Origin of the sequence: Kitasatospora sp. NPDC048286 (genome assembly GCF_043201735.1) — a bacterium.
In the GTDB taxonomy this organism is placed as follows: Bacteria; Actinomycetota; Actinomycetes; order Streptomycetales; family Streptomycetaceae; genus Kitasatospora.
Map to the genome: position 1 here is coordinate 710793 of NZ_JBICZE010000002.1, position 57339 is coordinate 768131.

Consider the following 57339-nt stretch of genomic DNA (forward strand, 5'->3'; position numbering starts at 1 on the left):
CTGGGGGGGGGCGGCGCCGCGCCCCCCCGCCCGGCGCGGGCGACCTTGGTTGGGGGCGGGGGCGGGGGGGGGCGGCCCCCCCCCCCCCCCCCGCCGCAACCGCTTCGCGCGTGGCTTCGCGCGGTCCCGCGGCACCCGGTTTCGGGTTGCGGGCTGCCCTTCACCTGGGGCTTGTGGCTTTTCTCTGGCGCGCTCCGGGCCTGCCCGGAGCGCGCCAGAACGTTTCTGCTGGCCCCGCTCCCGCTCCTCTCCACTCCTCCCACAACCCCTACCCCATTCCCTGCCCCACGTCGTTGGTGGGAGGAGGAGAGCGCGGGGTCACTGGGGCGGGGCTCGGGAGCTGGCAGGGGTCTGCCCAGGGTGGGCGTGGGCGAGCGCTTGGGCTTCGCAGGCGGTAGCAATGCATATCCCGCGAAGGAACGTTGGACCGAGGGGCAGATAGTGCCGAACTTTACTTTGGCACCTCTCGGTCGAAATCCACAAAACGGGCTGCCGCTTGCCTATCGAACCGGATCCAGGGTCGTCGATGAGCGGACAAAAATCTCGGAAATGCTGCAGGAAAATGCCGGAACATGTTATTGGCTGGCCTGTGCCAGCGTTAGGGAGTAGCGAATGCCGGAGCTAGCGGATCTGTCGGAGTACACGTATCGTCGGCATCCGGTTCCCATGTTGTGCGTCGGATGGCTCGGCGCCGAGATGGGGGTGCAGGGTGGCGTCGGCGTCGTTGATCGATCGTCGCTGGTACTGCTCAAGTCTCAGGCGAAGTTGTCGCGCAGCCAGACCATGGGAGTCCATATCTGTGAGCTGTGCCCTCCGGGCGAGGATGTGAGCGGTGACGGGGAAATCCACCTCTACGGAGACAGTGGACTCAGCTACGCCGCGCCCACGATGATCACGCACTACGTTGAGGCGCACGGATACGTGCCCCCGGCTGGATTTCTCGATGCGCTCCACCGCGTGAAGCCGTTGAGTGAGGACGGCCGCATGTTGGCGATGATCGGCGAGATCTCTGACAATCAAGCCCACATCACCTCGCGGTCAAACGCAGCGACCGACATACCAGAATGGGGTGACGATCCGCGGATTGTTGCCGCATTGGTGGCAGCTGATGCCGACCACGAATTCTCGGAAATCGTCGGTCGGCGCATCGGGGAGAGCCTCGCCAGGATCATGCTGATGAGGGGCGAGGTTGACGGCGCCGTCTTCGAACAGTTGACACCTCACACCCGATGGGGACTCATCGGCAAGCTGCGCGCCGAGGGGTCGCCGCTGGGCGACGGGCTCGCAGAACCTCCCGCCCAGTTCAACTACTACCTATAACAGCCAGCACAAACCGGTGGGCCGTGACTTCGGTGGCGGCCCACCGGCATAGGTCTTCACAGGCCGGGGGGACTGACGCCTGGGACGGGGGATGGCAGCCCTAGGTGTTCTGACCACGGAAGTTGGTGGGAGGAGGAGAGCGCGGGGGTCACTGGGGCGGGGCTCGGGGGGGCGGCAAGGGTCTGCCCAGGGTGGGCATGGGCTTCGGGGGTGTGGGCTTCACGGGCGCGCCCGCCGTTCCCGCCGGGCCCGCCGTGGTGGCGCGGGTGGCGGGCCGCGTGGGTGGGCTGGGGGTGGACGGCGGCGCCGAGGGTGGCCGGGGAGTCGCCCGTCACCGCGATGTCCCCCTCCCGGTCGGTCCGCAGCACGGTGGCGCCGAGTGCGCGCAGGTGGTCGACCGTCCTCGGGGACGGGTGGCCGTACGGGTTGCCCTCGCCGCAGGAGACCAGGGCCAGCCGGGGCCGCAGGGCACCCGCCAAGTCCCAGTCCTGGTGGGCCGATCCGTGATGCGCCACCTTCATGACGTCCACCCTCCCCACCCGGCCCAACAGCGCCGACTGGGCCTGCGGTTCGAGATCTCCGAGCAGTGCCATCCGTAGTCCTCCTGTCAGTGACACCATCAATGCGACGCTTGCGTTGTTCGGGCCCGGCGCTTCGACAGCCGCGTCGGGGACGGGCCACACCACCTCCCAGGCCAACTCGCGGCCGGCCGAGCGTCGTTCACCCCGACTGGCTCTGAGCAATCGGAGACCGGCACCTGCGACCCAACCCGCCACCCGGGCCGCCTCGCCCGGTGGGTCGTCCAGCGTGGTGCCCTCGACCGCGCCGACCCTGCGGCCCCGCAACACCCCCGGCACGCCCTCGACGTGGTCGGCATGGAAGTGCGTCAGCAGCAGTAAGGGCACCGTCGTGATGCCGAGGTCGCGCAGGCACCTGTCCGCGGCGTTCGGATCCGGCCCGGCGTCGATCACCACCGCGCTGTCCGGCACCCCGGTCGACAGGGCCAACATGTCCCCCTGCCCGACGTCGCACACCACCAGTCGCCACCCCGGCGGCGGCCAGCCGGTGGCAATCCGGGAGAGTTGTGGCGGGCGCAGCAGCACGGCCAGCAGGACCGCCGTCAGTGCCCCTGTCACCAGGGCCCGCGCCCAGCGCCGCCGCTTGGACGCGGGGCTTCCCGGCTCCGACCGCCGGGGCAGCAGGAGCGGCGCCGCCCAGCAGACCGCCAGGACGGCCAGCGCGACCGTCACTGTTCCGAACCACCCTCCCGGCCAGGCCAGTTGGCCGCCCGGCACCTCGGCGCCGCGGCGCGCCACCAGGGCGAGCCAGCCAGCCGGCACCCCGGCCGGTTCCGCGAGCAGACGGGCCAGGGCCGGAAAGAGCGGTTGCAGGGCGAGCACCCCGAAGCCGAGCAGTGTCGCCGGGGCCACCGCCAACTCGGCCAGCAGGTTGCAGGGGATGCCGACCAGGCTGATGTGCCCGGACAGCACCACCGTCACCGGAGCGCACAGCGCCTGGGCGGCCGCCGCTGCCGCGAGCGCGCCCGCCAGGTGGTGCGGCCAGCGCCGGGCCCGCAGGGCCTCGGCCCAGTGCGGTCCGAGGACGAGCAGCCCGGCGGTGGCGAGCACCGAGAGCAGGAAGCCGAACGAGCGTGCCAGGAACGGGTCCAGCAGGACCAGCACCAGGACCGCTCCGGCGAGCGCGGGCACCGCCTTGCGAGGACGGCCGGTGGCCAGGGCCAGCATGCCGATCAGCCCCGTCCCGGCTGCCCGCAGCACGCTGGGCTCAGGACGGCAGACGGTGACGAAGGCCAGCGTCAGCGCGGTGCCCAGCAGCGCACCGGTGCGAAGCGACAGCCCCAGCACCGCGGCCAGCCCGCGCCGCTCCGGGGTTCCGGCCCGCCCGGGCGCGCCCAGCAGCGCACCCAGGACGATCGCCAGGTTGGCCCCGCTGACCGCGACCAGGTGGACCAGGTCGGTGGCCCGGAAGGCATCGTCGAGGTCGTCGGGCAGCCGAGAGGTGTCCCCGACGACCAGCCCCGGGAGGAGTCCGCGCGCGTCCGCGGGAAGCCCGTCGGTGGCCACGCGCAGGCCTTCGCGCAGTCGGCCGGCGATCCGCTGCGGCAGGCTCGGCGGGGCCAGCTGCCGGGGCGGACCGTGGACGACCAGCAGTGCGGCGGACTCGCTGTCATGGCCCTCCCCCGCCGGCCGTACCTCGGCCTCCGTGGCCAGCCGCTGGGACGGGAGCAGTCGCTGCCAGGGCTCGCTCTCCGCCCCTCGGACCATGACGGTCACCGGTGTACGCGTGCGGGTGCTCCGCCCGTCCGGGAGGAGGGTGACGCGGTCGGCCACCGCGTCCACGGTGAGGAGCCTCTGCCCCCCGACGGTGCCGCCCCGGGAGGTGTGGATCTTCGGATCCCCGGCGACGGTCAGCTCCACGTCCACCACCGGGGCGGACGCGCCCGGTGCTCGTGGTCCGGCGGCCGTGGACGCGCGGGCGAGCGCCGGTAGTGGCCCCCGGTGAAGGTCGGCGGTGTACAGCGGGGTGGCGATCGCGGCCGCCGCGCCCGTGAGCAGGACGGCGGCCAGCGTCGCCGCGGCCCTGCGCCGGCGCAGGGCCCCCGGCCGGGTAAGCAGCAGGACGGCCGCGAGCGCGGCAGCTCCGGCCGCGGTGAGGACGAGGGACTCGTACCCCGGTTCCAGCCGTAGGAGCGCCGCCGTGACCGCCCAGGCCGAGACGGCGGGCAGCAGCAGCCGGAAGTCGGCTCCCGGAGAGCGGGGCGCGGCGGCCGGACCGACCGGCATGGTGGCGACGGACACGGCGGTACCTCCCTTCGATGGCTGGGGGAACGGGCTGGGGAAGCGTGTGGGGGGCGACAGCAGTGGAAGCGTCAGAGGGTCAGCAGCGGGCGGAGTTCCGCGTACGTGCGGGCGCCGATGCCGCTGACCTGCCGGAGTTGGTCGAGGGAGCGGAAGGAACCGTGCGAGGTGCGGTAGGCGAGGATGCGCTGGGCGAGAGTGGGGCCGACGCCGGGCAGGGAGTCGAGCTGTTCGAGCGTGGCGCGGTTGAGGCTGACGGATGGTCGGGGCGCGGCGGGCCCAGGAGGTCCGCTGCCGCTCACGGCGGCCGGGGCGGGAGCGGGCTGCTGTTCTCCGACCAGGATCTGCTCGCCGTCCGTCAGGACACGGGCCAGGTTGAGGCTTCGGGTGTCCGTGTCCGGCAGTGGACCGCCTGCCGCCCGCAGCGCGTCGGCCACCCGGGAGCCGCCGGGCAGGGTGTGGAGGCCGGGGAGGTGGACCCGCCCGCCGACGTCCACGACGACGGCCGCCGCCCCGGCACCGGGGACGGCCGAGGCTCCGGGCGCGGGCCCGGCCCTGGAATCGGCGGCGGAGGCGTCGGCGGGGATTGACGAATCGGACCCCGCCGGTGCCGCGACCGCCGCCAGCGCGGGCACCGCAATCGCCTGCGGGCGGGCCAGCCAGAAGTGCTGCACGGCGTAGCCGACCGCGAACAGCAGCAGGATGGCCAGCCCGGCCACCGCACGCCGGTCGAGCGCCAGCGCGGAGGTGAACGAGGGGAACGAACGGGACCGCGGATGTACCCCGGCCTCCGCTGGCTGCACGGCTTCGCCCGGGTCCGGCAGGCCGCCCCCATCCGACGAAACCGTCATTCCGGCCGGTACCGCTGACGCCAACGGCACCGCCGATGGCGACATCGACGGTGACATCGACGGCGGCGGCCCGGTGGCGGCCGCCGCCCGTGCCCCCGTCGGCGGCGAGGCCGCCCCGGGCGAACCGCCGGCCGAGTTGCCCTCCGGTTCGTCCTCCACCGGCAGCAGCGCGGCCATCCGCAGCCGCACCGTCTCGTTGATCGCGTGGCGCTTCGCCGCGCCCGGGCTCATGGTCGTCATGCCGAGGACGGTAGGAGTCCTCGGGCGAGCGCGCGGAAATTGACGAAACCCTGTGGATAACCCGGGGGTTGTGGACAAAAAGCGTCACTCACAAGAGTGGACAAGACCGTTCGAAGTTGACTGAGCGGCCAACGGGCCTCACCGACACGCCCCCACCACCACCAGCACCGCCCGCCTCAGCGCGGCGCGACCACCACCGCCAGCAGCCCCGGCCCGACGTGCGCGCCGATCACCGCCCCCACCTCGCCCACGTACAGCTCCCGCAGCCCCGGCACCCGGGCCCGCAGCCGTTCCGCGAGCGGTTCGGCCCGGTCCTCCGCCGCCAGGTGGTGCACGGTGATGTCGACCTCCCGCTCCCCCGACCGCTCGACCGCGATCTCCTCCAGCCGCGCGATCGCCCGCGACGCCGTCCGCACCTTCTCCAGCGGTTCGATCCGCCCGCCGTCCAGATGCAGCAGCGGCTTGACCGCCAGGGCCGAGCCGAGCAGCGCCCGCGCCGCCCCGATCCGACCGCCCCGGCGCAGGTGTTCCAGGGTGTCGACGTAGAAGAACCCGCCGGTCCCGGCCGCCCTCCGTACGGCCGCCTCGGCCACCTCCGCCAGGCCTTGTCCGGCCGCGATGGCCTCGGCCGCCGACAGCACCCCGTACCCGAGCGCCATCCCGACCAGTCGGCTGTCCACCACCCGCACCGGTACGGGCGCCTCGGCGGCGGCCAGCCGGGCGGCCTCGACGGTGCCGGACAGTTCGCCGGAGATGTGCACCGAGACGATCCCCTTCGCCCCGGCCTCGGCGGCGGCCCGGTAGGTGGCGGCGAAGGTCTCCGGGTTCGGCCGGGAGGTGGTCACCCGCTGCTTGCCGCGCAGCGCCTCGGCGACGTCCTTCGGGGAGATCTCGACGCCCTCGCTCAGGACGGAGTCACCGACAGCGACGCTCAGCGGGACCACCGTGATCCCGTGCCGGTCGAGGGCCTCCTGCGGCAGATAGGCCGTGGAATCGGTGACAAGCGCGAGGTCGGAGGGCATGAGCCGGAGGTTACTCCCCGCCGGTCCGGGAGGACAGCGCCTGGTCCGGGACGGCGGTGCCGGGCCCGGGCACCGGTCGAAAGTCGAAAGCCTCGGTCGAACGTCGGTCGAAGGCCTCGCGGCGCGCCGCCGGCTCAGCCCGCCGAGGGCCCCGTCGAAGGCCCGGCCGAGGGCTTGCGCAGCCGCTGCGCCAGCTTGGCCAGCGGATCGGCGAGCCCGAGCAGCTCCTCCGCGCTCGGACGCCCCTTCCCGTCGGTCAGACCGGCCCGAGCCGCACCCCCCGCGGACCCTGCCGTGCCCGCCGCACCCGCGGCCCCCGAAGAGCGCGCAGCCCCCGAAGTACGCCCAGCACCCGAGCCACCCGAAGCGCCCCCGGAGGAACCGCCCCCCGCGACCCAGTGCCGCAGCGCCCCCGCCTCGCTCTCGCACTCCTGGCTCAGCCGGCGCAGCTCGTCCTCCGCGAACCGGTGCATCCGGTCCTGCGCCGCCCAGCGCATGGTCTCCGCCGAGTGCGTGATCCGCTCGGCCCGCTCGCGCAGTTGGGGCAGCTTGACGGCGATCCGCGCGGTGTCGGGCTCGCGCTCCAGCATCCGCAGCTCGCCGTCGAGCTCGTCGGCGTGCTCGTCGAGCCGCTTCAGCAGGGCCAGCGACTCGCCGAGCTGGCCGTCCTGTGCGAGGCCGCTCTCCAGCACCTGCCGGGTGCCGTCGAGCGAGGTCCGCAGGCCGAGCCGGACGGAGGCGATCTGCGCGGCCGGGCCGACCGTGGTGTACTTCTTCGCCTTGAGGGTGGCGGTCTGCACGGCCCGACGGGCGTTGGCCTCGTGCTTCTCGATCTTCGCGCCGACGGCCTTGGCGGCCTTGACGGTGCCGACCACGGCCAGCGCCATCACCGCGACCCCGATGAGCAGGACCAGGCCGATCATCACGCCGAACACGTCCATCGCGCGCCACCTTCCGCCGTCGTTCCGGCCCCCACCGGGCCCAACGCGGGCCGCATCGCCGAGGGTTCCACGGTAGCCTCCGGAAGCCGCCCGAGGGCAGCCCGAGCGGCCCCCGCGGACGGAGATCAGGGTCAGATCCGGGATCTCCCCGAGGGCCCCGACCACGGCGAACGCCCCCGCGAGCACCCCTCGCGCCCCCGTGAAACACCCCCGTGAAACGCCGGACGGGCGGGCGCCCCGAAGGACACCCGCCCGATCAAGCCCGGCGAGAACTCCGCAGGACTCCCGCAAGAGCCTCCCTCAGGAGCCCCTGCGGCAGCCCCCGCACGACCCCTGCGGGGAGTTCCCACGGGAACCCCCGCGAGAGCCCCGCGGCAACGACCGCACTCAGCCGGTGACGATGTTCACCAGCTTCGGCGCCCGCGCGATCACCTTCCGCACCTCGGCCCCGCCGATCGCCGCGACGACCACCGGCTCCGCCAGCGCCAGCGCCTCCAGCTCGGCGTCCGAGATGCCCGGCGAGACCTCCAGCCGCGCCTTGACCTTGCCCTTGATCTGGACCACGCAGGTCACCGTCTCGTCGACCACGTACGCCGGGTCGGCGACCGGGTAGTCGGTGTGCGCCAGCGAGTCGCCGTGGCCCAGGCGGCGCCACAGCTCCTCCGCGATGTGCGGGGCCAGCGGCGCGACCATCAGCACCAGCTGCTCGGCCACCGTCCGCGGCGTGGAACCGCGCTTGACCAGGTAGTTGTTCAGCTCGATGGCCTTGGCGACGGCCGTGTTGAAGCGCAGTCCGGACATGTCGCCGCGGATGCCGTCGATCGCCTTGTGCAGGGCGCGCAGCGTCGCCTCGTCCGCCTCCTCCTCGGTGACGACCAGCTCGCCGGTGGTCTCCGAGACGACGTTGCGCCACAGGCGCTGCAGGAAGCGGTACGAGCCGACGACGGCGCGGGTGTCCCAGGGGCGGGAGACGTCCAGCGGTCCCATCGACATCTCGTACAGGCGCAGGGTGTCGGCGCCGTACTCGTCGGCGATGTCGTCCGGCGCGACGGCGTTCTTCAGGGACTTGCCCATCTTCCCGGCCTCGCGCTTGACCGGCTCGCCCTGCCAGAAGTACTGGCCGTCGCGCTCCTCGACCTCGGCGGCGGGCACCGGGAAGCCGCGCTCGTCGCGGTAGACGTCGGCGGTGATCATGCCCTGGTTGAACAGCTTGTGGAACGGCTCGACGGACGAGACGTGGCCCAGGTCGTGCAGCACCTTGTGCCAGAAGCGCGCGTACAGCAGGTGCAGCACGGCGTGCTCGGCGCCGCCGACGTACAGGTCGGCGCCACCGGCCGGCTTGGTCTCCGTCGGGCCCAGCCAGTACCGCTCGTTGGCCGGGTCGACGACCGCCGCGGAGTTCGACGGGTCGACGTAGCGCAGCTCGTACCAGCAGGAACCGGCCCAGTTGGGCATGGTGTTGGTCTCGCGGCGGTACTTCCTGACGCCGTCGCCCAGGTCCAGTTCGACGTTGACCCAGGCCTCGTTGCGCGACAGCGGGGTCTCCGGCGAGGAGGAGGCGTCGTACGCGTCGTAGGTGCGCGGCGAGTAGTCGTCGACCTCGGGGACCTCGACCGGCAGCATCGACTCGGGCAGCGCGTGCATGACGCCGTCCTCGTCGTAGACGATCGGGAAGGGCTCGCCCCAGTACCGCTGGCGGCTGAACAGCCAGTCGCGCAGGCGGTAGTTGACGGTGCCCTCGCCGATGCCGCGCTCGGCCAGCCAGGCGGTGACGTGGGCCTTGGCCTCGACGACGCTCAGCCCGTCCAGGGACAGCGACAGATCGCCTTCGGAGCGGGCCGAGTTGACGATGACGGAGTCGTAGGTGTCGAACGCGTCGTCCCACTCGGCCGGGTCGGAGCCGCGCCCGTCCGTCGGCTCGACGACGCAGCGCATCGGCAGCGCGAAGGCGCGGGCGAACGCGAAGTCGCGGTGGTCGTGGGCGGGGACGGCCATGATGGCGCCGGTGCCGTAGCCCATCAGCACGTAGTCGGCGATGAAGACCGGCACGGACTTGCCGCTGACCGGGTTGACGGCGTAGGCGCCGGTGAAGACACCGGTCTTGACCTTGGCCTCGACCTGTCGCTCGACGTCCGACTTGGCGGCGGCCGTGGCACGGTAGGCGGCGACGGCCTCGGCGGGGGTCGCGGCGCCGCCGGTCCACTCGGCGGGCACGCCCTCGGGCCAGGCGGCGGGGACGACGGAGTCGACCAGGTCGTGCTCGGGGGCCAGCACCATGTAGGTGGCGCCGAACAGGGTGTCGGGCCGGGTGGTGAAGACGGTGATCTTCCCGCCGTCGACGGAGAAGTCGACCCGGGCGCCCTCGGAGCGCCCGATCCAGTTGCGCTGCTGCAGCTTGATGGCCTCGGGCCAGTCCAGCAGGTCCAGGTCCTCGATCAGCCGGTCCGAGTACGCGGTGATGCGCATCATCCACTGGCGCAGGTTGGACTTGAACACCGGGAAGTTGCCGCGCTCGGAGCGGCCGTCCGCGGTGACCTCCTCGTTGGCCAGCACGGTGCCCAGGCCGGGGCACCAGTTGACCGGCACCTCCTTGGCGTAGGCCAGCCGGTACTCGCCCAGCACCTCGTCGCGCTCGGCGCCGGACAGCTCGGCCCAGGCGCGGCCGCCCGGGACCTCACGCGCGCCGGACTCGAAGTCGGCGACCAGCTCGGTGATCGGGCGGGCCTTGCGGGCGTCCTCGTCGTACCAGGAGTTGAAGATCTGCAGGAAGATCCACTGGGTCCAGCGGTAGTACTCCGGGTCGATCGTGGAGATCGAGCGGCGCGGGTCGTGGCCCAGGCCCAGCCGGCGCAGCTGCCGGCGCATGTTCGCGATGTTGGCCTCGGTGGAGACCCGCGGGTGGGTGCCGGTCTGCACCGCGTACTGCTCGGCGGGCAGGCCGAAGGCGTCGTAGCCCAGCGTGTGCAGCACGTTGTGGCCGGTCATCCGCTGGTAGCGGGCGAAGACGTCGGTGGCGATGTAGCCCAGCGGGTGGCCGACGTGCAGGCCCGCGCCCGAGGGGTACGGGAACATGTCCATGATGAAGCTGTGCGGCTTCGCGGCGACGTCGCCGGCCGCCGGGTCGGCCAGCGCACCGGTGGGGTTGGGGGCGTGGAACGTGCCCTCCTTCTCCCAGATGTCCTGCCAGCGGGACTCGATCTCCGCCGCCAGCGCGGCGCTGTACCGGAACGGCTCGGTCGCGGTCTCGGCCGCGCCGGACGCAGGGGTCGTCTCGCTCATGGTCCTTCAAGCTCCATCGATGTCAGTTGGCGAACCGCACAGGCGGCCGGCCCGAAACCCGGCCCGGGACGGGGTCGGGGGCGGAAAACAAAAAATCCCCTCGCAGGAGGGGACGCCACGCCGACTCCGGCACCGCCCGAGGGCGCAGCCGGTCCTGGTCAGCGCGGCCGGCTAAGGAGCAGGCGCACGGTTCGCATGGGCTCAGGGTACCGCAAGCCGCTCGACGGGCTGCGGGGTACACCGCCGGGGTGGCCGCACGCAGGCCCACGGGCCCGTACCGACGCCTGCAAGGGCCCGTACGGACGCCTGCAAGGGCCGGTACGGAGGCCCGCAGGGGCCCCCACGGAGGGCGCGCGGGGCCGTGGGCCCCGGCAGCACGGCCCCGCCCTACCGCGCCACCGCCCGCCCCGCCGCGTCGAAGTCCCGCAGCGCCTTCGCCAGCCGCTCGGACTGCATCCCCGCCGCGGCCGAGCGCGCCAGCGAAGCCGTGCGGGCCGCCTCCCGCTGGTCGCCGAGCCTGCGGTGGGCCTCGGCGAGGCTCACCATCAGCAGCGCCTTGGAGCGGGCCCGCCCCGGCCCGAGCCCGGCCACGGCCTCGGCGAGCAGCACCTTGGCCAGCCGGTGCTGGCCGAGCGCCAGCCGCCCCTCCCCCACCATCCCGGCGAGGGCGGCCCGGGCCTCCTCGGCGCCGGGCAGGCCGTCCAGTTCGGCGAAGGCCCGGGCGGCGGCGGCCTCGGCCTGCTCGGCCTCGCCCCGGCGGCCGTACGCGCGGGCGAGCCGGCCGTACTGGCGGGCCCGGGCGGTGGGGCCGAGCGCGGCGCCGTGGGTGTCCAGGGCGGTCGCGAGCGCGGAGACGGCGTCCAGCCCGCGCCCGCCGGTGCCCTGGGTGGCGAGCACGACCAACGCGCCGAGCACCGGGACCCCGAGCCGGGGGTCGCCGCTGACGTGGGCGGCGCGCAGCGCGGCGACGAAGGCGCGCTGGGCGGCCGCGTCGTGGCCGAGGTCGTACGCGGCCCAGCCGGCCAGCCGGGCGAGTCTGCTGGCCGTGCCGTAGAGCTCGCGGCCGAGCCGTTCGTCGTACGCGCCGAGTTCCAACAGCTTGGCCAGCATGGCGAGTTCGGCGCGGACGGGGCCGAGGACGAGGCCGCCGCCGCAGGCCCGTTCGAGCTTCTGCTTGCTGCGGTACGACAGTCCGAGCTCGCCGGCCAGCCCGGGTTCGACGCGCAGTGCGCCCTCCCCGCCGCCGACGGGTGGTGGCGGGGAGTCGAGGCGGGCGGCGGCCTGGTCGAGGTCGGCGCTGCGGAACAGGTCGGTGAGGCGGACCGGTCCGGCGTCGGTGGCGGCCTCGCGCAGCGCGGTCTGGGCGGTGTCGGCGGTCCACGGGTCGGTGAGCAGCCGGGGCGAGAGGATCTTGGCGCCGCGGTGGCCGCCCATCCGTCCCCAGAGCTGCTCGTAGGTGACGGCGATGCCGAGGGTGCGGCTGAGTACCTCACAGACCGCCTGGTCGTGCGGGCTGCGCGGCACCATGCCGCGGTCGCGCCACTTGTACGGGGCGGTGGAGCTGATGGCGAGGCCCGGCGGCAGGGCGAGGCTCACCTCACGGGCGAGCCGTTCCGGACTCCAGCCGAGCTGGTGGAGTATCCGGGCCAGTTCCTCGTTCCGCCTTCGCTCCAGATCGGCCATGGCACGACGGTAGCGGGATTCGGGGCTCTGCGACCGGTGGCGGGGGCAGAACGGCGAAGAGCCGCCTCCCGATTCCGGGAGGCGGCTCTCGACTGCTGTGGAGCTATGGGGAATTGAACCCCAGACCTCTTGCATGCCATGCAAGCGCTCTACCAACTGAGCTATAGCCCCTTGACCTGCGATGTCACCGTGGTTCCCGGTTGTTTCCGGCCGTTTCCCTCGGCGACATCGACTACTTTACACGGTCCGGGGCGTGCTCCTGAAATCCGTTCCCCGAGGCCCGCACCACGCGCCCCGGGCGCCCCACCTCCCGCGCCCCGATGCCCTGCCCCCGCGCCCCGGGCGCACGCCTCCCGCCCCGGGCGCGCGGCAACCAGTGCACGCCCCGCCACCGTCACCGCCCCCAGGGATCGACAGCCGCCAGCGGAAGGCCGGACCGCCGAGGCCGGAACACCGAGCGCCCGAAACGCCGGAAGGCCGCCACCCCTTGGGTGACGGCCTTCCGAACTCCTGTGGAGCTATGGGGAATTGAACCCCAGACCTCTTGCATGCCATGCAAGCGCTCTACCAACTGAGCTATAGCCCCGCGACACGGGCGACCCTGGCTGACCACGACCGCCGATGCGGAGTGGAGCTATGGGGAATTGAACCCCAGACCTCTTGCATGCCATGCAAGCGCTCTACCAACTGAGCTATAGCCCCGCACTCACCGGATCTCCCGCTTCCCTTCCGGGCCGCGTTCCTTCCCTGCGAACGAGGAAGACTCTAGCTGGTCAGGGCCGGAACTGCGAAATCCGCCCTTCCGGACCCCCGCCGAGCACCCCTCCGGACCCCCGCCGAGCCTGCCCTCCGCGCCCTCGCCGCACCCCGGCCGAGGGCCCCTGAGGGCCCCCGGCACCCGCTGCCGCCCGAGCCGGTACGGCAACGGTCAGGTGTCGTCGCCGATCACCGGCTGCGGGAGCGTGCCCGCGTTGTGCTCCAGCAGGCGCCAGCCGCGCGCCCCGTGGCCGAGCACCGACCAGCAGCAGTTGGACAGCCCGCCGAACCGCTCCCACTGGGCCGACTCCAGGTCGAGCAGCCGCCCGAGCATGGTGCGGATCGTCCCGCCGTGGCTGACCACCACCAGCGTGCCGTTCTCCGGGAGCTTGCCGACGGCCTCCAGGACCACCGGCACCGAGCGGTCGGCGACCTCGGTGGCCAGCTCGCCGTCACCGCCGCGCCGCACCGGCTCGCCGGCCGCCCAGGCCTCGTACTCCTCCGGGTAGCGCTCACGGATCTCGGCGTTGGTCAGGCCCTGCCACGAGCCCGCGAACGTCTCCCGCAGGCCCTCGTGGTGCTGCACGTCGAGCCCGGTGACCTCGGCCAGCTCCGCGGCGGTGCGCCGGGCCCGCTGGAGGTCCGAGGAGATCAGCAGGTCGGGACGGAGCCCGGAGAGCAGCCGGGCCGCCCGCTGGGCCTGGAGGACGCCCTGGCCGGTCAGCTCGATGTCCGTGGTGCCCTGGAATCGCGATTCGAGGTTCCAGGAGGTCTGGCCGTGCCGCCAGAAGACGATGCGCGGGCCCCGCGTGCCCCGGCTCAGTGCAGATCCTCGGGCTTGCCGAAGTCGTCGGCGGGGGCGACGGCGTTGCCGGCCTCGTCGGTGTACGCGTCCGGGCGGTTGCGGGAGGCCAGGGCGTCCTCGGGAAGCGGCAGCTCGGGGCAGTCCTTCCAGAGGCGGTCCAGCGAGTAGAAGGAGCGCTCCTCGGAGTGCTGGACGTGCACGACGATGTCCAGGTAGTCGAGCAGGATCCAGCGGCCCTCGCGCTCGCCCTCGCGGCGCACCGGCTTGATGTCCAGCTGCTCGCGCAGCTGGTCCTCGATCTCCTCGGCGATCGAGCGGACCTGGCGGTCGTTGTTCGCGGAGGCGATCAGGAAGGCGTCGGTGATCGACAGCACCTCGCTGACGTCGAAGGCGATGATGTTGTGCGCAAGCTTGTCGGCCGCCGCCTGCGCGGCGACGGTGATGAGCTGCTGGCTGTGGTCGGTGACGGTCACGGTGTTCTTCCGGCTCGGCGGCTTGGGGCGCCCCGGCGCACGGCCGGGGTCGCCTTCCAGGATCTCACGCCGCCCGGGCGGGCCCGGAACCGATTTACGCGCCCCGGGCCCCGACCGTCACCGGGCCGGGGCCGGTGACGGTCAGGGCCGGTCGGGGACGGTCGGAGCCTCAGCCGGACCCGGATCGGAGCCGGGCCACCGCCCTACTGGTTCTTCGGCGGCTGGTAGTCCTTGCCGAGCACGACCAGCAGGTCCGCGTTCTGGGTGTCGCCGGTCACCTTCTTCACCGCCGTGTCCGGCAGCCCGAGGCTGGTCGCCAGCGACTTCGCCGCGCCCTGCCGGGTGTCGTCGGTGTAGCGGATCTCACTGGCGGCCTGCGGGGCGGCCTTGGCGCCGCCCGGGATGAAGGTCAGGCCGGAGTTGACGATCTGGACCTGCGCGGCGGCCGCCGCGGCGTCGTTGCCGCTGCCGTCCTGGAGCGCGACCCGGGCCGGGGCGTCGCCGACGGCCGCGGACTTCACGGTGCCGCCCAGCACGTCCTTGACCTGCTTGCCCGCCGTCGCCTCGTCCAGGCTGCCGTCCGGCTTGACGGTCAGCGCGGTGGTCCCGAAGTGGCCGTCCTTCGCCTGCTGGGCGAGCTGGACGAGCACCCCGGCGAGGGCGTCCTCGGGCAGCGAGGGGTCGAGCACCGCGTTCATCCGGTGCACGTCGTCCTTGGCGTCCTTGAACTCGGTCGGCATGGTGCGCACCACGGCGTCCATGACCTGCCCGAACCTGGCCAGCTGGGCGTCCCGGTTCTCGCCGGGGTTCTGCAGGGTGGCGTACGCGACCGCCGCCTTCCCGCTGAGCATGGTGTTCTTCCCGGCCGCGGACAGCAGCTTGCCGTCCGGCTTGCCGCCCTCGTGGGTCTCGGCGTTGGTGTCCACCCGGACGCCGCCGAGCTGGGAGACCAGCAGCTCCAGGTACGGGGTGTCCAGTCGCCAGGTGCCGGCGACCGGGGCGCCGAGCACGGTGGACAGGCCCTCGCGGGTCGCCGAGGCGCCGATGCCGTCCATGGACTGGCCGATCGTGGTGACCGGCGGGTCCCCCGGGCCGGGCAGCCGCAGGTTGTCGGGCAGCAGCAGCACCGTGCCCTTCTTCCCGGAGGCGTCGTTGACCAGCAGCGCGCTGGACACCTTGCCCTGGAGGTCGCGCAGGTGGACGACGTTGACCTGGCGCCCGCCGGCGGCGGTGGCCGCGCTCGGCTTGTCGCCGGAGAGGAAGAGGTAGCCGCCGACGCCGCCGGCCGCGAGCGCCACCACCACACCGAGGCCGATCAGCCGGTTGCGCAGCTTGCGGCGGCGCTCGGCGCGCACCTCGCTGCGGGACTCGGCGAACTTCAGCCAGTCGATGACGTCCTCGGTCTCCTCCGCCTCCTCGTCGACGAAGGTGAACTCGCCCGTCGGGTAGCTGTCCCTGGGCGCCTTGCTCCCGGCCTTCCCGGCCCGCGCCCCGGCGACCTGCTCGGACGGCGGCCCGGCCTTGGCCGGCGCCGTCGCCGACTCCGGCTCGGCGGCGGGCCGGAGCACCCGCGGACGCGGCGGGGCGGCGGCGGTGGCCGCCGCGGCAGCGGTGGGGGCGGTGGGCACGGCGGCGGGAGGCGCGGCGGCCTCGGCCTGCGGCTCGGCGGTGGCCGGGGCGGCGGCCTGGTACGGCTGCTGCTGGTACCCCTGGTAGCCCTGCTGCTGGTAGCCGTACGGGTCCTGCCCGTACACCGGCTGCCCGTACTGGTCGTACTGCTGCTGCTCGTACTGCTGCCCGTACGACTGCGGCTGCTGCGGCGGGAACTGCCCGGTGTGGTCGCCCTGCTGGTACCCGTCGTACCCCTGGTAGCCCTGCTGCTGGTAGCCGTACGGGTCCTGCCCGTACACCGGCTGCCCGTACTGGTCGTACTGCTGCTGCTCGTACGACTGCGGTTGCAACTGCTGCTGCTGCGGAGGCTGCTGCGCCTGCTGCTGCTGGTATCCCTGGTACGGCTGCTGGTACTGCCCGGTGGACCAGTCCTCCGGCCGCCGGCCGTCGTTGCGATCAGTCATGCACCGCTCCTGGATCAGTCCCCGCGCGGCGCGTACAGCGCCCGCTTGTCGATGTAGCGGACCACGCCGTCCGGGACGAGGTACCAGACCGGCTCGCCCTTGGCGACCCGGTTGCGGCAGTCCGTGGAGGAGATGGCCAGCGCCGGGACCTCCACCAGGGAGACCCCGCCCACCGGAAGCCCGGCGTCCGACAGAGTGTGCCCGGGGCGGGTGCAGCCGATGAAGTGGGCCAGCGAGAAGAGCTCGTCGGAGTCGCGCCAGGACAGGATCTGGGCGAGCGCGTCCGCGCCGGTGATGAAGAAGAGGTCGGCGTCCGGGTGCAGGGCGTGCAGGTCGCGCAGGGTGTCGACGGTGTACGTCGGGCTGTCGCGGTCGATGTCGATCCGGCTGACCGAGAACTGCGGGTTCTCGGCGGTGGCGATGACCGTCATCAGGTAGCGGTCCTCGGCCGGGGTGACGTGCCGGTCGCTCTTCTGCCACGGCTGTCCGGTCGGTACGAAGACCACTTCGTCCAGGTGGAACGCGCTCGCGACCTCACTGGCGGCGACGAGGTGGCCGTGGTGGATCGGGTCGAAGGTGCCGCCCATCACGCCGAGGCGCTTCTTCACCGGTTCCGGTCCGCCGGGATTCCCGGCCTGCTCTCCCATGCCGCCACACCTTACGCGACACCCGTTACGGTGCGGGAACGGCCGGGTGGGGGTTCTCCGCAGATGCGTGAGGGAGCGGCCGGCCGGTGGCCGGACGCTCCCCGAGCGGCCCCAGGACCGGGCTCAGCGGTCCCGGTTGAAGCGGGTGGTGATGAAGAGCAGGACCAGCAGGATGACCAGCGCGGCGCCACCGGTCAGGGCCGGGTTCAGACTGTCGTGGTTGCCCCCCTCGCCCTCGGCGAGCAGGTTCAGAACGGGGAGTGCGGCAGCAGTGCTCATGGTCGGCGGGACCTTCTCGGCTCGGTGAACGGACCTGGGGGTGGTTCCGGGCCGGTGAGGGCCCACCCGTCATCGTACGGGGGGTTACACCGCAACCGCTCGGCGGCCCACCGCCGCTGACCGGGCGTGAGCGCGCACCCGCGGGAGGGCCGGGAACGGGCCGGGGAAGGAACCGGGAACGGGCCGGGGAAGGACCGGCAACCGGCCGGCCTAGTTGTTCTTGAAGGCGCGGGCCATGATCCAGACCAGCAGGCCGATGCCCACGAAGGACGCGATCACGATGATCCGCAGGAACAGGCCCGGACCGGTCTCGTCGGAGATGGGTGCGGCCAGGCTGACAAGCGTCTCGGTGGACATCTGCGGGGGCTCCTCGAACTGCTCGGTACCGCGGCCGGATCCGGTCTCGGTCGTCCAAACCTCAGGTTAAACCGGCCTCACACCGGCGCCGCCCACCGGCCCCGGTGACGCGCCCGCCGGGCCGGCACCCACCGCGCCGGCACCCGCCCGCCCCGTGACGCCCCGCCCCCGCCCCCGCCGTCCGCCGGGCGGACCGCGCGTACGCTGACCCCTCGGGGACGAGTACGCAACCGCACACGTTGCACAGACAGTCGTTGCAGGCGAAGACCAGCGGGGGGCCGGCCAGCGGGCCGCGGCCGCCGTCGACCAGGAGGGTACTCAGACCATGACCGACACGACCGTGAAGACCCCGAGCCGCCGCCGCGAGCGCTTTCCCGGGATCTCCACCCGGGCCTGGGAGCACCCGGCGGACCGCTCGGCCCTGGTCGCGCTGCGCAGGCTGACCGGCTTCGACGACATCCTGAAGAAGCTGGCCGGCCTGGTCTCCGAGCGGGCGATCCGGCTGATGTTCCTGGCCACCGCCGTGAAGACCTCCGAGCGCCAGTTCCCGGAGCTCCACGACATGGTGCGCGACGCCGCCTACGTGCTCGACCTGGACCAGGTCCCCGACCTGTACGTCTCCCAGGACCCGACGGTCAACGCGTACTGCATCGGCATCGACACCCCGATCATCGTGATCACCAGCGGCCTGGTCGAGCTGCTGGACGAGGAGGAGCTGCGCTCGGTCATCGGCCACGAGGTCGGCCACGCGATGTCCGGCCACGCCGTCTACCGGACGATGCTGATGATCCTCACCAACATCGCCACCCGGATCGCCTGGGTGCCGCTGGGCAACCTGGCGATCACCGCGATCATCACCGCGCTCAAGGAGTGGTTCCGCAAGGCGGAGCTGTCCAGTGACCGGGCCGGCCTGCTCGCCGGGCAGGACCTCCAGGCCTCCATGCGGGCCCTGATGAAGCTGGCCGGCGGCCACAACCTGGCCGAGATGAACGTCGACGCGTTCCTGGAGCAGGCCGAGGAGTACGAGAAGGCCGGCGACCTGCGCGACGGCGTGCTCAAGGTGCTCCAGCTGCTGCCGCAGACCCACCCTTTCGCGGTGGTCCGGGTCGCCCAGCTGAAGAAGTGGGCGGAGAGCGACGACTACCGCTCGATCATGGCCGGCGCCTACCCGCGCCGCTCGGACGACCCGGACGCCTCGGTCACCGACCAGTGGAAGGCCGCCGCCGAGCACTACACGACCTCGGTCAAGGAGAGCAAGGACCCGCTGATGGGCCTGCTCCGGGACGTCGCCGGCGGCGCAGCGACCGTCGGCGGCAAGCTCCGCGACACCTTCACCGGCAACGGCGCCCGCAACGGCTCCTCGGGCAACGGCTCGTCCGGCACCGGCGCCTCGGGCAACGGCTCCGCGGACCGCGACGGCAGCTGACCCCACCGCGAACGGCGCGGCGGCCGGTGTCCCGCCCGGGGCCCCGGCCGCCGTGCCGTTCCCGGCCCCCGCCAGGTCCGGCGCGCCTCAGCCGCCCGCCGCCAGCACCCCGCACACCTGCCAGCCCGGCCGGGCGTGGTTGCCGGGGTCGACCGGCGTCGGCGGCGCGACCACCGTGCCCTGCGCGGTGGCCAGCACCGGCTGCAGGAAGCCCGCCGTCGAGGTGCCGCAGGGCTCCGGCCCGGCCTGCACCACCGAGTCCACCAGCCGCAGCTGGCCCGCGGCCAGGTCCACCCGGTCGAACTCGAAGGTCAGCTGCCGCCGCACGGTCTCCAGGGTGACCGGCGCTCCGGCCGGGGCCCCGGCCGGCTTCAGCGCGTAGACGAAGGTGTGGTCGGTGGTGATCTGCAGCGTCCCGCTGTCCGCCTCGTCGACCCGCATCGCACCGGCCACCTTCACGGTGTTCGAGGCCAGTGCGACCTGCGCCGGGTCGAAGCGGACCATCCAGCCGGTCACCGCGTGGTGCCGGTCGTCCACCGGCTGCGCCACGCTCGCGTCGAACTCCGACTGCTCACCGGGCGTGACGAAGTCCCGCACCTCGGCGGTGGAGCCCTGGACCAGCACGGCCGGGGAGAACGAGGAGGCGACCAGGTAGCGCTGGACGGTGTCGAGCGCCTTGGCCACCTCGACCCGGCTGAAGTGCCCGGTGGCGGCCCCGGTCGGGGTGTTCAGCCCGAGCGCGCCGTCCCCGTACCCGGCCGGCAGCGCCGCGAACGGGTCCGCCCCGTCGGCGACCGGCTGGACGGCCGAGGCCGGGGCCAACGCGACCAGACTGACGGTCAGTTGACTGCCCTCGGGCCGCGCCGCGGTCCCTTTCGGCGAGGTCACCCCGAAGTACACCGCGGCCCCGAAGGCCAGCAGGATGAGCAGCAGCAGCACGAGCGCCTGGCGCGGCACGGTGCCCAGCGGGCCGAGTCGCACCCGCGGCCGGGTGGCCTTGCCGAAGGAGCCCGACAGCCGCTCCCGGGCGGACAGTTCCCGGATCCGGGCAGCCCGGACGAACGATTCGTCGAAGACGACGGACCGGAATTCGTCCTCGTTGCCGGAGCCGCCCTCGGGCGCACCCTCAGGAGGCTCTCGCGGGTCACCCACACCACCAGGGTAGGCGGACACCAGCGTCGCCACGAGGGTCCGGGCGTACATTCCCGGGAACGCTCCGTGACCACCGCCCCGGGGCGTGCGCCCGCGCCCGGGCCGACCGCGCCGACCCGTCGCCCGCGCCGCCCGTGCCGCCCGTGCCGCCCAGCAGACCGTACCGACCCGCCGACCGCGCCGACCGGGCTATCCGGTCGGCGCCGTGACCACCAGCGGGGGTTCCGCCGGGGCCTGCCCCGGGCCGACCCCGGCGCTGCTGCTGCCGGACTCGGGGCGTCTGGGTGTGCCCGCGGAGCCGCCCACGCCCTGGTAGACCGCCGCGACCGCGACCGCCACCAGGCCCACGCCCATGATCACGGCGAGCACCCAGGCCACCGGCCGGTGCCAGCGCTGCTGGGCGACGTACCGCCCGCGGGCGCGCACCGGGTCGTAGCCGCGTCGCCACCGCCGCCGGACCCTGCGGTCGCCCGCCCGGTCCGGCCCCGACCACGGGTCGGGGTAGAGGTGGTCCGCGTCGAGCCCGCTCGGGTACGGGCGCAGCTCCAGCGGCAACCCGTCCCCTGCCGGGACGTCACGGCCCCAGCCCGGACCCGCGGTGTCCGGCTCGAACCGGGCCTCGGCGGCGGCGAGTTGCCGCTCCTTGGCGGTCGGCTCGTGCACGGCGGCGGACCGGACGAAGGCCTCATCGAGGACCACGGTGGCGAACTCGTCGTCCGCACCACCGTGGTCGGCGCCGTCGGGGTACGGGAAGCCCCCCACATCCTCAGCCACGGATTCAGCGTATTACCGGTCGGGCGATTTGTCTGTGGCTCCCGGCAGTTGGTCCATCGCACGTGTGACGGACGCCCCTCACGCGCCGTTCAGCGGTCGTCCGCGGCGCCGCCGACGGTCTGCGTGCTCTCGCCGCGGACGTGCCCGTCACCAGTGACGATGTACTTGGTGCTGGTCAGCTCGGGCAGGCCCATCGGGCCGCGGGCGTGCAGCTTCTGGGTGGAGATGCCGATCTCGGCGCCGAAGCCGAATTCGCCGCCGTCGGTGAAGCGGGTGGAGGCGTTGACGGCCACCGTGGTGGAGTCCACCAGCCGGGTGAAGCGGCGGGCGGCGGCCTGCGAGGTGGTGACGATCGCCTCGGTGTGGCCGGAGGACCAGCGGCGGATGTGCGCGACGGCGGCGTCCAGCGAGGGCACCACGGCGGCGGCGAGGTCCAGCGAGAGGTACTCGGCGCCCCAGTCCTCGTCGGTGGCCGGCACCACGGTGGCCGGGCCGCCCTCGGCGGCCTTCCGCACCGCCTCGTCGCCGTGCACGGTCACCCCGGCCTCGGCGAGCGCCGCCAGCGCGAGCGGCAGGAAGGCCTCCGCGACGTCCTGGTGGACCAGCAGCGTCTCGGCCGCGTTGCAGACGCTGACCCGCTGCGCCTTGGAGTTCAGCAGGATGCCGACGGCCATCGCCAGGTCGGTCTCGGCGTCCACGTAGACGTGGCAGTTGCCGGTGCCGGTCTCGATCACCGGGACGGTCGAGCCCTCGACCACGGTGCGGATCAGCGAGGCGCCGCCGCGCGGGATCAGCACGTCCACGTAGCCGCGGGCGCGCATCAGCTCCTGCACCGAGTCCCGGCTCTCCCCCGGCACCAGCTGGACCGCGTCGGCGGGCAGCCCGGCCGCGACGACGGCGTCGCGCACCACGGCGACCAGCGCGGTGTTGGAGCGGTAGGCGGAGGCGGAGCCGCGCAGCAGCACCGCGTTGCCGGACTTGAGGCAGAGCGCGGCGGCGTCCGCGGTGACGTTCGGGCGGGCCTCGTAGATGATGCCGACCACGCCGAGCGGCACCCGGACCTGCCGCACGTCCAGGCCGTTGGGCAGGGTGTAGCCGCGCACCACCTCGCCGACCGGGTCGGGCAGGCCGGCCACGTCGCGCACGTCGGAGGCGATCGCGGCGATCCGCTCGTCGGTCAGGGTCAGCCGGTCGACCACCGACTCGGCCGTTCCGGCCGCCCGGGCCCGCTCCACGTCCTCGGCGTTGGCCGCGACGATCTCGGCGCTGCGGGCCACCAGCGCGTCCGCGATCGCCAGCAGCGCGGCGTCCTTCGCGGCGCGCGGCAGTGGGGCGAGCGCGGCGGCGGCCTCCCGGGCTCGGCGCGCTACGGCGAGGACGGGACTGTCGGCGGTGGCGAGATCGCTGGTCATGCCGCCAAGGGTAGCGACTGCACCGGCCCCGCCCGGGCGGCATTTCGCCCGATGAGACGCCGCCCCGACGGCCCCCGCCCCGACGGCCCGCAGCCCGACGACCCCCGCCCCGACCGGGCGGCGCGGCTCAGTACGGGTGCACCCCGCCCAGGTGCGGCGGCGGATCACCGAAGCCCTCCGCCACCCGTTTGTGGTACGTCGCCCGGTCGACCACCTCCAGCCCGACGATCTCCCAGGGCGGCAGCTTCGCGGTGACCTTGTGTTCGCCCCACAGCCGCAGCGCGATGGCCGCCGCGTCGTGGAGGTCCCGGGCCTGCTCCCAGTAGCGGATCTCGGCGTGGTCGGCCGCGTAACGGGCGGTCAGGAAGAACGAGTGGTCGTGCGCCAGCTGCTCCAGCGAAGCGCGCAGCGAGGGCAGCGGGGTGACCTGCCCGGCCACGCTCAGCACCACGTGCCACAGCCGGGCCTGCTCGGGCACGGTCGGCGGCTGGGCCGCCCGGTCGCGTTCGGGCCGCAGTCTGCGCACCCCGCCGGGCCTCTGCGACGGCGGACCGGCCGGCTCGGCGGGGCCGTCCCCGCGTCCGCCGTCGATGCTGGTCAGCCGCCGGCCCGCCGTCCCTGCGGTCAGCGCTGCCTCGCGCCTGCGTTCCACCGGCGGCCTCCTGTTCGGCGATGTCCTGTCGTCCCCACCGGCCCCGTCGGCCTCGGCCGACCGGGACGGCTGCGCCCCTCCTCGCCCGTGGCCGGGCCGCTCCCGGTACGGAGCGGCCCGCCGTCCGCGCTGCGCCGATCGGCCGGTGCCGGCCCGCCGGGCCGGTCAGTCGCGCAGAACGACCAGGTCGTCGCGGTGGACGACCTCGCGCTCGTACGCGGCGCCGAACTCCTGGGCCAGGTCGCGGGTGGACCGGCCGAGCAGGCGGGGCAACTCCCTCGCATCAAAGTTGACCAGTCCGCGAGCCACGATGTGGCCGTTTTCGGCAAGAAGGTCCACCGGATCACCCGCGGCGAACTCCCCGTCGACCCTGGTGACCCCGGCCGGCAGCAGCGAGGCGCCGCCGGAGACGACGGCCCGGACGGCGCCCTCGTCCAGGTGCAGCGACCCGCGCGGGCTGCTCGCGTGGGCCAGCCAGAGCATCCGGTCGGAGGTGCGGCTGCCGGTGCGCAGGAAGAGGGTGCCGGTGGGCCGGCCGGCCAGCGCGTCCGCGGCCTGGCTGGCGGCGGTGAGCACCACCGGGATGCCCGCGCCGGTGGCGATCCGGGCCGCCTCGACCTTGGTGACCATGCCGCCGGTGCCGACCCCGGCCTTGCCGGCGCTGCCGATCTCGATGCCGTCGAGGTCCCGCGGGCCGCGCACCTCGGCGATCCGGCTGCTGCCGGGGCGGGACGGGTCGCCGTCGTACAGGCCGTCCACGTCGGAGAGCAGCACCAGCAGGTCGGCCCGGACCAGGTGGGCGACGAGCGCGGCGAGCCGGTCGTTGTCGCCGAACTTGATTTCGGCGGTGGCGACGGTGTCGTTCTCGTTGACGATCGGCATCGCGCCCATCGCCAGCAGCTGGTCCAGGGTGCGGTAGGCGTTGCGGTAGTGGGCGCGCCGGCTGGCGTCCTCGGCGGTGAGCAGCACCTGGCCGACCCGGATGCCGTACCGGGCGAAGGAGGCGGTGTAGCGGGCGACCAGCAGGCCCTGGCCGACGCTGGCGGCGGCCTGCTGGCGGGCCAGGTCCTTGGGCCGCCGGTCCAGGCCGAGCGGGGCGAGCCCGGCGGCGATGGCGCCGGAGGAGACGAGCACGACCTCCGGCGCCTCGGGGCGGCCGCGCAGCTTGGCGAGCGCGTCCACCAGGGCGTCGACGCGGTCGGCGTCCAGGCCGCCGGTCGCCGTGGTCAGGGAGGAGGAGCCGACCTTGACGACGATCCGCCGCGCGGTCAGCACCTCCTCCCGCAGAGAGTCCTCACTCATCTCGCTGTACGCCCTTCCGGTGTGGTGCGGCTGGGCCCGGGCCCGGCCGTCACCCCCGAAATCTACGCGATCGGCGCAGGTCACCCATGGGGTGTTTCACCGTCCGGACCCGGGCAGGTCACGGGCTCGCCACAGCCCGGCCGCCGATCCGGGGGCCTGGTATGGTCCCTGACCACAAGCCAGATCGGGGGACGGCTTCTTGCCCGCTGGACCCATGTCGTCATCGACCCTTCCTGTTCACGACGGGCGGCGCCGCACTGGGCAAAGGCCGGCAACGGTCGCGGCCGTGCGCCCAGGAGAAATGCGCACCATGCGTTCGTACACCACCAAGCTGACCGTCGCCGCGCTCGCGGCGGCCACCGCCCTGTCGCTCGCGGCCTGCGGACCGGACAACGCGGACACTCCGGCCGGTACCGGCGGCGCCACCGGCGCTGCCCCGGCCCAGAGCGGCGCGGCTCCGGGGGCCACCGCCGGAGGCGCGGCCGCGGGGGGCGCGGCCGGCGGTTCGACCGCGGCCCCGTCGGGTGCGGCGACCGGCGGCGCCGCCGCGGGCGGTGCGGCGGCGGGCGGCGCCGCGACGGCCGGCGGGGCCGGTACGGCCGGCACCGCGGCCGGCGGGGCCGGTGCCGGTGCGATCCCGGCGGCCGCGAGCAGCGTGAAGATCGGCCAGCCCGCCACCGTGGACTTCGCCGACAAGACCTCCAAGGTCGCCACCAAGCTGGAGATCACCGTCACCGGTGTCGAGGTCGGTTCGCTGCAGGACTTCACCGCCGCCAAGATCAACCTCGTCGGCCTGGAAGGCCGCACCCCGATGTACGTCAGCTACACCATCAAGAACCTCGGGGACGCCAGCCTCTCCTTCACCGCCCCGGACTCGAAGTTCGTGCTCTTCGACACCAACGGCAAGAAGGGCGTCAACGCCATGACCGCCGCGACCCCGCTGCCCAAGTGCACCAGTGCGAAGTTCCAGGGCGTGGCCAAGGGCACCGAGGTCAAGGGCTGCACCATCATCACCACCCTCGGGAACACCCCGGCCGTCGTCGGCTACACCGACCTGACGGACCTGCTGAAGCTCCAGGCCTCCTGGACCAAGTGACGCTCCGTCGCCACTGAGCACGCGAAACGGCCCCCGCCACCTCGACAGGTGGCGGGGGCCGTTCGACTCGAAGAGCTACGAAGCTCAGTGGTCCTCGTCGTCGTCGCCCTCGATGGCGGCCTGGCGGCCGCTGGAGAGCGCCTCGAAGGCGAGGAACTCGGCCTCGGCCGCGTCCCGGCCCTTCTGCTTCTCGCGGCGGCGGTCGACCGCCGGGCGCTGGGTCTCCATTCGGTGGTCCTCACCGCGGCGGCCGAGCATCTCGGCACCGGCGGCCATGGTCGGCTCCCAGTCGAAGACGACGGCGTTCTCGTCCGGGCCGATGATGACGGTGTCACCCTCGTGCGCCCCGACCTTCCAGAGCCGGTCCTCGACGCCGAGGCGGGCCAGCCGGTCGGCGAGGTAGCCGACGGCCTCGTCGTTGGAGAAGTCGGTCTGGCGGACCCAGCGCTCCGGCTTGACGCCGCGGATGCGGTAGGCGCCGTCCTCCTCGGTGATGGTGAAGCCCGCGTCGTCGACGGCCTTGGGCCGCAGCACGATCCGGGTGGACTCCTCGGCCGGCTTGGCGGCGCGCGCCTCGGCGACGATCCCGCCCAGCGCGAAGCTCAGCTCGCGCAGGCCCTTGCGGGAGGCGGCGGAGACCTCGAACACCCGGTAACCGCGCTCCTCCAGGGAGGCGCGGGTCAGGTCGGCGATGTCCTGGCCGTCCGGGACGTCGACCTTGTTGAGCGCGACCAGACGCGGCCGGTCTTCCAGGCCGCCGTACTCGGCGAGCTCGGCCTCGATGGTCTCCAGGTCGCTCAGCGGGTCACGGCCGGGCTCCAGGGTGGCGCAGTCCAGCACGTGCACCAGCACCGAGCAGCGCTCCACGTGCCGCAGGAACTCCAGGCCCAGGCCGCGGCCCTGGCTGGCGCCCGGGATCAGGCCGGGCACGTCGGCGATGGTGTAGACGGTGTCGCCCGCGGTGACCACGCCGAGGTTGGGGATCAGGGTGGTGAACGGGTAGTCGGCGATCTTCGGCTTGGCGGCGGAGAGCACCGAGATCAGCGAGGACTTGCCGGCGCTCGGGTAGCCCACCAGGGCCACGTCGGCGACGGACTTGAGCTCCATGACGATGTCACGGGCCTCGCCGGGCTCGCCGAGCAGCGCAAAGCCGGGCGCCTTGCGGCGGGCCGAGGCCAGCGCGGCGTTGCCGAGGCCGCCGCGGCCGCCCTGGGCGGCGACGAAGCTGGTGCCGTGCCCGACCAGGTCGGCCAGCACGTTGCCCTTGCGGTCCAGCACCACGGTGCCGTCCGGCACCAGCAGGACGAGGTCCTCGCCGTCCGCACCGGTGCGGTGGCCGCCGGCGCCCGGCTTGCCGTTGGTGGCCTTGCGCTTGGGCGAGTGGTGGTACTCGAGCAGGGTGGTGACCTGCGAGTCCACGGTGAGGATGACGCTGCCGCCCTCACCGCCGTTGCCGCCGTCCGGCCCGCCGAGCGGCTTGAACTTCTCGCGGTGCACGGAGGCGCAGCCGTGGCCCCCGTTACCCGCGGCGACGTGAAGTTCGACGCGGTCCACGAAGGTGGTCATGGGTGTGCCTCCAGTGCGCGAGAGTCTGCTTGCTACCTGCGTAAAGCGTGAAGGGTGGACCGGAGAATTCCGGCCCACCCTTCACTGTGAGTCTTCTCAGACCCGGTGAGTCCGCCCGGACCCGGTGGGTCCGCTCAGACTCGGGAGTCCGCGGGGACTCAGGCCTCGACGGCCACGATGTTGACGACCTTGCGGCCGCGACGGTTGCCGAACTGCACCGCACCGGCGGTCAGCGCGAACAGCGTGTCGTCGCCACCGCGACCGACACCGGCACCCGGGTGGAAGTGGGTGCCGCGCTGGCGGACGAGGATCTCGCCGGCCGAGACGACCTGGCCACCGAAGCGCTTGACGCCGAGGCGCTGGGCGTTCGAGTCACGGCCGTTACGAGTAGAGCTTGCGCCCTTCTTGTGTGCCATTTTTCGCTATCCCCTTACTTGCTGACCGAGTCGATGCTGGTGATGCGCACCGCGGTGTGCCGCTGGCGGTGGCCCTGACGGCGGCGGTAGCCGGTCTTGTTCTTGTAACGCAGGATGACGATCTTGTCACCCTTGGTCTGGTCGACCACCTCGGCGTGAGCCTTCACGCCGGCCAGGACCCACGGGTCGGAGGTGACAGCGTCACCGTCGACGACGAGGATGGTCGAGAGCTCGACCGAGTCACCCGGCTTGGCCTCGATACGGTCGATCTCCAGCACGTCGCCAACGGCGACCTTGTGCTGGCGGCCGCCTGCGCGAACGATCGCGTACATGCGGTACCTGCTTTCCTTGCTCGGTCGGAACCCCCGACGCCAGCCACCTGGGTACGGACACAGGAGCCTCTCCCCGGCCCTCCGCGCGAACGCGGCGACCTCGGAAGGTGATGTGCTCGGGAGCATGGCGTAGACACGCCGATGGTCAAGAATACGGACCGGCCGCCCAGGGGGCAAACCGGCCCGTACGACCCGGGGCGGGATCGCTCCCGCCCCGGGCGTGGGCACTACTCGGCCGCCGTATCACCCTCGGCGGCCGCGGCCTTCTTGGCCGCCGCGCTCGTCCGCTTGGTCGCGGTCTTGCGGGCGGTGGTCTTCTTGGCCGCCGTGGTGGTCTTCTTGGCGGCGGTCTTCTTCGCGGCGGTCTTGCGGGCGGCCCGCTTCTTCGGCGCCGGCGCCTCCTCGGCCGGAGCCTCGGCAGCGGCCTCGGCGGCCTCCGGAGCCTCGGCGGCGACCGCGGCCTCCTCGACCACGACCGGCTCGCCCGGCGCCTCGACGGCGGCCTCGGCAGCGGCTTCCGCGACCGCCGGGGCGGCGGCCTCCAGGGCCGCCTCCAGCGCCGCCTCGGCCTTGGCCTGGAGCACCACGATCTCGGCGGAGTCCGGGGAACCCGCCGGAGCGGTCGCCTTGCGCACGGCGCGACGACGCGGACGGCCCGCCGGAGCGGCGGCCGGGGCCTCGGCCACGGGAGCCTCGACGACCGGGGCCGGCACGGCCTGCGCGGCCGCCTCGGCCGCGGCCTCGACGCCCGGGACCTCCAGGGCCAGCTGGCCCTCGATCTCCTCGCGCACCGGCTCGGCCGGCTCGGCGACGGCCTCCACCGCCACCGGCTCGGCCACGACGGCCACCGCGGCCTCGACGGCCTGCGGCTCCTCGTGGCCCGCGCCGCCCTTGCCCCGGCGACGGCGCTTGCCGCCACCGGCCTCGCCCGCCGCCACGGGGGCGTGGACGTGGGTGCTCGGCTGCTCCATGTGGACGATCACGCCGCGGCCGTTGCAGTGCACGCACGGCTCGGAGAAGGACTCCAGCAGGCCCTGACCGACCCGCTTGCGGGTCATCTGGACCAGGCCCAGCGAGGTGACCTCGGCCACCTGGTGCTTGGTCCGGTCCCGGCCCAGGCACTCCAGCAGGCGGCGCAGCACCAGGTCGCGGTTGGACTCCAGCACCATGTCGATGAAGTCGATCACGATGATGCCGCCGAGGTCGCGCAGCCGCAGCTGGCGCACGATCTCCTCGGCCGCCTCGATGTTGTTCCGGGTGACCGTCTCCTCCAGGTTGCCGCCCTGGCCGACGAACTTCCCGGTGTTGACGTCGATGACGACCATCGCCTCGGTGCGGTCGATCACCAGCGAACCGCCGCTGGGCAGCCAGACCTTGCGGTCCAGCGCCTTCATCAGCTGCTCGTCGATCCGGTAGGTGGCGAACACGTCCACCTCGGAGGTCCACCGCTGGAGCCGCTCGGCGAGGTCCGGGGCCACGTTGGAGACGTACTCGTGGATGGTCTTCCACGCCTCGTCGCCGGAGACGATGACCTTGCTGAAGTCCTCGTTGAAGATGTCGCGCACGACCCGGACGGTCATGTCCGGCTCGCCGTACAGCAGCGCCGGGGCGTTGCCGGTCGCGGCCTTCTTCTGGATGTCCTCCCACTGCTGCTGGAGGCGCTGGACGTCGCGGGTCAGCTCCTCCTCGGAGGCGCCCTCGGCCGCGGTGCGCACGATGACGCCCGCGTCGTCCGGGACGATCTTCTTGAGGATCTGCTTCAGGCGGGCGCGCTCGTTCTCGGGGAGCTTGCGCGAGATGCCGGTCATCGAGCCCTCGGGCACGTACACCAGGTAGCGGCCGGGCAGCGAGATCTGGCTGGTCAGGCGGGCGCCCTTGTGGCCGATCGGGTCCTTGGAGACCTGCACCAGCACGGACTGGCCGGACTTCAGCACCGACTCGATCCGGCGCGGGCCGCCGTGGCCGCCCAGCGCGCCGAAGTTGACCTCGCCGGCGTACAGCACGGCGTTGCGGCCCTTGCCGATGTCGACGAAGGCGGCCTCCATCGACGGCAGCACGTTCTGGACCTTGCCCAGGTAGACGTTGCCGACGTACGAGGTGGCCTGCTCCTTGTTGACGTAGTGCTCGACCAGCACGCCGTCCTCGAGGACGCCGATCTGGGTCCGCTGGCCGCTCTGGCGCACCACCATGACGCGCTCGACCGACTCGCGGCGGGCCAGGAACTCGGCCTCGGTGATGATCGGCACCCGGCGGCGGCCCAGCTCGCGGCCCTCGCGGCGGCGCTGCTTCTTGGCCTCCAGACGGGTCGAGCCCTTGATGGACTGCACCTCGTCCGGGTCGAAGGACGGCTCGGTGGAGCGGCGGCGCGGCTCGCGCACCTTCACCACCGTGCGGACGCCGTCCTCGGTGGTCTCGGCGGTCTCGACGGCGCCGGCCTCACCGCTGCGGCGGCGACGGCGACGGCGACGGCGGGACGAGGACAGGCCGCTGGCCAGGTCGTCGTCCTCCTCGCCCTCCTCCTCGGCGACGGCCTCGGCCGGCTCCTCGGCGGCGGGCTGCTCGGTCTCGACGGCCTCGGCGGCCTCGAAGTCCTCGGCCTCGCCGCGGCGACGGCGGCGACCGCCCCGGCGGCGACGGCGCGACGGACGGCCGTCCTCCCACTCGTCCTCGGTCTCCGGACCGGCGGCGGGGGCCTCCACGGCGGGCGCCTCAACGACCGGGGCCTCGACGACGGGCGCCGCGACCGGCGCCTTGGCCTGAGCCTTCGCCGGGGCCTTCGCCGGGGCCTTCGCCGAGGCCTGGGCGGCCGGCTTGCGGCGGGTCGGCTCGACCCGGGTACGGACCCGGCGGCGACGGCCGACGCCGCTGTACTCGAACTCGTCCTCCTCCTCGCGCCCGGCCACGGCCGGGGCCTCGGCCGGAGCCTGGGCGGCGGCGGGAGCCGGGGCGACGGCGGGCTGCTCCGGCGCGGACGGCGCGACGAAGGTCGCCGGCTCCTGGAACACCGGGGCCTGGAAGACCGCGGTGGCCGGGCGGACGGCGCGGCGGCGCACCCGGTGGTGCGGCTCGGCCTCGGCGGCCGGGGCGGCAGCGGCGGGCTGGGCGGCAGGGGCCTCGGTGGCGGCCTCGACGGCCTCCTCCTCGGGCTCCTCGGCCTGCGGCTCCTCGGCGGCGGGCTCCTCCACCGGGGCCTCGACGACCGGCGCGGCCTCGACCACGCGACGGCGGCGGGTGCGGCGGGCCGGAGCGGCGGGGGCCTCCTCGGCCGCCGGCTCGGCGGCCGGAGCCTCCACGGCGGGGGTCTCGACGACCGGCGCCTCGACGGCGGGGGCCTCGGCCTCGGCAGCGGGGGCACCGGCGGGCGCCTCGGCACGCTTGCGGGTGCGGCGGGCCCGGGCGGGCTTCTCGGCCGTCTCGGCCGTCTCGGCCTTCTCCGCCGTCTCGGCCTTCTCGGCCTTGTCGCTCTTGGCGGCCTTCTCGGTCTTCGTGGCCTTGGCGGCCTTCGGCGCCTTCGCGGTGGCCTCGGCCACCGGGGCCTCGACGGCCTCCGGCGCGGTCACCACGATCGCGGTGGCCTCCGGCGCACCGGCCGGGGCCTCGGCGCGCTTGCGGGTCCGGCGGGCCCGGACCGGCTTCTCGGCGACCGGCTCGGCGGCCGCCTCAGCGGCCGGAGCCGCAGCGGTGACGGCCGCAGGCACGTCGGCCGGCAGGACCGTCTCGGCCGCCTCGGTGGCGGCACCCTGCGGGGCGCCCGCCGGGCGGGACACCGCCCGGCGACGACGGCGCGGCGGCGCGGCGGACGCGCCCTCGCCACCGGTCGCGGCGGTTTCGTTCTGTTCCGTGGCCGCAGTCTGCTGCGGATCGGTGTTATCGAGCATGCGGGTGGATCTCCCGTCAGGCCCCCGGGCTCCGCATCCGGGCACGGCACGGCACCGCTGGGCGGTCGGCATCGCGACGATGCCGGGACCGGACCCTTTGACGGTGCCGCCGCGCGGACGCGAGGCCGCACAGGGGCTCGTAGTCTCGCTCGGCGCCCCGCGCTCGGCGGGGTGTCGAAAGTCTTCTGGTCTGACCAGTCTTCTGAGGTTTTCCCAAGCTGCGCCTTCCCCCAACCCCGGGTGGCTCCCGGACGGGGTCCCGGACCGGCCGACCTTCGCGGTCGGCAGGCCCCGGGGTGGCAGGCCTGTGCTGCGACGACGCTCGCTCCCCTGGGGAGCCGCGGGAACCCTGGAGGACCGTCGGGCCCAGTGAGGCACTGGGCCCGGCCTCCCCCCGCTAGGCGGACGCGGTAGCGTGCGGCCCTGCGGCCGGCTCCGAGCCGACCGGGGCCGTGGCGCGGTCGAGCGCCAGCGGGTCGGTCACCGTGCCGGTCTCCTCGTCGAGCGGCCCCTGCGCCAGCCTGGTCACCTCTGCGGGGACCGGCGGCGCCAGGTCGGCCGTCGCACGGAGACCGGACAATACGTCGTCGGGTCGTACGGCGGGTGTGGCGTGTCGTACTACCAGGCGCAGTATCGCACAGGGACGGCCGGTCCGAACATCGCGGCCGGTTTCGGCCCCGGCATCCGTACCGACCTCGACCTGCGCCGGAACGGCTTCCAGCGCCGCCACCGCACCCCGCGCGTCGAAGACCCGCAGGCCGTTCTTGGTGCGGCGCTCCACCTCGACCCGCTCGGCGGCGAGGAAACGCGCGACCGCCTCGGCGGCCACGTCGGGCTCGACGCCGTCCAGCCGGACCAGCCACTCGGAGGCCTCCAGGCGCTCCACGAAGTTCGGCGTCCGCACCTCGACCGCGTCGATCACGTCCAGGCCGGTCGGCAGCGACTCGTCCAGCTGCGCCCGCAGCTGCTCGGGGTCGCGGACCGCGGCCAGGCCGATCTCCAGGTACTCCGCCTCGCTCGCCACCCCGGTCGGGGCCGCGTTGGCGTAGGAGACCTTCGGGTGCGGGGTGAAGCCGGCCGAGTAGGCCATCGGAACGGCGGACCGGCGCAGGGCGCGCTCGAAGGCGCGCTGGAAGTCGCGGTGGCTGGTGAAACGGAGCCGGCCGCGCTTGGTGTAGCGGAGGCGAATCCGCTGCACCGTCGGCGCGGGCGGCGGACCGTCGGGCGTACGGCGTGCCAGGGTTGCTCAGTCCTTCGTCACTCTGTCCCGGTCCGGGTCACTGCACCGGACATCTGTCACCAGTAAGGGTACGCGCCCCGCCCGTCCCCCTTCCCCGCCGGTCCTGGCCCCTTCGCCCCGCCCGCGCCCGAAAGGGCAGCCGGCCGGCGGGCCCGCGCGACCGCAGGGCTCGGCAGCATCCCACCCAACGACAGTAGTGCTACCAATATCATCCGTTTATCTATCGGCCATGCACGGCGATCCACCGGCACGGAAGGGAATCACCCCGACATGGAATGCGCAATGCCCACTCTCATTCCCCTTCTGACTGTGCGAATAACGCCGTGATCAAACGTCCCGTGACCCTCCAGAAGAGCACCATCGCGATCACCGCGATCACGGTGATCGCGGCAATCCTCAGATTGTGGCGTTTTCCGGACCTGCCCGGCGGCCTCAATCAGGATGAGGCCAGCGCCGGATACGAGACGTTCTCGCTCCTGACCCACGGCACGGACCGCTGGGGCAATCCCTGGCCGGTCTACTTTCCCAGCTGGGGCTCCGGACAGAACGTGCTGCTCTCCTACCTGAGCGTGCCGGTCGTCGGCCTGTTCGGCCTGAGCGTCCTCTCCGTACGGCTCGTTCCGGTCCTCCTGGGCATCGGCGCCGTCCCGCTGCTGTACGTCGCCCTGCGGCGTTTCGCGGACCTCCCCGCGGCCCTGGTCGGGGCGGGACTCCTCGCCGTCACCCCATGGCACGTCACCGCGTCACGGTGGGCACTGGAGTCGAACATCCTGCCGTTCTTCCTGCTCGCCGGAGTGACCACCCTGGGTTACGCGTACACCTCGTCGCGCCCCCGGACACTGATCCCCTTCTCCCTGGTGTTCCTGGCGCTCGCGCTGTACGCCTACGGGGTGGCGATCTTCGTGGTGCCGGTGATCGTGGGGCTCTACCTGTGCACCCGGTACCGCACGGTGCTGAAGCACCCGGTCCCGGTCGGGCTGAGCATGCTGGGATTCCTGGTCGTCGGCGGGCCGCTGCTGCTGTTCATCCTGGTCAACAACGTCCTGCACCGCTCGCCGGATTTCATCTCCAGCCTGCCGTTCAGCGTGCCGAAATTCCCGTCGTCACGGCTCGACCAGATCACCAACGGCCAGGACCTGGCCGAACTCAACACCCATTTCGTGACCAGCGGTTTCAACGACGGCTACCTGTGGACCGTCCCCAACGGCTTCCTGGCACTGGGCGTGATCGGAATTCCGCTGGCCGCGCTCGGCGTCCACTTCGCGGCCCGCACCCGCTCCCCCGAGACGAACCTGTTCACGTTCTGGCTGGTGGGCGCGGTCATCCTGCTGTTCGTGGTACCGGCCAACGGCAACCGGGCCAACGCCCTGTTCATCCCGCTCATCGCCCTCACCGCGATCGGCGTCAGCGGGCTGTACCGCTCGATGACCGACCGCAAGACCGGACGGGCCGTCGTCGCCGTCATCATGGCCACCGCCGTCGGCTACGCCACGCTGTTCTTCCACGACTACACGACCCGCCACCCGAAGCAGATCGCCCGGGCCTTCGGGGAGGGTTTCGACGACGCGCTGAAGTCGGCCGACGGGGCGCGACACCCGGACGAACCGGTGTACGTCTCGGAGCGTCTTCCGCTCAACTACATGGAAACCCTGTTCTTCCTGAAAGCGGATCCGCAGGACTTCCAGGCGAACAGCGACGTCAAAACCGTCGACGGGGTGTTCCAGGTGCGGAACTACCGGCACTACTACTTCTTCGGCAACGAGCCGTCGCTGGATTCCGCTCCCAGCTACCTGGCGGTACTGCGCCGCGACGAACAGCGCACGTGCGCCCGGATCGAGACACTGACCCGGCATGAACAGTGGACCGTCGCCCGCTGCGTGACCCACTAACCCTCCGGCCGGCACCACCCCACCCGCAGAACCAGTGGAGCCCTCCCCGAAAAACCCGGGGAGGGCTCCACCCGTCGCTCCGGGCGACGGGCTACTTCTGCTGGTCGGCGCCGCCGACGACCGTCAACGGCAGCAGCTTCTTGCCGGTCGGGCCGATCTGGATCTGGGTGTCCATCTGGGGCTAAATGGAGGCCACTCCACAACCGTCGAGGGGTCACCGGCATGGCGAAGCGCACCCGTACGGCACGTGCCACGCAGCAGAGGACGTACACGGTCGAGGCCGAATGGACCGCCGCGGATCTGGCACTGCTGGAGGAGCTGAAGAGAGTCGAGGCCGCCCTTCCGACGGACGCGCCCCGGGCGCTGCTCTCGGTCCGGCTGTCCGTACTGACGGAGGACACCACCTCCCCCGTCCGCCAGGAGCTCGACCTCCGCCGCGAGGCCCTGAACCGGGGGTGCCGCGTGGTCGGCGTCGCCAGCGACCTGAACGTGTCCGCCACGAAGGTGCCCCCGTGGAAGCGGAAGCAGCTGGGCGACTGGCTGAACAACCGGGCGCCGGAGTTCGACGTGCTGCTGTTCTGGAAGCTCGACCGGTTCATCCGCCGGCTGTCCGACCTGAACACGATGATCGACTGGGCGTTGAAGTACGGGAAGAACCTGGTCTCCAAGCACGACTCGATCGACCTGACCACGGTCGTCGGCAAGATCCTGGTGACGCTGATCGGCGGCATCGCGGAGATCGAGGCCACCAACACGAGCACGCGCGTCGCGAGCCTCTGGGACTACGCGAAGACCCAGTCCGCCTGGCTGGTCGGCAAGCCGGCCTTCGGGTACACCACCGCCGAGGACGAGAACGGGAGTGTCGTCCTCGTCATCGAGGCCGACGCGCACAAGGCCCTGCACTGGTGCCGACGCATGGCCCGTCGGGGCGTCTCCGCCACCCGCATGGTCAAGCTGCTGAAGCGCGCGGGCCTCGTCAGCGACGGCCTCACAGCCACGACCCTCCTGCGTCAGCTCCGCAATCCCGCCTTGATGGGCTACCGGGTGGAAGAGGAGAAGAAGGGCGGCGCTCGCCGGTCCAAGCTCGTCCTGGACAAGGCCGGGAAGCCCATCAGGGTCGCGGAGGCCGTCTTCGCCGACGAGGAGTTCAACGAGCTCCAGGCGGATCTCGACAAGCGCAGCAAGAACCAGCCCCAACGCCGGCCCGGTGGTGCCACGAAGTTCCTCGGGGTCTTCTTCTGTGTCGACTGCGGGACGAACATGCTGGAGCAGCGGAACCGCGTCAAGGATCGGATGTACGAGTACCTGCGGTGCCAGGGCTGCAAGGGCGGAGGCCTGGGCGCTCCCAACCCCGAGGTGATCAACGCCAAGCTCGTCCTCGACGTGCTGTCGGTCCTCGGCGACGAGCCCGTACAGGTGCGCGAGTACGCCCGGGGTGCGGAGGCACGCGCCCAGGTGGCGCAGCTTGAGGAGTCCATCGCCTACTACATGAAGGAGCTGGAGCCCGGCGGCCGGTACGCCAAGACCCGGTTCACGCGCGAGCAGGCGGAGGAGACGCTGGACAGGCTGATCACCGAACTCGGGGAGATCGATCCCGAGACCACCGAAGACCGGTGGGTGAACGTGGCCAACGGGAAGACGTTCCGACAGCAGTGGGAGGACGGCGGCACCGAGGCCATGGCCGCGGACCTGCTGCGGGTGGGCATCCGCTGTGAAGTCACCCGAACCAAGGTCAAGGGTCAGCGGGCTCCCGCGATCAAGCTGCGGCTCATGATCCCCAAGGACTACCGCGACCGGCTGATCGTCAAGGAGGACGACTTCGCGAGCAAGCTCTGACGAGCGGCCGACCATGCGGAAGCCCCCGGTCTCGACCCGCCACCTTCGCCTCTTCACGGGCGACTTCCCTGTTGGTGGCGAGGTCTTCGGCGATGCCGGCCGCGATCAGCACTTCGGCCGGGGAGTGACCGGCCCCGACGAAGCGCCAGGCACCTTCGACCACCGTCTCGCTGTCCCAGCCGCCGTACAGGCCCTGGGCGTGTTCCGCACGAGCGGCCCTGAGCTCTCCGTATGTAGTGGAGTAGGCCCGCGTCTTGGTGAGGCAGTGCCCCCGGAAGCCGAGCATGTGGGCCCAGGCGCGAAGGCGCAGGTGTTGCAGTTCGGGCAGGCCGCCGAGGCGCCAGGCGGTGGCGATGAGCGCGCGAACGTGCGGGCTGACCCGCAGTGCCTGTATCTCCGCCAGGGAATCGATGCGGCGGTCGACAGCGCCCGCAGCTTCCACGCTCTTGCTCGTGTACTTGGCCACGTAGGCGGCTACGGCATCGTCCGCGATGCGTCCACCGTCCCCGTTGGTGAGCCGGTGCGCGTCCAGCTGAGTGCCGAAGCCGAGCCGTCCGCCGCAGTAGGCCGCCGAGTCTGGGCACGGGAGCGCCACGGCGGCAGCCGCCGAGCGGACGGCCTCCAGGAGAAGCTCCCCCGTCGCCCAGGCCGGAGGCGGGGCAGTAGGGCCATCGGGACCGTCGAGTCTGACGACGGCATGGAAGTGGACGGCGCCACGCTTCTGGTACTCGGCGACCTTGGCCGCGGAGACCCGGACCAGGGTGCGGATCTCTGACCGGCCGACGCCCGCCCGGGCGGCGAGGTGGTGGTGGAGGTTGTCGCGGAAGGCCTTCCACAACGCCGGGGCCATGGCGTTCCAGAGGATGTGGCCGGGGTAGTCGTAACAGTCCGCGCAGAGCGGCTGCCCGACGAGCGGGTCAGCGTCCAGGTGGGTTCGGCCGCAGCCGTGCCGACCGCCGTGTTCGCAGCGCCGGCGCCGGGCGGGGTGGCAGGCACCCGCTCGGTGGATCGGGCCGAAGGAGGGGGCGGTCAGGGTGACGAACAACCGCGGGTGCGTCCGCACCGTCTCCGGGACGCCTTTGCCGCCGATGAGGCCGGAGCGGACCAGGTGGAAGGTGTCGCCGCTGTGCTCACGGGAGCAGGGCGCGCAGCGGGAGGCCCTGCGGTTGCGGCAGCGGACAGCGAGCCGGCCGCCGGGTTCGGTGGCGGTCGCGAAGTACCGGAGCACTTCACCGGTCTTCGCGTCGAGGGTTGTGGTGTGCCCGGAGAGGTACACCGGTTCGGCACAGCCACCGGTGGCACGGATCTGCTCCAGCCAACGGTTCAGGTCCGGCAGCTCGCCGATGCGGACGAAGTCACGCTCCACCGGCGGCAGTTGGCGCAGCCGCGCCTCCCTGTCGAGGAAGGCGCGGCGTGCGGTGAGGTCGGTGTACGGGTTGGTGTCGGCGGTCATGGTGGGTGTCTCCAGGGCCAGGGTTCGCCGGACCCCGGCCGGGCCAGGCAGGCGGTGGCGCGGCCGGGGGTGGCGTTGGGGCGGGCGGGCCGGGTGGTTGGTCGGGTTGGCACGGTGATCACGCCTCTCAGGTGGTGTGGGTGAGTCCTTGGACAATCCAGGTCACGGCGTAGACGACGGGGTCGGCCCACCCGATGCGGTCGAGGTAGACACCGAGGACTCCGGTCAGGACGACGTGCCAGACCTTGAGTTCGCCGGAGCGGACCAGGAGGAAGGTGACGAGGGCCAGGACGGCGGTCAGGATGAGGGCGGCGCCCATCAGAGGTGGACCCCCTCGCTCGACTCGTCCGGCACGTGGAGGCCGGGCCAGGCCGGCGCCAACCGGGCGTACTTCCTGGCAGCGCGACGCGCCTGTTCAGGGGTGACGTGGACGGACCGGGCCCGAGCCCATCGGCCGTCGGCGTCCGCCGCGATGGCGACGCCCTGCTCGGCAACAGTGATCTGCTGAGCTGCGACCAACGCGTCCTTGTCGAGGTCGCCGAGCGCCATCTCCGCCGTCCCGGCATCGTTCACCCGATGGCAGACCCGACCGGCCAACTGCGCTCGCAGGGCGGTCACCCCAGGCCCGAGGTCCGAGCCGACCCGTTGCCCCGCGATCACCAGGTGGACGCCCAGGGCCGCGCCGAGCTGGGCAAGCCTGAGCAGGTTGGTGGAGATCTCCCCCACCTCCGCCTTGTCCTCTCTGGTCGCTGCCAGGTACAGCTCCGCGACCTCGTCCACGATGAGCACGACGGGCATCTTGCGGAGCTTCGCCGGGAGGTCCCAGATCGACCGGGCCCCGACCGAGCGGCACAGCTGCATCCGCGCTTCGGCCTCCGCGACCAACTCCGTGAGCAGGTGCGCGGCTTCGGCCCGGGTGGCCGCCAGCGCCGACAGCCGGTCCTCGAACAGGGACAGCTCCATGCCGCCCTTGAGGTCGATGCCGAACAGAGCGACCCGTTGCGGGGCGAGTTCCTTCACCAGCGCGGCGATGAGAGTGGACTTCCCCGAGCGGGTCGCGCCGACGATCAGCCAGTGCGGCACCCGTCGTAGGTCGATCACCCAGGCCCGGCCGTCCTCCAGCAGGCCGACCACCGCCCGCAGCAGCCGTTCCTTCAGCCGGTACGGCAGCACCGGCGCACGAAGCGGGTCCCAGGCCAGAGTGGACAGGGTGACGAATCCGCGTTCTTCGGACAGCAACCGGACCGAGTGAACCCGCCACGCGTGCGCGAAGGCTTCCACGACGACGGTGAAGTGTTCGGGCACCTGTCCGGGGTGAAGCCGCACCACCACGTCCAGGCCGCCGTGCCGCAGCTTCGGTACGCCCAGGCGGGGCGGGGCCGGCCGCAGCGGATCACCGCGGACGACCGTGTCCCCGATCAGCGCACGCCCGGGACGCTTCGCCACGGCGAGGCCGAGGTTCGTGGTCAGCCGCCGCCACGTCACCCGCACCCGCACGGCACTCACCGGGTAGCCAAGCACGCACCACCAGAGATAGGGGTAGTTGCGCCGCAACGACGGGGCGATGCTGAGCCCGATGAGCACCGTCGCCAGCAACGCGACCCAGAGCAACTGAAGGACGATCACGGCCGTCCCCCGTTCTCCAGCACCGCGTTGTGCGCCTCGACCTCCAGGTCACGGGCCTGACCCGCGGCCTTGGTGGCGACGGCGGCGATGTGGTCGAAGAGCTGGGCCCCCTCGTCGTCCCGACCGAACGGGTCGACCTCTTCCGCCAGGTCCCCAAGCTCCCTCAGCAGGCCGCGCAGCCTCACGCGCGTCGCGCTGCTCATCAGGCGTCGCCGCCCTTGCGCGAGGCCGCCGGAGCAGCGACCGGAACGGGCGTGATGGCGTCGGCCCGGAAGGACAGGCCGTGTCGGTCCCCCATCGCCCACGAGAAGGCGGTCAAGCCGGTGACGTGCACCCGCACGCCCTCCACCACACCGACCGGTTCGCCGGACACGCTGATCTCGATGATCGAGGCCCGCCGACCGTCCTGCCGGACCGCGACACCGACCGTGTAGACGGTCTGGCCGTCCCGGTCCTTCCTCAACTCCCCGGTCTCACGGTTCGCCACCCGCGCCTCGGGGGCAACGATGCAGGTCATCGTGCCGAGCCGGGTTCCGTCAACGGGAATGGACTGCATGAGCGCACACTCCTCTGACACCAAGGCCGCATGACATCAGTCGTCAAACGTACTTACCTTTGGCGCCTCGATGATGCTCCTCCTTGACGCCCCGACGCAAGCAATTCATGCTTACGTTTAACGGCTAGCAACTGACGACAGACATAGAGACGCCGCCCGACCAGGGCAAACGACCACAGACGAACCCTCGAAAACGACACGGCACACGCGAAGCGGGCCTCTCCCCGGCGCCCGCACCAAGGGGTCAACACCATGGCGATCATCCGGAACGAGGCACTGCACAAGCAGGTCGCAGCGGCGATGCGACAGTCGATCGCCACCGGCGAGTGGCCCCCCGGCACCCAGCTGCCCACCGAAACCGACCTCGCCGAGACCTACGGCGTCTCCCGACCAACCGTCAGGCTCGCCGTCGCCGCCCTCCGCAGCGAGGGCCAGTTGGACGTGAAGCAAGGCCGCGGCACCTTCGTCCGCGCCGCCGTCCACGGCCCCAGCGCCAGCCTGGATCGAACCATCGCCACCCAGGACGGCACCTTCTCAACGCCCATCGACGCCTGGTTCGACCACGCCGAGGAGCCCACGGTCTACCGCACCCGCACTGACACCATCACCGCGCCGCTGCTGGAGATGGACCAGGACGAACTGATGCTCGGCTGCGACCGCCTCCTCACCAACCCCGCCGGCGACGGCCGCGCCCTCCACCGCCTCCTGCTCCCCATGGAACGCATCGAGGCCACTCCACTCGCCCAACACCCGGCCGTCATCCCGGCCGAGGCCTACTCGACCCTCGCCGCCGCCGGCCACGACCTCACCTGGCGCGAGCGAGTCACCGCCCGAGTCCCCCAGCCCGACGAGCGCGAAGCCCTCCAACTCTCCGAAGCCGCCGTCCTCCTGGTCGCCCACCGCACCACCTGCGACCAGGCCACCGGCCTCCCCCTCCTCCTCGAAGAGACCCGCCTCGGCGCCGAAACCACCGCCCTCACCTACGCCATCAACGCCCACAAGCCCAAGCGCACCAAGACCTCCCACTAACCACCCCGAACACACCCCAGCCCCCACGTCCACACCAGGCGCGGGGGCTGTCGCAACTCTTCTTCACTTACTCAAGGGGCGCGCACAGCGCGCCAGCGCGCGGCCCTGCCGCTCGCCGCCGCTCCTGTCTCCGCCCCGCGCCGGCGGCGGCAGGCCACGCCCATCGAATGTGCGGCCGAGAAGGTAGCCGAGGCCAGAGCCCGTCGTGGCTGAGGTCGGGCGGCTCCGCGGTTTTACCCACCTCCCCGGACCGGGACCCGCGTCAAGCAAGACCGGGGGGCCACTCGGCCAAATTGCGGTCAGGCCCAAAAGCCCTGACCGAGTCGCAACAGCTTACGGCCCCCGATCATGCTCGACCCCAGACCAGACAGGACACCGGCCAAATCCGCTCCACCGCCAGCTAGAGTGGCCTACTATCAGCATTGGCACAATTAAGGACAAGGAGGGGAAATGCCTGCGGAGACACGGCATGTCCTGTCGGATCAGTCGATCAAGCACCTAGAGTTTATTCAAGCGGTTGTGACCAGGCTCGGCAATGGGTCATTCCTCATCAAAGGCTGGACGCTCACCCTTGCAGGCGCTTTCCTTGGATTCTCTGCAAACAGCAAGAGTTGGAAGCTTGCGGCGGCCGGAGTAGTCCCACTTATTGGTTTCTGGATCCTCGATGCCTATTTTCTCCGCCAGGAGCGAATGTATAGAATGCTCTATGATGACGTGCGAAAGCCGAACTCTTCAATTGACCCATTCAGTATGGATGCCAGGCCCTACAAGGCCAGGGTCAACTGGTACAAAGTCCTCTTCTCTAATACTCTCGTGAATTTCTACGCCGTTCTGTCAGTTCTGTCGCTCGCTTTTTCTGTGTGGAAGTTCATTCGATACTGATCGAATCTTCAGCGCCAATTCGTCGAGTCGCTTCGCCTCGAACGCCGCGCGCTCGGGCCAGATTGCACCAAAGCTGTCATTGTCCCAGCGTGGAACAATATGAAAATGTACATGCGGTACTGTCTGAGTGGCTGCCGCCCCAGATGAGTTGATGAAATTCATGCCATCGGGGTGCAGTTGCTTGTTAATTGCATTTGCGGTACGCAAGACGGCATCCATCAAGGAATTCATGGCGGCGGGTTCGACTGCTAGAAGATCCCGGAAATGCCGCCTTGGGATCACTAGCGTGTGGCCCAAGGCGGCGGGACTTAGAGGAAAGAAGGAAAGATTTTCGGGATCCTCATAGACAATCCGTGCTGGGCTGCTGCCTAGCGAGATGAGGCAGAACGGGCAGTCAGATTCTCCCGCTTTCTTGGAAAGCGGATTCCACCCAGGATCCGAGGTTGTTGTATCCGTCATTGTAGACCCAATCATAGGTCTTGCAAGAGGCTGGAAGGGGGTTGAGTCCAAGCCGGTCCGTGCTTCCGAAGCGATCTTTGATGTTGTGGATGTAAATTCCAAACAGGCCATTCCCCCGCTCGATGCTCTTGTCGATCTCGTATCTCACCCACCGCCGGCTGGCGGTTTCGGCCCCTATCAGTACTGCGGTGACGCTAGTTCTCATGAGGCCGTCGTCCATTAGCCTGCGAAGCGCAGCATCTCCCACCAGCTTTGCATCCTCCCAGAGTGATGCGTCGATGAATTCTGCCTCGATACTCGGCTTTAGGCGGGCGCTGTTTCGAACGATTGAAGAGCGCCACACGTCGCGCTCGTAGTGGAAGCTAAAGAATGTCCTGCGGGCCAAGATATTCCCCTTTGAGAGTCGAATTTAGAGCAAGCTCTTACTGAGTGGGTGATTCGTCTCTTGCTGAAAGTCCGATGGCGCTCTTGGACAATCGACTGAAATCGAGGTTAACGACAACGCTTACGCCATGGTTTGTGCAGAAGTGGTCGGCCGCGCAGTGCACCGACCTCATCGCAATCTCGGTTGAGTCGTCATCCCATGGAGACGACCTGCACCAATAGCTAAGCATGATGTCTTTGTCGTCCGGTGCCAGCTCTCCATGCTTGATAGCTATTTGGCTTTCTCGCACTTCCGCCTTAATGTCGAGGGTCCGAATTTTGGCCAAGTGCTGGACTATCGACTCTTTTTCCATTCCGAGCATTCGGGAGATGAGATCCAGGGAGATGTGAACGCCCTTTGGAAGTTCGGCATCGCATCCGAATGCGAAAATTCCGGCAACGACTCTCCTCTCGTCTGGCGCCATATAACTCAAGGCATTATAGAAGGAGTATGCAATGCGGTGAATTCGCCTTTTCTCAGATTTACCAGCCCCCTTGGCGCCCATTGCTGACCAGAGCCTGTCAATCTTGGTGGGGAATCCTGGGCCCGAGTAGCGAGGCCCCACCTTTTCCTTCACCAGCTTGGCAAATTTCTTGGGCGACATGTCAGAAATATCAAGGTATGCGATTGTGTCTGGGAGTCCATCCACGGCCGTGTCGTCGAATCGTGCCGGGAGGATGTACTCTACGTTCTCTCGAATTGCGCGGGCCTGAGCACTGCGGCGCTCGTGATTTGTCCAGACTTTTTTTGCGTAGTGTCGAGAAATAAAAAGAACGCAATATCTGGACTTTGTGCGGTAGATATCATCCAGGTGCGTATACAGGTCCTTCCCCCAAAGGGCTACCTGCTCATATTCGTCATAGAAGATCCTGATCCGACTGTCTCTCAGGATCTGAGCGACTGACTGAACGTAGGCGCGGTCCTCGGCGGCGAAAGACAGGGCCACGTCATACTGGGGTTCCCTGGACTCCGTCATGCTCAGATCCTAGCGACGGAGTGGGGCGTTCGACCCCTGCAATGCGAAAGATCAAGCAGTTGATTGCAATGGTGCAGCATGGGCTTGCTCGTGTCTGCTTTGTGGGTGTGGCCATCTGGCTAGTGGACGTGTCCATGCCCAATGCGCCTATGGCAATCGGTCAGCCTTCTCCGCCTGTCCCCGCACGTCGGTTGGGAAGCCTGGTTGCTTCGGGGTGAAGAGGCCGTGTGCCGTACGCAGTAGCTCCATACCATTGCCGTGCCAGATCGGGCGGTATGTAGCGGTCAGTTGTGGGCGCCAGCGGGGTGGCGGCTGGCGAACGGACAGGCTGGGAGCGGCGCAGGTCAGAGCGGGTGGCGCACGCCAAGCCTTGTAAAGCAGGGGTCCAGAAACTCCTGCCTCGCTCCCGTCGATAGGCCTCAATGCGGGATGAGCCAGGGCAGGCGAGGTGCATGCACTGGCCCGGTCATGTCATGTCATCGCGGACGTTGGCCGCGAGGCAGAGCAGTTCCTTGAGGCTCATCCGCCCCTCCAGAACGCCCTCCAGGCGAACCAGAGCACCACCTTGAGCGTCTGTGTCCGCGATCGCCCGCAGCTGCGAACGGCCGACGCCGCATGCTGCCAGCAGGGAGTTCACCTCGTCCGCCGTCCGTCTCGCGACCCGCCAGCCAGCCGCGTAGTCCACGCCTGGCAGCCACACCCACGAGTCAGGGTCGAGGCTCGCCGCCAACTCCGCACCGAAGTCGTCGTCCCCGTCCAACTGTTCTTCAACTCCCCTGGTCAAGAACCGAACCGGCCGTCCGTGCACTGGCATGCCGAGGAGCCCGATACCATCGGCATCGGGTTCCGACCCACCGGACCACCCCTCTCCCGCCAAGGTTCCGGGGTGGTCCGGCACGTCTTCAGTTGTCCCTGATCAGAGTCAGGTGCGGTCCCGAGTCGACTCCTCGCAGCCGAAGATCCGCCGGAACAGCTCCGCCTCGGTCAAGTCGAGCAGCGGGTCGTCAACGCCGGTCTTCTCCCACCAGATCTGCCGCATGAGCAGCAACCGCTGCTCTTCGGTGAACCCAGGCTCCGCGTACCACGCCAGCGCGTCACGATGTGCGGCCCGCCGGCTCGGCGAGACCGCCCGCACCGGCCAGGAGAACTGGCCGTCCAACAGCCACCAGGTCGAAACCCGGTCCCACCAAACCCGCAGGCGCCGGATCACTGGGACGCCTCGGGGCCGGCGGAGTACAGGCGGACGACGGTCGGGGTCAGGTCGAGGAAGGCCAGGGCTCTCACCTCTCCGTGCGTCGCGAGCCGCTGCCCGATCGACTGGACCTCCGACGGCCCGAACAGCTCGGCGAAGTAGGCCTGCTGGTCCGGGCCGAGCGGAAGCGTGCCGACCGCGGTCAGGAGCGCGGCCATCGCCTCCGGCAGCTTGCCGAAGTGCTCGGGCTCCGCGACACCGCAAACTTCCAGGATCACCGGGAAGGGGTACGGGGAGACCGTCTCCGGCGCATCGGGGATTCCAAGCGGCGTCACTTCCCCGACACCTCCTCCGCGCGCCGCGGGTGCCACTTGTGGACACTTACTGTCTGCCCGTTCACCACGATGCTTCGGGTCAGCGCCTTGCTCAGCCCCGCGCCGCAGTAGAAGCACCGCGTCGCCGCCCCGGACGACCGCCTGCTCATTCCACACCGCCTTCCGGGCCCACCAGGGCCCAAACGATCTTTCCGATGCCTTCGGGCCGGGGCTCGAAGCCCCATTCCCGGGACACGGCCTCCACCAGGTACAGCCCGCGCCCGGAGACATCGCTCAGGTCAGCGGCGCACCGGATCGAGGGCTTCTCGCTGCTCGCGTCGTGCACCTCGATCCGCAGGTGGTCGCACACCACCTCGAACCGGACGGCGATCTCACGCCCAGGCGAAACACGCGCGTGCGTCACCGCGTTGGCCACCAGTTCGCCGAGCACCAGCTGGGCGTCGTCCATGAGGGCCGGGCCGCCCGGGACGTTCCGAAGGAAGTCACGCAGGTGGTTCCTGGCCACCGTGGCGGACCGCCTGTGCCGCGTGAGCCTCACCTCGAACGCGGGTATCCCGGGGGCCGGCTTGTAGGGTTCGGAGCCGTCGGGGGGTTCTCCCGAGCTGGTCACGTGCACCGCCTCCCGATGCCCAATTGGCGGCCCGAAACCCGGACGTTCCGGCCCTTTACTCCAGGCTGCCGGGAGGAAGTGCGGACTTCGTACCCAAGCTGGTTACCCAATGTGGGTAAACTCACAGTCAATCAACTTGCTTGCAGCAGCTGCTGATCGACAGCGGGGGCAGTGGTGACCGAGGCTCGCGTACCGGACCGGCTCCCAGCGGGCCTGCTGTCCACCCCGGAGATGATCGCTGCGTGTCGAACGCGAGACTTCGCCGCCGTGTTCCGGCTGCTCAAGACGGCGGGGATCTACCCGTCGCTCATCGCCCGCGCCTGTGACATGACACCGAGCCGGGTCGGTGAGGTCATGTCCGGGAAGCGCAGGATCGAGAAGATCGATCTCATCGAGCGGATCGCCGACGGCCTTCACATCCCGGGCCGCATGCTCGGTCTGGCTTCTCGTTCCTGGGAGCTGGAGGCGCCGGTCCGGCAGCCCCGTCACCGCCAGCCGGAGCCGTCCGCCGGAGGGACGGACCACAACGCACCGATCGACCCCGAGCTCTTCGTCAGCCATCTGCGCGGTGCGATGCCCGGCCACTACAAAGCCGCGAACCTGCTCGGCTCCCGCCACGCACTCGACCCGGTGACGAGGCACGTCCGGCTACTCGACCGCCTCCAACAGATCGCCGAGGGCCGCGCCCGCGACGAACTGCTCACGATCGGCGCGCGCACCGCGGAGTTCCTGGGCTGGCTGAACCAGGATCTCGGGAACTTCGACCGGGCCCTGTTCTGGTCGGACCGCGCCATGGAGTGGGCCCAGGAGGCCGGCGACGACGTGATGGCCGCCTACGTGCTCTTCCGGAAGAGCAACCAGGCCACCGCCCAGCGGAACGCCCCGAAAGCCGTCAGCCTTGCCCGCGCGGCCCAACGGTCGGTCGGGGCCACTCACCGGATCCGGGCACTGGCGGCGCAGCAGGAGGCGCAGGGCCACGCGATGATGGGCAACCCTCGCTTTGCACAGGCGAAGTTCGACGAGGCTCACGAGATCGCGGCCGCGCCGGACGACTCGCACGCCGACGACGCTCTTGATCTCGCCTACTGCACACCGACCTACATCGAGATGCAGCGCGCGAACTGTCTGATCGAACTCGGCGACCCGCACACGGCCGTGGGCATGTTCGAGGCGGAGCTCCGGGTGCTGCCGCCGGTCTACCGCAACGACCAGGGCGTCTACCTCTCCCGGTTGGCGCGGGCCTACGCGGTGTCCGGTGAACCCGAGCAGGCCGCCGCCGCAGCGGACCGCGCACTGTCCATCGCCGTCGACACCGAGTCGGCGCGCGCAATGTCCGAACTGTCCGCCGCGGGCACGGCCCTCCAGCGGTGGAGTTCCGTACCCCAAGTGGCCACGTTCACCCACCGCTTGGCACTGATGAGCAGCGGAAGCCCTCTCGACCGCTGACGACCCGATGGGAGAGGCTGGGCCCATGGACGCACTGATCACGGCCGCCACCTCCGCAGACGAACGCCGGCGCGGCGCCAAGATCGCCGTGCTGCCGGTCGGCAGCTTCGAGCAACACGGCGATCACCTGCCCCTGACCACCGACACCGTCGTCGCCAGCCTGATCGCCCAGCGGATCGCCACCGACTACGACCTGTTCCTCCTGCCACCCATCACGCTGTCCTGCTCGCACGAGCACGCCCACATGGCAGGCACTGTCAGCATCAGCGCCGCCACGCTCTACGCCGTGATCAACGACATCTGGAAGTCTCTCCAGGCCTCCGGCGTCCCCGGTCTGCTGATCGTGAACGGACACGGCGGGAACTACGTCCTCTCGAACGTGGTCCAGGAGGTCAACATCACCGGCCCGCGGGTCGCCCTCTTCCCCGTCCGTGAGGACTGGCACCGGGCCCGCGAAGCCGCCGCCCTGGAGAGCAGCGGCGGCGAGGACATGCACGGCGGCGAGCTGGAGGTCTCCCTGCTCCTCCACGGCGCTCCCCACCTCGTCCGGGACGGAGTCGAGCACGACGACCACGACGCCCCGGAGCGCCCCCACCTACTCACCCTCGGCATGGCTGGCTACACCCAGAACGGCATCATCGGCCGACCGTCGCTCGGAACAGCCGAGAAGGGCAGGGCCATCCTGGAGAGCCTGTCCAAGTCGGCCGCCGAACACCTGTCACTCATCGGGGGTAACTGACGGCTGCTGACCACCACCCGAAGGTGGGAGAGTCCACCGAAGACGGCTGTAGGTCTCAGTCCGCGCTAGGGTCCAGCCGAGTTCGGAAGGGGGCTGTCAACCGGCAGCAGGTACACCCGGTTGGGGCGGCTCTGTCCCGGACGGCAGTAGGAGGCATGTTGGTGGGGCCACCTGTACGGCGTCGTCGAACACCGGGGGCGCTGTCCATACCGCAGGGCTTTGCAAGTCCACCATGCCGCCGGAGAACTTGGCGCCGGAGAACCACACCGCGCCGCGGGAGAACCTGGCGCCGGTGAAGTTCACCTCGCTGCTGGAGAACTCGCTGTTGACGAATCTCACGATGCCACCGGAGAACTCAGTGCCGGTGAACCACACCGTACCGCCGGAGAACTTGGCGCCAGCGAAGTTCACAGTGCCGCGGGAGAACTTGGCGCTGGCGAAGTCCACGATTGCGCCGGAGAACTCGGTGTGGTCGAAGTTCACGCTGTCAGAGAATGTGGCATCGAAGAAGCTCACCGTGCCGCCGGTGAAGCGTGCGCTGTGGAAGGTGCCGCCGTCGAAGACAGTGCCGGTGAAGTCGAAGTCGTGCCCCTCCCAGGAGGTTGCTGACTCGCCGACCTCTTCCTTTAGGTGGTCGCGGATGACGCGGATCACCGTGTGGCGGACTTCGCGGTTGGCCTGCCACGCCATCCGCTCGGTCGACTTCGTCTCGGGCGGCTCAGCCGGATAGGGCATGCGCAGGTAGGCGCAGAGCACGTCGATGCAGGTCTGTCGGCGCTCGGCCCAATCATCGGCCAGCCCAGCCATCGCGTGGACGCCAGCCAACCTGTTTGCGGCCTCCGTATGTCCGAGGAGTTCGGAGGCGGTGGCGAACCGCTCGTTGAGCAGCCGGGCCCGCTCGTGTTGCAGCTGACGCCTCCCTGAAACCCACGCCGTCAGCCCCGCGATCCCACCACCGATCAGCGCGCCCCCCAGACCGCTAACCAGGGACACCCACCAGGGACTGCTCGACGCCGACCCCTGGCCGAGGAACTGAGGACGCGGGCTAGCGGCGAGAGCCAGACGGATGGCATCCACCGCACTGAGCGACGTCGTCATGGCTTCCACGGTAGATCGACGCGGTTCGGGACCTGGGTCGGCGCGCCCGGCTGCGTCGGTCGTGGCGCCGAACGGGAAGACGGCCAACGCCACAATGCCCTTCGCATCCGGGGACGTAGGTCCAGCGGGGCGTTGAGACCAGCAGGCCTGCGACAACGGACTGGTGCTGATGGTTGAGGAAGTACAGCAGCGCCTGAGGCTGGGCAGGGTCGAGGCGGACTTGCAGCTGTAAGACATCCCGGGTCAGGGCATCAGCGTGTGCAGCGGGCCATGAGATCCCACATGGCCGCCTCCGACACCCGCAGCGCCCTCCCCGAGAGATTCGGGGAGGGCTCTACGCGTGGCCTCAAGGCCTCAGACCCACTCGATCGAGGACTCGATGTCCGGGCCACTCCGGGCGGCGGGCAGAGGGGTCCTCCGGCCGCCTTGCCGGGCCTCCCGGACGGCAGGGCCGGGCCCGCCCGGGGCGCGCGTCATGCCGAGCGCGCCCAGGACGAGCTCCCGCTCACCCTCCGAGAGGCTGTGAAGTAAGTCACACAGCTCGCTCGCCGTGTCCCCCACGCCGCCGCCTACTTCTGCTGGTCAGCAGCGTTGACGACCGTCAGCGGGAGCAGCTTCTTGCCCGTCGGGCCGATTTGTATGGTCGTGTCCATCTGGGGGCACACGCCGCAGTCGAAGCACGGGGTCCAGCGGCAGTCGTCGACCTCGACCTCCTCCAGGGCGTCCTGCCAGTCCTCCCAGAGCCAGTCCTTGTCGAGGCCGCTGTCCAGGTGGTCCCAGGGCAGCACCTCCTCGTAGCTGCGCTCGCGGGTGGTGTACCAGTCGACGTCGACGCCGGTACCGGACAGGCCCTTGTCCGCGCAGGCCATCCAGCGGTCGTACGAGAAGTACTCGCGCCAGCCGTCGAAGCGGCCGCCGTCCTCGTAGACCTCGCGGATGATCGCGCCGACCCGGCGGTCGCCGCGGGAGAGCAGGCCCTCGACGATGCCGGGCTTGCCGTCGTGGTAGCGGTAGCCGATGTTCTTGCCGTACTTGCGGTCGCCGCGGATCGAGTCGCGCAGCTTGGCCAGGCGGGCGTCGGTGTCCTCGGCGGACAGCTGCGGGGCCCACTGGAACGGGGTGTGCGGCTTGGGCACGAACCCGCCGATGGAGACGGTGCAGCGGATGTCGTTCTGGCCGGTGACCTCGCGGCCCTTCTGGATGACGTTCTTCGCCATCTCGCCGATCTGGAGCACGTCCTCGTCGGTCTCGGTGGGCAGGCCGCACATGAAGTACAGCTTCACCTGGCGCCAGCCGTTGCCGTACGCGGTGGCGACGGTGCGGATCAGGTCCTCCTCCGACACCATCTTGTTGATCACCTTGCGCATGCGCTCGCTGCCGCCCTCGGGGGCGAAGGTGAGGCCCGAGCGGCGCCCGTTGCGGGACAGCTCGTTGGCGAGGTCGATGTTGAAGGCGTCGACGCGGGTGGACGGCAGCGACAGGCCGATCTTGTCCTCGGTGTACCGGTCCGCGAGGCCCTTGGCGATGTCGCCGATCTCGGTGTGGTCGGCGCTGGACAGCGACAGCAGGCCGACCTCCTCGAAGCCGGTCGCCTTCAGCCCGCGCTCCACCATCTCGCCGATGCCGGTGATGCTTCGCTCCCGCACGGGGCGCGTGATCATGCCGGCCTGGCAGAAGCGGCAGCCGCGGGTGCAGCCGCGGAAGATCTCCACGGACATCCGCTCGTGCACCGTCTCCGCGAGCGGGACGAGCGGCTGCTTCGGGTACGGCCACTCGTCGAGGTCCATCACGGTGTGCTTGGACACCCGCCACGGCACGCCCGGGGCGTTCGGCACGACGCGGCCGATCCGGCCGTCGGCCAGGTACTCCACGTCGTAGAACTTCGGGACGTACACCCCGCCGGTACGGGCCAGGCGCAGCAGCAGCTCGTCCCGGCCGCCCGGCCGGCCCTCGGTCTTCCAGGCGCGGGTGATCTCCGTGATGTCGAGGACGGCCTGCTCGCCGTCGCCGACCACGGCGCAGTCGATGAAGTCCGCGATCGGCTCCGGGTTGAAGGCCGCGTGGCCGCCGGCCAGGACGATCGGGTCCTCGTCGGTGCGGTCCTTGGCCTCCAGCGGGATGCCGGCCAGGTCGAGCGCGGTCAGCATGTTGGTGTAGCCGAGCTCGGTGGAGAACGACAGGCCGAACACGTCGAAGGCCTTCACCGGGCGGTGGGCGTCGACGGTGAACTGCGGGACGCCGTGCTCGCGCATCAGTGCCTCGAGGTCGGGCCAGACGCTGTAGGTGCGCTCGGCGAGCACGCCCTCGCGCTCGTTCAGCACCTCGTAGAGGATCATGACGCCCTGGTTGGGCAGGCCGACCTCGTAGGCGTCGGGGTACATCAGCGCCCAACGGACGTCGCAGGCGTCCCAGTCCTTGACGGTCGAGTTGAGCTCGCCGCCGACGTACTGGATCGGCTTCTGGACGTGCGGGAGGAGGGCCTCCAGGCGTGGGAAGACCGATTCGACAGTCATGTACTAGGAACCCTTACGACGTGATTCGATGCCGAGAGCCGGCACGGGAGGGGTGACCCTCAAGGGTAGCCCAATCCGGGGAACGGGCCGTCTGCCCCGGTTCACAGGCCCTCCGTGCTCCAGCGCGACCCGGACGGCCGGAGTCCGCCCGCACACGCCCGCACCCGCCGGTACCGCCGCCGACCGCCGGTGCCCACCCCGGCCCGCCCCGGCACGTGCGGTGGGCGCCCGCCGGCCCGTGCCGTCCGCCGTTGACACGCCCGGACGGGCCGTGCGGTACTGACAGGGGTCCGCCAAAGAGATCTGCACCCCTTCCGGACAAGGAAGTTGAGTCGTACGCTCGGCCCTCGTCGGTTTTCCGGCCGGCGCGCCTCTTCCCTCACCACGGGCCGCCGCAGCCCAGCCCTGTCCGCCCTGCCAGGCCCCGTCCCGCCCCGCTCGGCCGCCGTTCCCGGCCCCGCGGTGCCGCCCCGTCCGTCCCCGTCCCCCGCCCGCACGCCGTGCCCGGCGGCGCACCCGCACGCCCGCGCCCCGGCGGCCGTACGACCGGCGCTAGGAGAACCATGACCGACACCGGTCGGCGGATCCGCCCGCTCCGGCCCCTCGACACCCGGCCGGCCCGCTACCCCACGCCGGCCCAGGCCGAGTCCGCCGCGCGGCGGCTCGCGCTGCGGCACCCGGACCGCTGCCGGCTGCGCGAGGTGGGCCGTTCCCGGGCCGGGCGCCCGCTGATGCTGCTCTCCGTGGACCGCGGGCCGCGCGCGGTGCTGGTGGTCGGCGGCCCGCACCCCAACGAGCCGATCGGCACCGCCGGAACGGTCCGGCTCGCCGAAGTGCTGCTGGACCGCCCCGCCCGCCCCGGGCTCTCCTGGCACCTGCTGCTCTGCCTCGACCCGGACGGTGCCGCGCTCAACGCCGGCTGGCTGGACGGCCCGCTCACCATGCGGCGCCACTACGAGCACTTCTTCCGCCCCTCCTTCGAGGAGCAGCCCGAACTGCTGCCCGCCCCCGGCACCGGCCGCCCGCCGATGCCGGAGAGCCTGGCACTGACCGGCCTGATCGACGAGCTGCACCCCTTCCTCCAGTGCTCGCTGCACGGGGTGGACTTCGGCGGCGCGTTCGTCCAGCTCACCCGCCCGGTCCGGGGCCTGGCCGGGCGCTTCGCCCGCTCCGCGGAGCGGGCCGGCGTCCCGCTCGACGTGGACTCCTACGACGCGATCGGCTGGGCCAGCCCGGACCCCGGCACCTATCTGATGCCGGCCCCGGGCGCCGGGGGCTCCCGGGCCCTGCCGGACGAGCCCGAGCTGTCCACCTGGTCGTACGCGGCGGGGTACGGCGCGGTCAGCGCGGTCCTGGAGGTCCCGATGTGGGCCGTCGACGCGGTCGGCGACGCCCGCCCCCACCCGGCCGGGGCGCAGGCCCTCGCGGCGGCCGCCCGCGACCTCACCGTCCGTGCCGGGCAGCTCACCGCCCTGCTCCCGGCCGTCCCCGCGCACGGCGCGCGGGCGTACGGCGCCGAGGCGTCCGGCGCGCTGCTGCGCACCGCCGTGTCCAGTCTGGCGGTCGCCCCGCGGGTGGCCGGGGAGTGGCTGGAGCGCTGGGGCGCCGAGCCGCTCACGGTCTCCCGGGTGACCACCGCCGGACTGGTCGCGGCCCGGGTGCCGCTGCGGGTCGCGTCGATCCTGCTGCGGCTGCTCGCCGACGCCCGCGGGCCCGCCGCCGAGGCCGCCCGGGACCGCGCCCGCGCCGTCGTCGGCGACAGCCTGGACCGGCTGCGCCACCGTTTCGGCGTCCGCTGGGTCCCCGTCCAGGAGCAACTCGCGCACCAGACCCGCGCCGTCCTCGCCACCGCCGACTGCCTCCGCTAGGGCTGCGTCCAGGACCGCGTCCAGGACCGCGTCCGACAGGTCACGCCGGCCGCGGCACGACGGGCCGCGACACGACGGCGGGGCCGGCCCGGGAAGTCCCGGACCGGCCCCGCCGCGGAGCGCGCTCAGGCCGCTATCGGCCGCTGGCTCCGCACCGCCTGGAGCAGCCCGATGGCCAGCCAGTTCGCGAACATCGACGAGCCGCCGTACGAGACGAATGGCAGCGGGATGCCCGCGACCGGCATGATGCCCAGGCACATCCCGATGTTCTCGAAGGCCTGGAAGGACAGCCAGGCGATGACCCCGGCCGCCACGATCGTCCCGTACAGGTCGGTCGCCTGCCGGGCGATCCGGCAGGCCCGCCAGAGGATGACGCCGACCAGCGCGATGATCGCCAGCGCCCCGATGAAGCCCAGTTCCTCGCCGGCCACGGTGAACACGAAGTCGGTCTGCTGCTCCGGCACGAACTGCCCGACGGTCTGGGTGCCGTGGAACAGCCCCTTGCCGGTCAGCCCGCCCGAGCCGATCGCGATCCGGGCCTGGGCGGTGTTGTAGCCGACGCCGTTCGGGTCCAGCTGCGGGTTGGCGAATGCGGCGAAGCGGTCGATCTGGTACTGGCTCAGCAGCCCGAACTTCCAGATCGCCACGCACCCGGCGGTGCCCGCCATCAGCAGGCCGAGCACCCAGCGGTTCGCGGCGCCCGAGCCGAGCAGGATGCCCAGCACGATCGCGGCCATCACCATCACCGATCCGGCGTCCGGCATCAGCATCACTATGGCCATCGGCAGGCCGGCCCAGAGCAGGCCCCGGAACACGGCTCGGTGCGAGGGGAACTCCCGCTCCCCCGCGTCCACCTGGTCCGACAGCACGACCGCCATCGCCAGCACGATCGCGAGCTTCGCGAACTCGGCCGGCTGGATCGAGAAGCCGCCGCCGAGCTGGATCCACGAGTGCGCGCCGTTGATGGTCGAGCCGAGCGGGCTGAGCGTCGCCAGCAGCATCACGATCACGCCGACGTACAGGAACGGCACGATCGTGCGGAAGCGCCGGCTCCCTATCGCTATCACCACGGAGCACAGCACCAGCCCGACCACGAAGTTGGTCAGGTGCCGGTACAGGAAGTACTGCGGGTCCCCGTGGGTCAGCGAGTCGCGCCCGCGGGTGGCCGACCAGACCAGCAGCGAGCTGCCGGCCGACAGGGCCAGCGCGGCTACCAGCAGTATCCAGTCCAGCCGCCAGAGCGGGGAGTCCTTGGCCAGGGCCTTGGAGACCCCGCTGCGCTGCGGGGCCAGCCGCAGCTGCCGGTACGAGCCGTAGGAGGTCATGCCCGTCCCCTTCCCGGTCCGCGCGAGGGTTCGAGCGCGGCGTCGGCCGCGGTGTACGACGCCGGACGGTCGGTCGGCGGCGTCCGGTCGAGGAAGGCCGTCGCGGGGGCCGGCTGCGCCGCGTCCGCATCGGGCAGTGCGGCGGCCGGCACGACGCTCGCCCCCTGGAACTGAGCCGGGCCCTGGCCCTGGACGCCCGCCGCCTGGCCGGCGCCGTACGCGACCGGCTTGATGATCGCGGTGCCGTCCGGGTTGAACTTCGGCAGCTCGGTCTGCGGCGCGGGCAGCAGCGCCTTGCCGTTGTCGATGGTGCCCTTGTCGTCCACGCCGTACAGCGCCTGGTAGATCCGGCGGATGGCGTCACCGGAACCGCCGGAGCCGGTGCCGCCCTGGCTGATCGTCATGACGACGGCGTAGTCCTTGCTGTACGTGGTCAGCCAGGAGGTGGTCTGCTTGCCCTCGACCTCGGCGGTGCCGGTCTTGGCGTGCAGCGCGATCTTGTCCTGCGGCCAGCCGTTGAACTTCCAGGCGGCGGTACCGGACTTGATGACGCTCTCGGTGGCCTGGTCGATGTAGCTGAGCAGCTTCTGGTCGCCGGGGAACTGGGCGTCCGCCTGCGGGGCGATCTCGCGGACGAGGTCCCCGCCCGGGCTTATCACGGCCTTGGCGATGGTCGGCCGGTAGAAGGTGCCGCCGTTGGCGAGCGCCGAGTAGATCCGGGCCATCTGGACCGGGGTGACGAGGGTGTCGCCCTGGCCGATCGCGAAGTTGACGGCGTCACCGGCGCGCATCTGGTAGCCGTCGACGCAGTTCTCCCGGGCGATCTGGTCGGAGTAGCTGTTGCCGCCCTTCTGCCCCTGGGCGCACCAGGCGTCCTTGTTGTTGTCGTAGAAGGACTGCTTCCACTGCCGGTCCGGCACCCGGCCGGGCACCTCGGCCGGCAGGTCGATGCCGGTCTTGGCGCCGAGGCCGAACTGGTGGGCGGTCTTGAAGAACCAGTCGCCCGGGTCCTTCTTGGGCTTGATGCCGCCGTCCTTCATCCACTGGTCGTACGCCAGGCCGTAGAAGACGGTGTCGCAGGAGACCTCGAGCGCCTTCTCCAGGGAGATCTGGCCGAAGTTCTCGCTCTCGAAGTTCTTGAACTCGCGGCCGCCGATGGTCATGCTCTTCGGGCAGTCGTAGTGGCCGTCCAGCGAGTAGCCGGCCTGCACGGCGGCGGTGGTGGAGATGACCTTGAAGGTCGAACCGGGGGCGGACTGGCCCTGTATGGCCCGGTTCAGCAGCGGGAAGTTGGACTCCTTGCTGGTCAGCGACTGGTAGTCCTTGCCGCTGATGCCGCCCACCCAGAGGTTCGGGTCGTAGGTCGGGGCGCTCGCCATCGCGACGATCCGCCCGGTGTGGACGTCCATCACCACGGCGGCGCCGGAGTCGGCCTCGTAGTTGCGGTTGGTGACCTTGTCGAAGGTGTTCCTGGCGTCGTTCATGGCCTGCGCCAGGTTGTCCTCGACCACCTTCTGCACCCGGGCGTCGATGCTGGTGACCAGGTTGTCGCCGGTCTGCGGGGCGACGGTGCCGGCGTTGCCGATCACCCGGCCGAGGTTGTCCACCTCCAGCTTGGTGATGCCCGCGGTGCCGCGCAGGTCGCGGTCGTACACCGACTCCAGGCCGGCCCGCCCGATCTGGTCGGCCGGCAGGTAGCGGTCCAGGCCGCTCTTGCCGGAGGTCTTGCTGACCTCCTCGTCGGTGACCGGCGAGAGGTAGCCGAGCACCTGGGCCATGTTGGCGCCCTCGGCGCCGGTGTAGCGGCGCACGGCGGTGGGCTGCGCGGTGACCCCGGGGAAGTCCTCGCGGCGCTCCATTATCTGCATCGCCTGCTGGGTGGTCGCCTCCTTGGTGACCGGGATCGGCTGGTACGGCGAACCGTTCCAGCAGGGCTGCGAGGTCTTGGCGTCGCAGAGCCGGACCTTCTCCTGCACGTCCTTGGCGGGCATCCCCAGCACCTCGGCCAGCCGGGACAGCACCGCCTTGCCGCCGTCCTTCTGCTGCAGCAGCGAGGTGCGGCTGACGGAGACCACCAGCCGGGTCTCGTTGCCGGCCAGCACCCGCCCGGACGCGTCCAGGATCTCGCCGCGGACGGCCGGCTCGACCACCTCGCGGATGTGGTTGCCGGTCGCCTTCGCGGTGTACTCCTTGGCGTTGCGGATCTGCAGGTACCACAGCCGCCCGCCGAGGGTGGCGAGCAGCGACAGCACCAGGATCTGCAGCACCACCAGACGGATCGTCACCCGTC

The 57339-nt window shown here is 71.4% G+C and carries 48 protein-coding genes and 3 tRNA genes (1 of these 51 cut by a window edge); 10 read left to right on the forward strand and 41 right to left on the reverse strand.

The window, feature by feature from the left end; genetic code table 11:
- Positions 1-612 precede the first annotated feature (612 nt).
- Complete coding sequence (locus ACGF13_RS07555; protein ID WP_392869887.1) at positions 613-1320, forward strand: hypothetical protein; 708 nt, start codon at positions 613-615, stop codon at positions 1318-1320.
- Positions 1321-1376: 56 nt separating this feature from the next.
- Here ACGF13_RS07555 and ACGF13_RS07560 read toward each other — a convergent pair whose 3' ends face one another.
- The 15 genes from ACGF13_RS07560 to ACGF13_RS07630 form a co-directional block, all read right to left on the reverse strand.
- Positions 1377-4139 carry a ComEC/Rec2 family competence protein gene (locus ACGF13_RS07560; RefSeq protein ID WP_392869889.1) on the reverse strand — a complete coding sequence of 921 codons (2763 nt, stop codon included), beginning with the start codon at positions 4137-4139 and terminating at the stop codon, positions 1377-1379.
- A 71-nt stretch (positions 4140-4210) separates the two neighbouring features.
- Positions 4211-5230: a helix-hairpin-helix domain-containing protein gene (locus ACGF13_RS07565; protein WP_392869891.1), complete on the reverse strand. Its 1020-nt coding sequence runs from the start codon at positions 5228-5230 to the stop codon at positions 4211-4213.
- A 176-nt stretch (positions 5231-5406) separates the two neighbouring features.
- Positions 5407-6252: a DegV family protein gene (locus tag ACGF13_RS07570; protein ID WP_392869893.1), complete on the reverse strand. Its 846-nt coding sequence runs from the start codon at positions 6250-6252 to the stop codon at positions 5407-5409.
- A gap of 134 nt (positions 6253-6386) precedes the next feature.
- Positions 6387-7193 carry a hypothetical protein gene (locus ACGF13_RS07575; protein ID WP_392869895.1) on the reverse strand — a complete coding sequence of 269 codons (807 nt, stop codon included), beginning with the start codon at positions 7191-7193 and terminating at the stop codon, positions 6387-6389.
- A gap of 387 nt (positions 7194-7580) precedes the next feature.
- Positions 7581-10472, reverse strand: coding sequence for a leucine--tRNA ligase (gene leuS, locus ACGF13_RS07580; RefSeq protein WP_392869897.1), 2892 nt, complete (start codon positions 10470-10472; stop codon positions 7581-7583).
- Positions 10473-10859: 387 nt separating this feature from the next.
- Positions 10860-12155 (reverse strand): hypothetical protein, encoded by a 1296-nt coding sequence (locus ACGF13_RS07585; RefSeq protein ID WP_392869899.1) that lies wholly within the window; start codon positions 12153-12155, stop codon positions 10860-10862.
- A 98-nt stretch (positions 12156-12253) separates the two neighbouring features.
- Positions 12254-12326, reverse strand: a tRNA-Ala gene (locus ACGF13_RS07590).
- A gap of 342 nt (positions 12327-12668) precedes the next feature.
- Positions 12669-12741 (reverse strand) — tRNA-Ala (locus ACGF13_RS07595).
- Between the two features lie 43 nt (positions 12742-12784).
- Positions 12785-12857: transfer RNA gene (locus ACGF13_RS07600), tRNA-Ala, on the reverse strand.
- 226 nt (positions 12858-13083) lie between these two features.
- Complete coding sequence (locus ACGF13_RS07605; protein ID WP_392870127.1) at positions 13084-13734, reverse strand: histidine phosphatase family protein; 651 nt, start codon at positions 13732-13734, stop codon at positions 13084-13086.
- The gene (gene rsfS / locus ACGF13_RS07610; RefSeq protein ID WP_355265854.1) at positions 13731-14189 is read right to left on the reverse strand and encodes a ribosome silencing factor; all 459 of its coding nucleotides are present in this window, start codon (positions 14187-14189) and stop codon (positions 13731-13733) included. The genes ACGF13_RS07605 and rsfS overlap by 4 nt, the downstream gene beginning before the upstream one ends.
- Positions 14190-14392: 203 nt before the next feature.
- On the reverse strand, positions 14393-16264 hold the full coding sequence (locus tag ACGF13_RS07615) for a LytR C-terminal domain-containing protein (RefSeq protein ID WP_392869901.1): 1872 nt from the start codon (positions 16262-16264) through the stop codon (positions 14393-14395).
- Between the two features lie 14 nt (positions 16265-16278).
- Positions 16279-16911: a nicotinate-nucleotide adenylyltransferase gene (gene nadD / locus ACGF13_RS07620; RefSeq protein WP_392869903.1), complete on the reverse strand. Its 633-nt coding sequence runs from the start codon at positions 16909-16911 to the stop codon at positions 16279-16281.
- 123 nt (positions 16912-17034) lie between these two features.
- Positions 17035-17190: a hypothetical protein gene (locus ACGF13_RS07625; RefSeq protein WP_181970583.1), complete on the reverse strand. Its 156-nt coding sequence runs from the start codon at positions 17188-17190 to the stop codon at positions 17035-17037.
- Positions 17191-17400: 210 nt separating this feature from the next.
- Positions 17401-17547 (reverse strand): hypothetical protein, encoded by a 147-nt coding sequence (locus ACGF13_RS07630; RefSeq protein WP_392869904.1) that lies wholly within the window; start codon positions 17545-17547, stop codon positions 17401-17403.
- Between the two features lie 325 nt (positions 17548-17872).
- On the opposite strand from ACGF13_RS07630, the gene ACGF13_RS07635 reads away from it, so the two are divergent.
- The gene (locus tag ACGF13_RS07635) at positions 17873-18973 is read left to right on the forward strand and encodes a M48 family metallopeptidase (RefSeq protein WP_392869906.1); all 1101 of its coding nucleotides are present in this window, start codon (positions 17873-17875) and stop codon (positions 18971-18973) included.
- A gap of 87 nt (positions 18974-19060) precedes the next feature.
- On the opposite strand, the gene ACGF13_RS07640 is transcribed toward ACGF13_RS07635, so the two are convergent.
- The 5 genes from ACGF13_RS07640 to proB all read right to left on the reverse strand — a co-directional run bounded on the left by ACGF13_RS07640 (position 19061) and on the right by proB (position 24265).
- Positions 19061-20125, reverse strand: a complete 1065-nt coding sequence (locus ACGF13_RS07640) for a hypothetical protein (RefSeq protein WP_392869908.1) — start codon at positions 20123-20125, stop codon at positions 19061-19063.
- 189 nt (positions 20126-20314) lie between these two features.
- Positions 20315-20899, reverse strand: a complete 585-nt coding sequence (locus tag ACGF13_RS07645) for a hypothetical protein (RefSeq protein WP_392869910.1) — start codon at positions 20897-20899, stop codon at positions 20315-20317.
- A gap of 89 nt (positions 20900-20988) precedes the next feature.
- On the reverse strand, positions 20989-22311 hold the full coding sequence (locus ACGF13_RS07650) for a glutamate-5-semialdehyde dehydrogenase (RefSeq protein ID WP_392869912.1): 1323 nt from the start codon (positions 22309-22311) through the stop codon (positions 20989-20991).
- Positions 22312-22438: 127 nt separating this feature from the next.
- Positions 22439-22963, reverse strand: coding sequence for a hypothetical protein (locus tag ACGF13_RS07655; RefSeq protein WP_392869914.1), 525 nt, complete (start codon positions 22961-22963; stop codon positions 22439-22441).
- 165 nt (positions 22964-23128) lie between these two features.
- Positions 23129-24265: a glutamate 5-kinase gene (proB, locus tag ACGF13_RS07660; RefSeq protein WP_392869916.1), complete on the reverse strand. Its 1137-nt coding sequence runs from the start codon at positions 24263-24265 to the stop codon at positions 23129-23131.
- Between the two features lie 301 nt (positions 24266-24566).
- On the opposite strand from proB, the gene ACGF13_RS07665 reads away from it, so the two are divergent.
- Entirely contained in the window at positions 24567-25361 is a 795-nt protein-coding gene (locus ACGF13_RS07665; protein WP_392869918.1) for a hypothetical protein, read from the forward strand.
- A gap of 84 nt (positions 25362-25445) precedes the next feature.
- On the opposite strand, the gene obgE is transcribed toward ACGF13_RS07665, so the two are convergent.
- From obgE to ACGF13_RS07690, 5 genes are all read right to left on the reverse strand, one after another.
- The gene (gene obgE / locus ACGF13_RS07670; protein WP_392869920.1) at positions 25446-26927 is read right to left on the reverse strand and encodes a GTPase ObgE; all 1482 of its coding nucleotides are present in this window, start codon (positions 26925-26927) and stop codon (positions 25446-25448) included.
- A 158-nt stretch (positions 26928-27085) separates the two neighbouring features.
- Positions 27086-27343 carry a 50S ribosomal protein L27 gene (gene rpmA, locus ACGF13_RS07675; protein WP_030058248.1) on the reverse strand — a complete coding sequence of 86 codons (258 nt, stop codon included), beginning with the start codon at positions 27341-27343 and terminating at the stop codon, positions 27086-27088.
- Between the two features lie 14 nt (positions 27344-27357).
- Entirely contained in the window at positions 27358-27675 is a 318-nt protein-coding gene (gene rplU / locus ACGF13_RS07680) for a 50S ribosomal protein L21 (RefSeq protein WP_376162381.1), read from the reverse strand.
- A gap of 227 nt (positions 27676-27902) precedes the next feature.
- Positions 27903-31553 (reverse strand): ribonuclease E/G, encoded by a 3651-nt coding sequence (locus tag ACGF13_RS07685; RefSeq protein ID WP_392869923.1) that lies wholly within the window; start codon positions 31551-31553, stop codon positions 27903-27905.
- A gap of 397 nt (positions 31554-31950) precedes the next feature.
- Complete coding sequence (locus ACGF13_RS07690; protein WP_392869925.1) at positions 31951-32751, reverse strand: TIGR03936 family radical SAM-associated protein; 801 nt, start codon at positions 32749-32751, stop codon at positions 31951-31953.
- A gap of 380 nt (positions 32752-33131) precedes the next feature.
- Here ACGF13_RS07690 and ACGF13_RS07695 point away from each other — a divergent pair, with 380 nt between their 5' ends.
- Both ACGF13_RS07695 and ACGF13_RS07700 read left to right on the forward strand, forming a co-directional pair.
- Positions 33132-34682, forward strand: a complete 1551-nt coding sequence (locus ACGF13_RS07695) for a glycosyltransferase family 39 protein (RefSeq protein WP_392869927.1) — start codon at positions 33132-33134, stop codon at positions 34680-34682.
- A gap of 222 nt (positions 34683-34904) precedes the next feature.
- The gene (locus tag ACGF13_RS07700) at positions 34905-36518 is read left to right on the forward strand and encodes a recombinase family protein (RefSeq protein ID WP_392869929.1); all 1614 of its coding nucleotides are present in this window, start codon (positions 34905-34907) and stop codon (positions 36516-36518) included.
- On the opposite strand, the gene ACGF13_RS07705 is transcribed toward ACGF13_RS07700, so the two are convergent.
- The 5 genes from ACGF13_RS07705 to ACGF13_RS07725 all read right to left on the reverse strand — a co-directional run bounded on the left by ACGF13_RS07705 (position 36487) and on the right by ACGF13_RS07725 (position 40153).
- The gene (locus tag ACGF13_RS07705; protein ID WP_392869931.1) at positions 36487-37971 is read right to left on the reverse strand and encodes a replication initiator; all 1485 of its coding nucleotides are present in this window, start codon (positions 37969-37971) and stop codon (positions 36487-36489) included. The genes ACGF13_RS07700 and ACGF13_RS07705 overlap by 32 nt on opposite strands.
- 127 nt (positions 37972-38098) lie before the next feature.
- The gene (locus ACGF13_RS07710; RefSeq protein ID WP_392869933.1) at positions 38099-38290 is read right to left on the reverse strand and encodes a hypothetical protein; all 192 of its coding nucleotides are present in this window, start codon (positions 38288-38290) and stop codon (positions 38099-38101) included.
- Positions 38290-39597, reverse strand: a complete 1308-nt coding sequence (locus tag ACGF13_RS07715) for an FtsK/SpoIIIE domain-containing protein (protein ID WP_392869936.1) — start codon at positions 39595-39597, stop codon at positions 38290-38292. The genes ACGF13_RS07710 and ACGF13_RS07715 overlap by 1 nt, the downstream gene beginning before the upstream one ends.
- Positions 39594-39800, reverse strand: a complete 207-nt coding sequence (locus ACGF13_RS07720; RefSeq protein WP_392869939.1) for a hypothetical protein — start codon at positions 39798-39800, stop codon at positions 39594-39596. The genes ACGF13_RS07715 and ACGF13_RS07720 overlap by 4 nt, the downstream gene beginning before the upstream one ends.
- Positions 39800-40153 (reverse strand): hypothetical protein, encoded by a 354-nt coding sequence (locus ACGF13_RS07725; protein ID WP_392869942.1) that lies wholly within the window; start codon positions 40151-40153, stop codon positions 39800-39802. The genes ACGF13_RS07720 and ACGF13_RS07725 overlap by 1 nt, the downstream gene beginning before the upstream one ends.
- A gap of 252 nt (positions 40154-40405) precedes the next feature.
- On the opposite strand from ACGF13_RS07725, the gene ACGF13_RS07730 reads away from it, so the two are divergent.
- Both ACGF13_RS07730 and ACGF13_RS07735 read left to right on the forward strand, forming a co-directional pair.
- Entirely contained in the window at positions 40406-41182 is a 777-nt protein-coding gene (locus tag ACGF13_RS07730) for a GntR family transcriptional regulator (RefSeq protein ID WP_392869945.1), read from the forward strand.
- 450 nt (positions 41183-41632) lie between these two features.
- Positions 41633-42064, forward strand: a complete 432-nt coding sequence (locus ACGF13_RS07735; protein ID WP_392869948.1) for a hypothetical protein — start codon at positions 41633-41635, stop codon at positions 42062-42064.
- Here the strand turns inward: ACGF13_RS07735 and ACGF13_RS07740 are convergent.
- The 7 genes from ACGF13_RS07740 to ACGF13_RS07770 form a co-directional block, all read right to left on the reverse strand.
- The gene (locus tag ACGF13_RS07740; RefSeq protein ID WP_392869951.1) at positions 42017-42523 is read right to left on the reverse strand and encodes an HIT family protein; all 507 of its coding nucleotides are present in this window, start codon (positions 42521-42523) and stop codon (positions 42017-42019) included. The genes ACGF13_RS07735 and ACGF13_RS07740 overlap by 48 nt on opposite strands.
- Entirely contained in the window at positions 42459-42908 is a 450-nt protein-coding gene (locus ACGF13_RS07745; protein WP_392869954.1) for a TIR domain-containing protein, read from the reverse strand. Before ACGF13_RS07745 ends, ACGF13_RS07740 begins: the two co-directional genes overlap by 65 nt.
- 37 nt (positions 42909-42945) lie before the next feature.
- Complete coding sequence (locus ACGF13_RS07750; RefSeq protein ID WP_392869956.1) at positions 42946-43923, reverse strand: toll/interleukin-1 receptor domain-containing protein; 978 nt, start codon at positions 43921-43923, stop codon at positions 42946-42948.
- 466 nt (positions 43924-44389) lie between these two features.
- Positions 44390-44683, reverse strand: coding sequence for a hypothetical protein (locus ACGF13_RS07755; protein WP_392869958.1), 294 nt, complete (start codon positions 44681-44683; stop codon positions 44390-44392).
- Positions 44684-44845: 162 nt separating this feature from the next.
- The gene (locus ACGF13_RS07760; RefSeq protein WP_392869961.1) at positions 44846-45133 is read right to left on the reverse strand and encodes a hypothetical protein; all 288 of its coding nucleotides are present in this window, start codon (positions 45131-45133) and stop codon (positions 44846-44848) included.
- Complete coding sequence (locus ACGF13_RS07765; RefSeq protein WP_392869964.1) at positions 45130-45450, reverse strand: hypothetical protein; 321 nt, start codon at positions 45448-45450, stop codon at positions 45130-45132. Before ACGF13_RS07765 ends, ACGF13_RS07760 begins: the two co-directional genes overlap by 4 nt.
- Before the next feature lie 145 nt (positions 45451-45595).
- The gene (locus ACGF13_RS07770; RefSeq protein WP_392869966.1) at positions 45596-46066 is read right to left on the reverse strand and encodes an ATP-binding protein; all 471 of its coding nucleotides are present in this window, start codon (positions 46064-46066) and stop codon (positions 45596-45598) included.
- Positions 46067-46327: 261 nt separating this feature from the next.
- Here ACGF13_RS07770 and ACGF13_RS07775 point away from each other — a divergent pair, with 261 nt between their 5' ends.
- Together ACGF13_RS07775 and ACGF13_RS07780 are read left to right on the forward strand one after the other, a co-directional pair.
- The gene (locus ACGF13_RS07775; RefSeq protein ID WP_392869969.1) at positions 46328-47506 is read left to right on the forward strand and encodes a hypothetical protein; all 1179 of its coding nucleotides are present in this window, start codon (positions 46328-46330) and stop codon (positions 47504-47506) included.
- A gap of 25 nt (positions 47507-47531) precedes the next feature.
- Positions 47532-48245 (forward strand): creatininase family protein, encoded by a 714-nt coding sequence (locus ACGF13_RS07780; protein ID WP_392869971.1) that lies wholly within the window; start codon positions 47532-47534, stop codon positions 48243-48245.
- A gap of 96 nt (positions 48246-48341) precedes the next feature.
- On the opposite strand, the gene ACGF13_RS07785 is transcribed toward ACGF13_RS07780, so the two are convergent.
- Together ACGF13_RS07785 and ACGF13_RS07790 are read right to left on the reverse strand one after the other, a co-directional pair.
- Positions 48342-49343, reverse strand: a complete 1002-nt coding sequence (locus tag ACGF13_RS07785; protein ID WP_392869974.1) for a pentapeptide repeat-containing protein — start codon at positions 49341-49343, stop codon at positions 48342-48344.
- Positions 49344-49912: 569 nt separating this feature from the next.
- Positions 49913-51856, reverse strand: coding sequence for a TIGR03960 family B12-binding radical SAM protein (locus ACGF13_RS07790; protein WP_392869977.1), 1944 nt, complete (start codon positions 51854-51856; stop codon positions 49913-49915).
- A gap of 563 nt (positions 51857-52419) precedes the next feature.
- Here ACGF13_RS07790 and ACGF13_RS07795 point away from each other — a divergent pair.
- Positions 52420-53724 carry a M14 family zinc carboxypeptidase gene (locus tag ACGF13_RS07795; RefSeq protein WP_392869980.1) on the forward strand — a complete coding sequence of 435 codons (1305 nt, stop codon included), beginning with the start codon at positions 52420-52422 and terminating at the stop codon, positions 53722-53724.
- Positions 53725-53849: 125 nt separating this feature from the next.
- Here the strand turns inward: ACGF13_RS07795 and rodA are convergent, their stop codons facing one another.
- Together rodA and mrdA are read right to left on the reverse strand one after the other, a co-directional pair.
- The gene (gene rodA, locus ACGF13_RS07800) at positions 53850-55049 is read right to left on the reverse strand and encodes a rod shape-determining protein RodA (protein ID WP_392869983.1); all 1200 of its coding nucleotides are present in this window, start codon (positions 55047-55049) and stop codon (positions 53850-53852) included.
- On the reverse strand, positions 55046-57339 hold the 3' portion of the coding sequence (mrdA, locus tag ACGF13_RS07805) for a penicillin-binding protein 2 (protein ID WP_392869987.1). Its footprint extends 31 nt past the window's final position; the window shows 2294 of its 2325 coding nt (coding positions 32-2325); its start codon lies off the right edge, out of view — the gene reads right to left on this strand; the stop codon is at positions 55046-55048. The genes rodA and mrdA overlap by 4 nt, the downstream gene beginning before the upstream one ends.

Excerpts from the sequence above, each read along its gene's own strand:
- ACGF13_RS07750 (WP_392869956.1), bottom strand. The coding sequence starts at position 43,923 with ATGACGGAGTCCAGGGAACCCCAGTATGACGTGGCCCTGTCTTTCGCC.
- rplU (WP_376162381.1), bottom strand. The coding sequence starts at position 27,675 with ATGTACGCGATCGTTCGCGCAGGCGGCCGCCAGCACAAGGTCGCCGTT.
- ACGF13_RS07705 (WP_392869931.1), bottom strand. The coding sequence starts at position 37,971 with ATGACCGCCGACACCAACCCGTACACCGACCTCACCGCACGCCGCGCC.
- ACGF13_RS07625 (WP_181970583.1), bottom strand. The coding sequence starts at position 17,190 with ATGAGCACTGCTGCCGCACTCCCCGTTCTGAACCTGCTCGCCGAGGGC.
- ACGF13_RS07735 (WP_392869948.1), top strand. The coding sequence starts at position 41,633 with ATGCCTGCGGAGACACGGCATGTCCTGTCGGATCAGTCGATCAAGCAC.
- proB (WP_392869916.1), bottom strand. The coding sequence starts at position 24,265 with ATGAGTGAGGACTCTCTGCGGGAGGAGGTGCTGACCGCGCGGCGGATC.
- ACGF13_RS07650 (WP_392869912.1), bottom strand. The coding sequence starts at position 22,311 with ATGACCAGCGATCTCGCCACCGCCGACAGTCCCGTCCTCGCCGTAGCG.
- rpmA (WP_030058248.1), bottom strand. The coding sequence starts at position 27,343 with ATGGCACACAAGAAGGGCGCAAGCTCTACTCGTAACGGCCGTGACTCG.
- ACGF13_RS07635 (WP_392869906.1), top strand. The coding sequence starts at position 17,873 with ATGACCGACACGACCGTGAAGACCCCGAGCCGCCGCCGCGAGCGCTTT.
- ACGF13_RS07555 (WP_392869887.1), top strand. The coding sequence starts at position 613 with ATGCCGGAGCTAGCGGATCTGTCGGAGTACACGTATCGTCGGCATCCG.
- ACGF13_RS07585 (WP_392869899.1), bottom strand. The coding sequence starts at position 12,155 with ATGGCCGATCTGGAGCGAAGGCGGAACGAGGAACTGGCCCGGATACTC.
- ACGF13_RS07740 (WP_392869951.1), bottom strand. The coding sequence starts at position 42,523 with ATGACGGATACAACAACCTCGGATCCTGGGTGGAATCCGCTTTCCAAG.
- ACGF13_RS07710 (WP_392869933.1), bottom strand. The coding sequence starts at position 38,290 with ATGGGCGCCGCCCTCATCCTGACCGCCGTCCTGGCCCTCGTCACCTTC.
- ACGF13_RS07795 (WP_392869980.1), top strand. The coding sequence starts at position 52,420 with ATGACCGACACCGGTCGGCGGATCCGCCCGCTCCGGCCCCTCGACACC.
- ACGF13_RS07615 (WP_392869901.1), bottom strand. The coding sequence starts at position 16,264 with ATGACTGATCGCAACGACGGCCGGCGGCCGGAGGACTGGTCCACCGGG.
- ACGF13_RS07685 (WP_392869923.1), bottom strand. The coding sequence starts at position 31,553 with ATGCTCGATAACACCGATCCGCAGCAGACTGCGGCCACGGAACAGAAC.
- ACGF13_RS07725 (WP_392869942.1), bottom strand. The coding sequence starts at position 40,153 with ATGCAGTCCATTCCCGTTGACGGAACCCGGCTCGGCACGATGACCTGC.
- rodA (WP_392869983.1), bottom strand. The coding sequence starts at position 55,049 with ATGACCTCCTACGGCTCGTACCGGCAGCTGCGGCTGGCCCCGCAGCGC.
- ACGF13_RS07730 (WP_392869945.1), top strand. The coding sequence starts at position 40,406 with ATGGCGATCATCCGGAACGAGGCACTGCACAAGCAGGTCGCAGCGGCG.
- ACGF13_RS07790 (WP_392869977.1), bottom strand. The coding sequence starts at position 51,856 with ATGACTGTCGAATCGGTCTTCCCACGCCTGGAGGCCCTCCTCCCGCAC.
- ACGF13_RS07570 (WP_392869893.1), bottom strand. The coding sequence starts at position 6,252 with ATGCCCTCCGACCTCGCGCTTGTCACCGATTCCACGGCCTATCTGCCG.
- ACGF13_RS07630 (WP_392869904.1), bottom strand. The coding sequence starts at position 17,547 with ATGTCCACCGAGACGCTTGTCAGCCTGGCCGCACCCATCTCCGACGAG.
- ACGF13_RS07665 (WP_392869918.1), top strand. The coding sequence starts at position 24,567 with ATGCGCACCATGCGTTCGTACACCACCAAGCTGACCGTCGCCGCGCTC.
- ACGF13_RS07785 (WP_392869974.1), bottom strand. The coding sequence starts at position 49,343 with ATGACGACGTCGCTCAGTGCGGTGGATGCCATCCGTCTGGCTCTCGCC.
- ACGF13_RS07700 (WP_392869929.1), top strand. The coding sequence starts at position 34,905 with ATGGCGAAGCGCACCCGTACGGCACGTGCCACGCAGCAGAGGACGTAC.
- ACGF13_RS07720 (WP_392869939.1), bottom strand. The coding sequence starts at position 39,800 with ATGAGCAGCGCGACGCGCGTGAGGCTGCGCGGCCTGCTGAGGGAGCTT.
- ACGF13_RS07575 (WP_392869895.1), bottom strand. The coding sequence starts at position 7,193 with ATGGACGTGTTCGGCGTGATGATCGGCCTGGTCCTGCTCATCGGGGTC.
- ACGF13_RS07780 (WP_392869971.1), top strand. The coding sequence starts at position 47,532 with ATGGACGCACTGATCACGGCCGCCACCTCCGCAGACGAACGCCGGCGC.
- leuS (WP_392869897.1), bottom strand. The coding sequence starts at position 10,472 with ATGAGCGAGACGACCCCTGCGTCCGGCGCGGCCGAGACCGCGACCGAG.
- obgE (WP_392869920.1), bottom strand. The coding sequence starts at position 26,927 with ATGACCACCTTCGTGGACCGCGTCGAACTTCACGTCGCCGCGGGTAAC.
- nadD (WP_392869903.1), bottom strand. The coding sequence starts at position 16,911 with ATGGGAGAGCAGGCCGGGAATCCCGGCGGACCGGAACCGGTGAAGAAG.
- ACGF13_RS07565 (WP_392869891.1), bottom strand. The coding sequence starts at position 5,230 with ATGACGACCATGAGCCCGGGCGCGGCGAAGCGCCACGCGATCAACGAG.